The sequence below is a fragment of the Pseudomonas sp. PSB11 genome (genome assembly GCF_014596605.1).
In the GTDB taxonomy this organism is placed as follows: Bacteria; Pseudomonadota; Gammaproteobacteria; order Pseudomonadales; family Pseudomonadaceae; genus Aquipseudomonas; species Aquipseudomonas umsongensis.
Genome location: NZ_NOIO01000014.1, coordinates 113,767 through 158,887, shown reverse-complemented (window position 1 = coordinate 158,887; position 45,121 = coordinate 113,767). Strand labels below are relative to the sequence as shown.

Below are 45,121 nucleotides of genomic sequence, written 5' to 3'. Positions count from 1 at the left end.
AACTGGCGCGGGATCGCACTGAGCAGGTGGGCTAAACGGGTGCTGGTAAACATGAGCCAAAATCGAGTCTGAAAAATCCGATTATGACTGACGGCCGCCAACAGCAAGGGGGAGCAAGCTCCCCCTTTGGTTTTTACCGGACACTAGTGACGCTCTGCGTGGGAATGCCTCAAGGGACGCTCCGCGTTCCAGCTGTAAAAAGGGACGCGGAGCGTCCCGGGCTGCATTCCCACGCAGAGCGTGGGAACGATCACCCAAACAAAAAGCCCCGCATCTGCGGGGCTTTTTGTTTGATTACGCGGCGGTTTTCTTCGCGTTGATCTTCTTCAACTCTTCATCACGCAGTTCACGACGCAGGATCTTGCCTACGTTGGTGGTCGGCAGCGCATCGCGGAACTCCACCGCTTTTGGAACCTTGTAGCCGGTGACGTTGGCGCGCATGTGCTCCATCACCTGCTCCTTGGTCAGGGTCACGCCCGGCTTGGCGACGATGAATATCTTGATCGCCTCGCCCGACTTCTCGTCCGGTACACCGATGGCCGCGCATTGCAGCACGCCCGGCAGTGTCGCGAGCACGTCTTCAAGCTCGTTCGGGTACACGTTGAAGCCGGACACCAGGATCATGTCTTTCTTGCGATCGACAATGCGCATGTAGCCATCCGCCTGGATCAGCGCAATGTCGCCGGTTTTCAACCAGCCTTCGCTGTCGAGGATTTCATCGGTGGCTTCCTGGCGCTGCCAGTAGCCCTTCATGACTTGCGGGCCTTTCACGCACAACTCACCGATCTCGCCCAATGGCTGTTCGACACCGGCATCATTGACGATTTTGCACAGGGTCGACGGCACCGGAATGCCAATGGTGCCGATCTGGATGTTCTGGATCGGGTTGACCGTGGCCACCGGGCTGGTTTCGGTCATGCCGTAACCTTCGCAGATGGCGCAACCGGTGACTGCTTTCCAGCGCTCGGCCGCCGCCAGTTGCAGGGCCATGCCCCCGGACAGGGTGACTTTCAGCGCCGAAAAATCCAGCTTGCGGAAGCCTTCGTTGTTGCACAGGGCCACGAACAAGGTGTTGAGGCCGACGAAACCGCTGAACTTCCACTTCGACAGTTCCTTGACCATCGCCGGCAGGTCGCGCGGGTTGCTGATCAGGATGTTGTGGTTGCCGATCAGCATCATCGCCATGCAATGAAAGGTGAAGGCATAGATGTGGTACAGCGGCAGCGGCGTGATCAGGATCTCGCAGCCTTCATTAAGGTTGGAGCCCATCAGCGCCTTGCACTGCAGCATGTTGGCCACCAGGTTGCGGTGGGTCAGCATCGCGCCCTTGGCGACGCCAGTGGTGCCGCCGGTGTATTGCAGCACCGCGACATCGCTGCTGGCCGGGCTGGCTTCGGTCACGGGCTGGCCATGGCCCTTGCTCAGCACATCGTTGAACTTGACGGCTTTGGGCAAGTGATAGGCCGGCACCATCTTCTTCACGTACTTGATCACGCTGTTGATCAGCAGGCGCTTGAGCGGTGGCAGCAGGTCTGCCACTTCGGTGACGATCACGTGCTTGACCCCGGTTTTCGGCACGACGGTTTCAGCCAGGTGCGCCATGTTGGCCAGGCAAACCAGGGCTTTGGCACCGGAGTCGTTGAACTGGTGCTCCATCTCCCGCGCGGTGTACAGCGGGTTGGTGTTGACCACGATCAAGCCGGCACGGATGGCGCCGAAGACGGCAACCGGGTACTGCAACACGTTAGGCAGTTGCACGGCGATTCGATCGCCCGGCTGTAAATCGGTATGCTGTTGCAGGTAAGCGGCAAAGGCACCGGACAATTCGTACAGCTCACCGTAGGTGATTGTCCTGCCCAGGTTGCTGAATGCCGGTTTGTTGGCGAAGCGTTGGCAGGACTGCTTCAACACTGCCTGAATATTCGGGTACTCGTCTGGATTGATGTCGGCAGCAATTCCAGCTGGGTACTTATCCTTCCAAAAGTCTTCGATCATGGAAGCCCACTCCTCAGCAACGCGAATTCAACACCGCATTTGATGCGATTATTATTGGTGTTTGTCTATAGGTGAGTCTGGCTTTTACTAGGCCGAGAAGTCACAAAGCGCGCCGAGAGTAGCAGCTTTGAAAAGGGTCGACTAGAGCCAAAAGCGGCCTCTACGGTCACAATTGTGACTCAAGATTGCTAATCGGTCATTTTAGAGCAAAAGACCTATATGTCGCTGAAAGCCCCGAAATTCGGGCTATCAAAGCAAAGGATCGCAGCCTTCGACAGCTCCTACAGGGATCTCGTTCCATTGTAGGAGCTGCCGAAGGCTGCGATCTTTTGGGACCGCCTCGATCTACGACCTGCTACGCGATATCGCGCAACTCCCGCCGCAGAATCTTGCCCACCGGCGTCATCGGCAACGATTCACGCAAGACGATGTGCTTGGGCACTTTGTATGCCGTGAAGTTTTCCTTGCAGTAGGCCTTCAGCTCTTCAAGGCTGACCCCTGCCTCACGAGCCACCACGAACAATTTCACCGCCTCGCCCGAACGCTCGTCCGGCACACCGATCACCGCGCAGTTGGCGACTTTCGGGTGAGCCATGACCACGTCTTCGATTTCGTTCGGGTACACGTTGAAACCCGAGACAATGATCATGTCCTTCTTGCGATCGACGATGCGCACGAAGCCGTCCGGATCGATCACGGCGATGTCACCCGATTTGAACCAGCCCTCGGCATCCAGCACTTCGTTGGTCGCTTCGGGTTTCTGCCAGTAGCCCTTCATGATCTGCGGGCCCTTGATGCACAACTCGCCCCGCTCGCCCAATGGCTGCTCGACACCTTCGTCGTTGATCACTTTCAAGGTAGTGCCCGGCACCGGCAGGCCGACCGTGCCGATGCGCGACTGGTCGCCGTACGGGTTGGTGCAGGCCACCGGCGAGGTTTCGGTCAGGCCGTAACCTTCGGTGATGCGGCAACCGGTCAACTGTTCCCAGCGCTCGGCCGTGGCCTTGACCAGTGCGGTGCCGCCGGAGTTGGTGAGTTTCAGGCTGGAGAAGTCGAGGGTCTTGAAGTCCGGGTGGTCCATCAGCGCAACGAACAGCGTGTTGAGCCCCAGCAATGCCGAGAACCGCCAGTTTTTCAGCTCCTTGATGAAGCCGCCAATGTCCCGAGGATTGGTGATCAGCACGTTGTGGTTGCCGGTCACCATCATGCACATGCAATTGGCCGTGAAGGCATAGATATGGTACAGCGGCAGCGGTGCAATCATCACCTCCTGGCCTTCGCGCAGCAGCGCCTGGCCGTCGGCCGCGAACTGGCTGAGGCAGGCCCGCGCCTGCTGCATGTTCGCCACCAGGTTACCGTGGGTCAGCATCGCCCCCTTGGCCAGGCCGGTGGTACCGCCGGTGTATTGCAGCACGGCGATGTCATTGAGCCCGGCCTTGGGCGCCTTGATACCCTTGCCGCGCCCCTGGAGTAGCGCACTCTTGAACGAAATGGCCTGGGGCAAGGCGTACGCCGGGACCATTTTCTTGACCTTGCTCACCAGCGTATTGACCAGCCAGCCCTTGGCGGTGGGCATCAGGTCGCCCATCTTCGCTTCGATCAGGTACTGGATGTCGGTGTCCGGGAGCACTTCCTGGACCTTGGCCCCGAACATGTTCAGGTACACCAGTGCCCGGGCACCGGAGTCCTTGAACTGATGACGCATCTCCCGCGCGGTGTACAGCGGGTTGGTGTTGACCACGATCAGCCCGGCGCGCAAGGCGCCGAATACGGCGATCGGGTATTGCAGGACGTTGGGCATCTGCACCGCGATGCGATCCCCCGGCACCAGGTCGGTGTGGGCTTGCAGGTAACCGGCGAACGCTGCGCTGTAGCGTTCCAGTTCGGCGTAGGTCAGGGTGACCCCCATGTTGCTGAATGCCGGGCGGTCCGCGAACTTCTTGCAGGAACGTTCGAACACCTCGATGACCGACTTGTATTCAGCGACATCAATGTCCAGGGGTACGCCGGCCGGGCGTTTGTCATTCCAGAAATCAGGTTGCATTGTTCTTGTCCTCTTTACCTGAACCTATCCGGGGCCGCTGCTCTGTCTTTTCGCACAACAGAACGCGGAGCTTCACGGACACTAGCAGCTATGGTGAATCAGGCAAATATGGGCCAAGGCGTCATTGATCGTGTGAATCTTCCCGCCGTGGCGTGGGCTGATGCCAGCGGCTTTATGCGCTATACAATGCAACCACCTCGCGCACCCTGCATGGAAAGGAATCGCCATGATCCACGACACGTTCTGGCTGACCACCAGTGACCGCAACCGCCTCTTCGCCAACCAGTGGCTACCTGCTGGCGAGCTCAAGGCCGTAATTTTGCTGGCTCACGGCATGGCAGAACACAGCGGCCGCTACGCGCGCCTGGCGGAAAAATTCTGCGAGCAGGGCTACGGTGTCTACGCGCCGGACCTGCGTGGACATGGCAAAACTGCCGAAAACGGGACGCTCGGTCATTTCGCCGACAGTGACGGCTGGGCCAAAGTGGTGGGCGACCTGGCGTGCCTCAACCAGCACATCGGCCAGCAACATCCCGGGGTGCCTATCGTGCTGCTTGGGCACAGCATGGGCAGCTACATCGCCCAGGCCTATCTGCTGCATCACAGTGCCAGCCTGCACGGGGCCATTCTCAGCGGTTCGAACTTCCAGCCGGTGGCGCTTTATCGTGCAGCCCGTCAAATCGCCCGTGTCGAACGCCTGCGCCAGGGCCCCAAGGGCCGTAGCGCCCTGATCGAATGGCTGTCGTTTGGCTCGTTCAACAAAAAATTCAAACCGGCGCGCACCCGCTTCGACTGGCTCAGCCGTGACCCGGTGGAAGTCGACCTGTACGCCAACGATCCGCTGTGCGGCTTTCGTTGTACCAACCAGCTTTGGATCGACTTGCTCGGCGGGTTGCAGCAAATCAGCAAAGCGTCCAATCTCGCCCAGATCGATCCGGGCCTGCCGTTGCTGGTGATCGGCGGCGAATGTGATCCGGTGAGTGAGGGCAAGCGTCTGAAGGATCTGGCCAACGCGCTGCGCGAGGCTGGCAGCCAGAACTTGCAACTGACCGTTTATCCGCAGGCACGGCACGAACTGTTCAATGACATCAACCGTGATGAAGTGACGAGCGACGTGTTGGCCTGGATCAACCAGGCGTTGAGCAGTCCACGACCACACCGAACCGAATAGTTTTTTGTGAATTTTTTAATTCGTCACAGGAATCGAGAGACATGACCCAGGTTACCAACACCCCTTACGAAGACCTCGAAGTCGGCCAGACCGCCAGCTTCAGCAAAACCGTTGAAGAGCGTGATATCCAGCTGTTCGCCGCGATGTCCGGCGACCACAACCCGGTGCACCTGGACGCCGAATACGCCGCCAGTACCATGTTCAAGGAACGAATCGCCCACGGCATGTTCAGCGGCGCGCTGATCAGTGCCGCGGTGGCCTGCGAGCTGCCTGGGCCCGGCACCATCTACATCGGCCAGCAGATGAGCTTTCAGAAGCCGGTGAAGATTGGCGACACCCTGACGGTGCGCCTGGAAATCCTCGAGAAACTGCCGAAGTTTCGCGTGCGCATTGCCACTCGCGTGTTCAACCAGCGCGATGAGCTGGTGGTGGATGGCGAGGCGCAGATCCTCGCGCCGCGCAAGCAACAGTCGGTGACCTTGACCGAGTTGCCGCCGATCAGCATTGGCTGATCTGAGACCCTTAGACAGGTTTCTCCGTGGCGAGGGGATTTATCCCCTCGCCACGACGATCAGCGCTCCCCCTCCTGCACCTGCACGCTCGCCGTCATCCCCGCACTCAAGTTGAGCCCCTCGGGCACGTTCTCCAACTTGATCCGCACCGGTATCCGTTGCGCCAGCCGAACCCAGTTGAATGTCGGCTCCACCTCTGCCAACAACTGGCCATCCGGCGTGGTATTGCGGTCGGCAATCCCCCGGCTGATGCTTTCCACCCGCCCCTGCAAGGCATCCCCGGCACTCATCAACCAGACTTTCACCGGGTCGCCGACATGGATGCGCGGCAGTTTGGTTTCTTCGAAATACGCCTGCACATAAAAGGTCGAGTCATCGATAAGGGCCATTACCGATTGCCCGGCATTCACATAGTTGCCTTGGGCCAGGCGCAGGTTGGTGATGTGCCCGTTGCGCGGGGCGTGAACCTGGCTGCGGTCCAGATTGATTTGCGCAGCCTTGGCTTCGGCCTGGGCTTCGCGCAGTTCGCCACGGGCGATGCCGGCGTTGATCTGCGCGTTTTCCCGCAGCTCCGCACTGATCGCCTGCGGCCCAAGACTGGCGCGCCGGCTGGCTTCGCGCTCGCGTAGATTGAGTTGTTGCTGGCGGGTCTGCACCACGGCTTCTGCCTTTTCCAACGCAGCTTCGAAACGGTCGCGGTCAATGCTCAGCAACAAGTCGCCGGCCTTGACCTGCTGGTTGTCGTAGGCTTTGAGCTCGCGCACCCAACCTGACACATCCGGGGAAATCACCACCACGTCGGCACGGATGCGCGCGTCGCGGGTCCAGGGTGTCAGCATGTAGTACTGCCACAAATGAAAACCGGCAAAAATTGCCACCGCCACCAGGCACAGGGTGACCGCGACACGTACAGAAGTACGCATATTCAACTCCTTACAAAGGTCCGAGGACGACGGTGATCACGGTCAATACGCAGACGTACAAGGCGCAATCAAATAACGCTTCATGCCATATCCAGCGACTCACCGGCGTCAGGCGCAACAGCAGGCGCAAGGCGCCGGTCACCAGCAGCGCCAGCACCACATAAATCAGGAACGGGCTGAGCAGCACGCCACCCACTGACCACTCACGCAAGCCCATCAATGTCCTCCTGCTGGCGGCACCAGGCGCGCCAGCTGTTTTGCAATTGCAGCACCGCACCCTGGGCCAGTTTCACCGCATCGCCGGGTGGCAAGGCGTACAAGGTTTGCAGCAACGCTGCACTCGGTTCGGCCAATGCCTCGGCGCGACTGCCAGCGGGGCCTTGGCGCAGCACATTTTCCAGGTCATCGAGATATCGCCGCTGCGGCTCTGTGACCGGCACCTGCGCCACCGCCAGGCTCAAGCGCAGGTGCAACAATTCATCGCCGATGTCCAGGCCCAGCAAGCCATCGTCCCAACGACTGCGCGCTGGCTCCGGCAGTTCCGGATAGTGCCGCGCCAATTGCAGCAAACGGTCGGCCATGCGTCCACCGAACCAGCTTTCAGCGCCGGCCAGGTTACGCCGTGTCAGGCGTACCAGATCATCCAGGGTTGCCGCCAGCAGGCGTCGGCCATGCCAGGTCGGGTTGCGCAGGATCAGCAACTGGAACGCCAGCACCGCCGCACCGACACCAATCACCATGGCCTGCGCGCTGTTGAAGAAGGTTGCGACGTCGAACTGCATCTGGTTCAACGGGGCGACCAATACGATGAAATGCAGGCAAAACGAGGTGGCGGTAGCGCCGATCTGCGCCTTGGCCATGCCCAGGGCACCCAAAAACAGCGGTACACCCATGCCCAGGCAGAGCATCGCGAAACTGCTCCATTGCGGCAGTAGAATTTGCCCGACGATAAACGCCGCCGGAATAGCCAGAAAAATGCCGCGCATGAAACTCATGCCGATCTGCGCACCGTTCTCGCGACTGGCAAACAGGCTGCAGACCACACAGGTCAATACCAGTGCACCGGCTGCGGCGGGCCAGGCGGTTGCCAGCCAAAAGCACGACACCACCAGGAAGGCCAGTGCGCTGCGGGCACCGAAGACCAGGGCCAGAGACAGATCGCGGTGTGGTGTCAGGGTTCTCGGCGGGTCGAGTGATTGGCCGCCCTGCTCCACCACTTTCAACGCCGCGTTTGCCGCCATGGCGGTATCTATCAACAAGGTGAAACGGACCAGGCAGTAACTCTGCGCAGAACTGATGCCCGAATCATGGGAAGCATCGAGCAAGCGCGGGCGCAATGCTTGCAGGGTCGCGGTATCGGCGTTGTTCAGCGCCTCCTGAACCTCGTTAATCCAGGGCAACAACTGCTCGGACTCTGGTAACGCCAACTGCTTCCACTGCCTGCGCACCGAACGGGCAATACGCAGCAGCATCAACAGTTTCTGGCTCAAGCCACTGATGGCCCGCGCACGTTGTCGACCACGGCTGCCTTCAAACCAGGCATGTTCGCGCTGGGCGTCCACCGCAACGATTCGTCCGAGGATTTCCAGCAGACCCTTGCGCGCCTGGGCGTCACCGGCCAGCGTCGCCTGCGCCGCATTAAAACCGCTTTGCCAGGCAGCCCGGGCCTGATCGGCCAATTGCCGTTCGACCCGCAGCGGCCAGAGCAAGGCACTGCTGGCCGTGGCGCAGATAATACCCAGGCAGATTTCCGTGCAGCGCGCCACCGCCTGATCGAACACCGTCAGCGGATGATTGATAGCGGGCAAGGCAATGATCGCCACCGTGTAGCCGGCCAACACAAATGAATAGGACCAAGCGCTGCGCAACAGCGTTGAACTGGCGGTACACAGCCCTAGCCACAACGCCAGGGCCAGCAGGAACAACCAGGGCGTCTGGGCGAAGACCCCCATGAACACGACCGACATGATTGTCCCGACCAAGGTCCCCAGCAGCCGCGCCAGGCCCTTTTGCAGCACCATACCCGACAACGGCTGGGCCACGATGAAGGCCGTCATCAACGCCCAGGCCGGTTGCTCAAGACCCCAGCGCAACGCCAGCCACAGCGCCACGCCCCCGCCGATAAGGGTCTTGATCGCAAATTGCACGGCGCGGCGGTCGGGCAGGAACAGGGCCTGCAAAGTGATAGGCACGGAGTGGACTCTTGGGAGCACGATTTAACGATAGTCGCTTCTCCCACGGCCCCTCGAAAAATACGGACGCTGTAGGAGCTGCCGAAGGCTGCGATCTTTTGATCTTCAGCGACTTCACGGACGCCAAAAGATCGCAGCCTTCGGCAGCGCCTACAAGGGTTATTGCGGTGTTAATGACGGGATACAAAAAAACGCCAGACTGGCTGGCGTTTTTGACAGCTAACGGACGCTTACGAGCGTGCGCGAGCCTGGTTGCGCAGGGCTTTCACCTGATCGTGATTGCGTTGTACGCCGTGGTACTGACGCTCTACGAGGTCGCGAATGCCCACCAGGTTGTGTTTGTTGATTTTTTCCATGGCGTCCCTGTAGGCCTTCAGTGCATGGTCTTCACCACGCTCGGCTTCATTGAGCACGGCCTCTTCGTCCTTGCCGGTGAACATCGACTTCACGTCGACCCAGCGACGGTGCAGATCACCGCTGACACTGGTGGAAGTTTCCGGATCGCCACCCAGGGAGCGCACGGCGCTTTGCAGTTCTGCAGCCGCCGCGGCACAGTCGGCCGAACGTTGCACGAACAGGGTTTTGAGCTCAGGGTGCTTGATGTCTTCAGCGCAAGTCTTGAACCCTTCCTGACCGTCCTTGCTGGTTTCAATCAGGTCGTTGAGTACAGAAATCGCTTCTTTATTCATGTCGGTCATTTTTCAATTCCTTGCGGGTTGATGAAAGATGCAATAGGTATTGCACTGGTCATGCCAGCCTGGAACCGATCGTTAATTTGTTATTTTTCAATAAGTTAGGATAAAACAGAAAATCTGTACCCGTTTTATTTGCATGATCTGTCATTTGGCCTGCATGCAGAATGCCTGTATTTTCCAGACTGATTGATTCAAGGCGACCGATTGATGAATCCTGAAAAGCTCGAATTGCTGATTACTCGCCAAATGCCCTTTGGCAAATACAAGGGCCGAATCATCGCCGACCTGCCCGGCCCCTACCTCAACTGGTTCGCCCGGGAAGGTTTCCCCCATGGCGAACTGGGGGGCTTGCTGGCCCTGATGCAGGAAATCGATCACAACGGCTTGTCCGAGTTGCTCGAACCCTTGCGCGCCAAACATGGCAAACCCGCACCCCGTCATTGAAATCGCCCACTCATCGAGTAATCCATGCCCGACAATACCCGCCGCGCCCGTGATGAAGCTTTCTGGCGAACCTTTGCCGACCGCTACGAAGTCCAACCTGGCCCGATCAATCTGGAAAACGGTTACTTCGGGCGAATGTCGCGCACGGTGGTCGAGGAATACCAACGCAACATCGAGCTGATCAACCGCAGCAACTCGGTTTATGTGCGCCAGCGTTTCGAACAAGGCCAGAGCCAGAAGATCAGTTCGCAGGTGGCCGGCTTGATTGGCGTTGCCGCAGAGAGCGTCGCCCTCACCCGCAACGCGACGGACGGACTGCAAGCGTTGATCCGCAACTACAACCGCTTGCAGCCGGGCGACCAGGTGTTGTTCAGCGACCTAGAGTACGACACGGTCAAGGGCGCCATGCGTTGGCTGGCGCGCAATCGCGGCGTCGAAGTGATCGAGATCGAGCACCCGCATCCCGCCAGTTTCGACAGCCTGCTGAACACCTACCGCGAAGCCTTCACGCGTTACCCGCGACTCAAGCTGATGGCCCTGACCCACGTCACCCACCGCACGGGCCTGGTGATGCCGGTCCAGGCGATTGCAGCCGCCGCCAGGGAACATGGCATCGACGTGATTCTCGACGGCGCCCACGCGTTGGGCCAGTTCGAATTCGATCTCAATGAGCTGGGTATCGACTTCGCCGCCTACAACCTGCACAAGTGGATCGGAGCGCCGCTGACCCTGGGTTTCATCTTCATCGCCCCAGAGCGCCTGGCCGACATCGACCCTGACATGGGCGAGATTCATTTCCCGGTGACCGACATCCGCGCCCGCACGCCCTATAGCACACCGAACATTCCTGCCTTGCTGACCCTGCCGCTGGTCATCGAGGAACATCATGCGATGGGCGGTTCGGCAGCCAAGGGGACGCGGCTGAACTATTTGCGCAACCTTTGGGTAAAGCCAGCACGCGAGCTGTCGGGCATTGAAGTCATGACGCCGGATGACCCAAGGCTGTATTGCGGCATCACGTCGATGCGCTTTGTCGCGCATGCCGACCAACAGCCAATGGTCGAACGCTTGCTGCGCGAATACAACCTGTTCACCGTGGTCCGCAGCGGTGCGGCCTGTGGTCCGTGTATCCGCATCACGCCGGGACTGACCACCACCGCGGCTGACATGATGCTGTTGACCACGGCGTTGACCGAACTGCACTAACGCCTGCTTCCTGTGTTGTAGGAGCGAGCATGCTCGCGATGGACTCGAGAACGCCATGGGTGTCAGGCTCCCCGCGTTATCGTTGACGACCATCGCGAGCATGCTCGCTCCTACACACAGGCAAAAAAAAACGGTGCACCGACCAAGCGCACCGTAAAGCCGTAAAACACACAACTACGTGTCAGGTAAAGCTGATCAGTCCAGCAGCGCCAAGGCCTCGGCGGTGCATTCCTGAATGCGGGCCCAGTCGCCGTTCTTGATCCACTCCGGATCCAGCATCCAGCTACCGCCCACGCACATGACGTTTTTCAATGCCATGTAGCTCTTGATATTGGCAGGCCCCACGCCGCCGGTCGGGCAGAATTTAACTTCGCCGAACGGACCGCCCAGTGCCTTGATGGCGGCGACGCCACCACTGACTTCTGCCGGGAACAGTTTGAAGCGGCGATAGCCCAGGCCGTAGCCCTCCATGATGCCCGAGGCGTTGCTGATGCCCGGCAACAGCGGAATCGGGCTGGCAACGCTGGCTTCCAGCAAATCGCGGGTAATGCCTGGCGTGACAATGAATTGCGAACCCGCCGCTTCGGCCGCAGCCAGCATGTGCCGATCGAGTACGGTGCCAGCACCGGTTACCAGCTCCGGACGCTGCTCTCGCAGGACCTGGATGGCCTTGAGGCCGAACTGCGAACGCAAGGTCACTTCCAGGGCGGTCAGGCCACCGGCGGCGAGGGCGTCGGCCAACGGCAGGATGTCCTGCTCGCGGGCAATGGTAATCACCGGCAGGATCCGCGCCTTGGCGCAGAGGCTGTCGATCAGGGCAACTTTATCCGCCATGGAAACGGTCGGGGATGGGTTTGTCATAGCGGCTGTTCCTTGGCTCATGGGCACCAGTAAATCTCTAACGTGGGTTGCAGAAAGGCGCGCACCGGCATTTCGGCGACATCGTCACCGGCCAGCGCGAAACTCAGGGTGGTCAGCTTGGACTGACCCGAAATCGACAGAATCTTGTGTCTGGCCGAGGCCAACAGCGCACGGCTCATGGTCAGGCGTTGATGCGGCACGGTCGGTGCGAGCATCGGCCAGCATCGACGAATGCCATCCGCCTTCAAGGCTTCGTCCAGGTTCGGGCTGTTGGGGAACAGCGAGGCAGTGTGACCGTCATCGCCCATGCCCAGCACCAGCACGTCGATCACCGGCAGTTCGGACAGCAAACGATCGGCCTGCTCGGCGGCCTGCTCCAGGTTGGCGCTGGCGCTGTACAGGCTCAGAAACTGCGCCTTGGCCGCAGGTCCCTGCAACAGGTATTTTTTCAGCAGGCCGGCATTGCTGTCGGCATGCTCGACCGGCACCCAACGCTCGTCGGCAAGGCTGACCACCACGCTCGACCAGTCCAGCGCCTGCTTGGCCAGGTGCTGGAAGAACGCCACCGGGCTGCGGCCACCGGAGACCACCAGGGTCGCCGTGCCTTGGGCCTCAATGGCATCGCTCAGTTGCTTGGCCACGTTCAGCGCAAGACTTTCAGCCAATAGCACCGGGCTTTTGAACGCATGTGCGTGAACACCCTGGGGCAGTTTCAAATCAGATATCGCCATACCACGACCTCCCGTCCCGCGTGATCAGAGCAATGGAACTCATCGGTCCCCAGGACCCAGCCGCATACGGCTTGGGCGCATCACCGGATTTTTTCCACCCGGCGATCAACTGGTCACACCACTTCCACGCGGCTTCGATTTCATCTTTACGGACAAACAGGTTCTGATTGCCGCGCATCACTTCCAGCAACAACCGCTCGTAGGCATCGGGGATCCGTGCGCTGCGCCAGGTGTCGGAAAAATTCAGCTGCAACGGACCGCTGCGCAGCTGCATGCCCTTGTCCAGGCCTTGTTCCTTGGTCATCACACGCAAGGAAATGCCTTCGTCCGGTTGCAGGCGGATAATCAGCTTGTTGCTGATCTGCAGGCGCTGCTCGGGAGCAAAAATGTAGTGCGACGGTTCCTTGAAGTGGATAACGATCTGCGACAGCTTCTGCGGCATGCGCTTGCCAGTGCGCAGGTAAAACGGCACGCCGGCCCAGCGCCAGTTGCGAATATCGGCACGCAGGGCGACGAAGGTCTCGGTGTCGCTCTGGGTGTTGGAATTGGGTTCTTCCAGGTAACCGGGCACCGGTTTGCCTTCGCTGTACCCGGCGATGTACTGGCCACGCACCACCTGGGTGGTCAGGCCTTCCGGGCTGATCGGCGCCAGCGCCTTGAGCACTTTGACTTTCTCGTCGCGGATGCTGTCGGCGGACAGGTCGGCCGGCGGGTCCATGGCGATCAGGCAGAGCAGTTGCAGCAGGTGGTTCTGGATCATGTCCCGCAGCTGGCCGGCCTTGTCGAAGTAGCCCCAGCGGCCTTCGATGCCGACCTTCTCGGCCACGGTGATTTCCACGTGGGAGATGTAGTTCTGGTTCCACTGGGTCTCGAACAGGCTGTTGGCAAAGCGCAAGGCGATCAGGTTCTGTACGGTTTCCTTGCCCAGGTAGTGGTCGATGCGATAAGTGCGGTTCTCCGGGAAGAACTGCGCCACGGCGTCATTGACCTTGCGCGAGGATTCCAGGTCCGAACCGATGGGCTTTTCCAGTACCACGCGGGTGTTTTCAGCCAGGCCGACCTTGGCCAGGTTCTCGCAGATCGCGCCGTAGACTGCTGCTGGCGTGGCGAAATAGGCGATGACCCGTTGCGCACTGCCGGCCACTTCAGCCAGGGCGATGTAATCTTCAGGCTTGAGGAAGTCGACGTGCAGGTAGCTCAGGCGCGCGAGGAAACGCTCGACCACGGCTTCGTCCAGCTCCTTGGCACCGACGTAGCGGCGCAGCTCGGAGGTAATGAACGCCAGGTGCTCCTGCGCGCTACCCGGCTCGCGGGCCAGCGCGATGATGCGCGTGTCCTCGTGCAGGAGGCCTGCGCCATCGAGTTGATACAGGGCAGGAAACAGCTTGCGCAAGGCCAGATCGCCCAAAGCGCCGAACAAGGCAAAGGTGCACGGTTCAACCGTAATCGAAGGCATGATGTTTGTTCTTTTATCAAGTTAAGCTACAAATACCTTTTTTCAAGGCATCACTCAAGGGAAAATGTAGTAATAACCACAACATTTTCGCAAAATACAGATTCCGAGTGGTGGTCGGTCGGAGCCATCAGTAGGATAGGCCACCGTTACGGGCCTCACCAAAGGCCCTTTTTGCATTAGCCGCGCGCTTATTGGCGCAGGTGAATCAAGGAAACTCATATGGACCGCGTGCGAAATTTACTGGAGCAGATCCAGAATCGCCTTGAAGAGCTGAACAAGGCCGAACGCAAAGTGGCCGAGGTGATCCTGCTCAATCCACAGCAGGCCACCCGATTCAGCATCGCCGCCCTCGCCCAGGCCGCCTCGGTCAGTGAGCCGACGGTAAACCGTTTCTGCCGTTCGTTCGGCGTCAGCGGTTACCCCGAGCTGAAGTTGCAGTTGGCCCAGAGCCTGGCGAGTGGCGCGGCCTACGTCAGCCGTGCGGTGGAGGCCGACGACAACCCCGAAGCCTATACGCAAAAAATCTTCGGTAGCGCCATCGCGTCACTGGACAGCGCTTGCCAGGCGCTGGACCCGAATCTGATCAGCCGCGCCGTTGACCTGTTGATCCAGGCCCGACAGATTCACTTCTTCGGCCTGGGCGCTTCAGCCCCTGTGGCACTGGATGCACAGCACAAGTTCTTCCGTTTCAACCTGGCCGTGACCGCCCATGCCGACGTGCTGATGCAGCGCATGATTGCTTCGGTGGCGCACACCGGCGAGTTGTTCGTGATCATTTCCTACACCGGCCGCACCCGCGAACTGGTGGAAGTGGCACGCATCGCCCGGGAGAACGGCGCTTCGGTGCTTGGCCTGACCGCCGAGAACTCGCCCCTGGCCAAGGCCAGTACCTTGAGCCTGAATATTCCATTGCCGGAAGACACCGACATCTATATGCCGATGACTTCGCGGATCATCCAGCTCACCGTGCTGGACGTGCTCGCCACCGGCATGACCTTGCGCCGAGGGGTGGATTTCCAGCCGCATTTGCGCAAGATCAAGGAGAGCTTGAATGCCAGCCGGTATCCGGTTGGAGATGAATTCAACTAAGCCAGCATTTTCATTGCCTGTCAGGGCCCCTTCGCGAGCAAGCCCGCTCCCACAGTTGACCCGGTTCCTTCAGTTGGAATGCGGTCGAATGTGGGAGCGAGCCTGCTCGCGAAGGGGCCAGCCGCAACACCGCAAAATCACGCCCCTACCCTGGCCTGCAAACTCAAGTGCGCCCGCTCCCCAGGCTTCAGGCACAGGCTGTCAGTGCCGCCACTCGCCGCCTCTACGCAAACGAATTCAGATATCTCATTCCAACTCACCCCCAACAACGGCCGCGAGCCCGGGTGCCAGACCACGGTGTCGGCGCTGGCGCCCGTATCGATGCACAACGCCCGCTCCCAGGCATGGTCGTTGAGCTGCAGCTCACCGTCATGCTGGAACACCCGCTGACAACCTCCATCGACGCGCAACTCGCCTTCCTGCTGGCAAACCTGGCGGTTCAACTGGTCATAGCCCTGCGCACCCTCCAGCCCAGACAGCGCTATCTCACTGACATCGCCAATACGCCAGTAAGCGTGCAAAGCCTGGCTCAATTGGCACGGCATGTCGTCCTGATGCTCAGTGCTCAGACGTAAGTCCATGCGCTCACCGAGGTGCGCGTGCAGGTCCACCTGCCAGTCGCACAGCTCAAGCTGCCAATGCAGGCGCACGCCATCGTCATCGCTACTGCTGTCGATCAGTTTCCAGTCAAGCAACCGCGCCCAACCATGGGATGGCCAGGCGTTTTCACTTGGATGTCGGCCATACCATGGCCAGCACACCGGCACGCCACCACGAATGGCCCCGACCTGCGGCCACTTCGCCGCGCACCACAGCCAGGGCTTCTGGCCCTTGGGCTGAAAGTGCAGCAACTGCGCACCCTGACGACTGAACACCGCCTGACACAGCGGATGATCGATCACCAACACGTCGCGCTTCTGATAGCGCTCCCATGCAAACACCGGCCGTTCACGCAGGGATTTGAAGAAACGTTGTAGCGGATGCTCAAGCATGTGCCACGGTCCTGAAAATCATCTGTTACCGGGGTGCGCGACCCGCAAAAAAAAGCGGACAGCCATAGCCGTCCGCAAAATGCGCACATGGAGAAGAGCTTATCGCAGTCGCGTTAGAACACCGACTGAATTTTCAGGCCGGCGACCAAAGCGTTATCAACTTCATCGACGCCACCTGGGTGAGTGATGTATTGCAGGTTCGGACGCACGGTCAGCCAGTTGGTCACGTGGAAGCCGTAGTTGAGTTCGTAGTTGTATTCGGTGTCGCGCAGCGGCGAGAACAGTGGATCGTTGTAGTCGCTGACGCCATTGGAGGCGTTGACCAATTCGGCGTTTTTCTTCACGTCATCGTTGACATGGATACGGGCGAAACCGATGCCCAGGTCATCTTTGGGGCGCGCATCGAACGGCCCCTTGTACACCAACATCAGCGACTGGTAGTTGTCGACGATGTTGGTGTCCTTGTCGTGGAAAGTGGCGTTGGCGGCAATGTTCAGACCGCGGGTCGCGTCACCGTTATGGCTGGTGAGTTGCTGTTGTGCAACGAACCAGTAGCCATGCTTGCTGCTGTGGCTGCGATAGGCGTTGCCGCTGGTCGCCGCGTTATTGCCGTTGTCGTCTTCAAGAACGTCATCGGCGCTGGCCGTGCTCTTGTAGTAACCGACACGGTATTCGCCCGGCAGGTTGCCAGGGTTAGGCAACCACACCAGTTCGACCGGCAGGACGGTGCCCTCGGTCCCACTGCCGCTTAGCTTGAAGCCATTGCCGTGCTCCAGTTGCGACGGGTTCTGGTTGTAGGCGCCGATCTGCGCATAGAACTCAGGCGAGATGTTCCACTTCAGGCGGATAGCGGCTTGGCTGACCGGCCAGTTGTACCAGATGTTGGTGGCCCAGTTGCCCACCTGGGAGCCGCAGAACGCCAGGTTCTGGAATTCGCACGGGAAGGTGTTGAAGTCTTCACCCTCACCGAAGTAACCGGCCTTGATGTCGAGTTTATTGTCGAGGAACTGGTGCTTGATCCACAGTTGGGTCAGCCGAACCATATGACCACGACCGTAGACTTCCTGCGAGGAACTCAAGGTGCCGGCACGCGGGTCGCCGACACGGTCATTGGAGATGTTTTCACCGTTACGGTTGGTGAGCTGGATCTTGGCCTGGGTGTTGTCCCAGCCGAACAGTTTCTCCAGGTCCAACGCCGCGCCCAGGCCAAACTGGTCGCTGTAGCGGGCGGTCTTGTCATCGTTGAACCCGCCGTGGAGGTTGCCGCCCACCTCACCGACGTAGTCCATCTTGATGTCGATGCCCTGCTCGATCAGCCTGGTCCGCTCGCCCCCCCAATCGCCGGTCATCCATTCGGAATCGGCGCTGAACGCTTCAGCCGCGTGAACGCTGCCGGCCAGCATCATGGCTGCAACGGCCGATAACTGGCAGATAAGCTGAGCGCTGTTGTTCTTCTTCATCCCTACTTCCTCGTCTTATTGTTATTAACTTTTGTTTTTCTAACGCGGTTCCATCGGTTGTGGCAGGCGACAGGCCGCCCATCACGGAGCCCCCATGTGGGAGCGAGCCTGCTCGCGAAGGCGGTGTGTCATTCAACGCAAATGTCGACTGATAGACCGCTTTCGCGAGCAGGCTCGCTCCCACAGTTGTTGATCTCTACCTACCCTTGAACTGGGTCACGTTGGCAGGCCGGTGTTCGGCGTGTGCTTGACCGGCAGCCCCCAGGCGCTCGCCAGTCTTGGCATCGAATAGCAGCACTTTGGCCGGATCGAATTGCAGGGTCAGGGTCTCGCCCACGGCCGGTGCGACGTCGGGCGCCAGACGACAGCAGACCTTGGTGTCGTTGAGATTGACGAACACCAGGGTGTCGGGGCCGGTCGGTTCGGTGACCTGGACCTCGGCGCGAATGGTCGGCAAACCGTTGGCTTCGCCATTAGCCAGGATGATTTGCTCCGGGCGCATGCCGAGGATGACTTCGCGGTCTTCGAGACCGGCGTCCTGCATGCCCAGCGGCAACTCGCATCGGGCCTGGCCGCTGTCGAGCAACGCCAGCAGACGCCCGTCCTTGCGTTGCAGGCGCAGGGGAATGAAGTTCATTGGCGGCGAGCCGATGAAGCTCGCCACGAACAGGTTGGCCGGGTTGTTGTAGATGTCCTTCGGCGTGCCGAACTGCTGGATGATCCCGTCCTTCATCACCGCCACCTTGTCACCCAGGGTCATGGCTTCGATCTGGTCGTGGGTCACGTACACCGTGGTGGTTTTCAGGCGCTGGTGCATCAGTTTCATTTCGGTGCGCATCTCGACCCGCAGCTTGGCGTCGAGGTTGGACAGTGGCTCGTCGAACAGATAGATCTTCGGCCGCCGCGCCAGGGCGCGCCCCATCGCCACCCGCTGTTGCTGGCCGCCGGAGAGCTGGCCAGGCTTGCGGCTGAGCAAGTGTTCGATCTGCAACAGCTTGGAAACCCGGGCGACTTCTTCGTCGATGTCGGCGGTCGGCATTTTGCGAATCTTCAGGCCGAAGGCGATGTTGTCGCGCACGCTCATGGTCGGGTACAGCGCGTAAGACTGGAACACCATGGCGATGTCGCGATCTTTCGGGCTCATGCCACTGATGTCGGCGTCGTCCACCAGGATCGCACCGCCGCTGATGGTTTCCAGGCCGGCGATGCAGTTCATCAAGGTGGATTTTCCGCAGCCGGACGGGCCGACCAGGATCAGGAATTCCCCGTCATCGATTTTCAGTTCGATGTTCTTCAGGGTGTCCGGCAAACCGGCGCCGTAGGTCTTGTTGACGTTGCGTAATTCGAGAGTTGCCATGTTCTACCCCTTGACCGCGCCGGACGTCAGCCCACGCAGGAAATACTTGCCAGCGAATATGTAGACCAGCAGTGTCGGCAGCCCGGCGATCATCGCGGCGGCCATATCAACGTTGTATTCCTTGGCCCCGGTGCTGGTGTTGACCAGGTTGTTCAGGGCCACGGTAATTGGCTGGGCATCGCCACTGGCGAAGACCACGCCGAACAGGAAGTCATTCCAGATCTGGGTGAACTGCCAGATCAGGCAGACCATCACGATCGGGATCGACATCGGCAGCAGGATCTTCCAGAAGATCGTGAAGAAGCCCGCGCCATCGAGCCGCGCGGCCTTGACCAGCGCATCCGGAATGCTCACGTAGTAGTTGCGGAAGAACAGCGTGGTGAACGCCAGGCCGTAGACCACGTGCACCAGCACCAGCCCCGTCGTGGTGTTCGCCAGGCCGAACTTGCCGAGGGTGAACGACGCCGGCAGCAGCACGGTCTGGAACGGCAGGAAGCAGCCGAACAGCAACAGGCCGAAGAACAATTGCGAACCACGGAAGCGCCACATCGACAGTACGTAGCCGTTCATGGCGCCGATAAAGGTCGAGATCAGTACCGCCGGCACGGTGATTTTCACCGAGTTCCAGAAGTAGCCGCCGACCACGTCCCAGGCCTTGATCCAGCCGATACCGTCGATCACGGTCGGCCAGCTCAACAGGTTGCCGGTGCGGATGTCTTCCGGGGTCTTGAAGCTGGTCAGCAGCATCACCACCAGCGGGATCAGGTAGACCGCCGCCGCCAGCAGCAGCGTGGCGTAGATCGCGATGCGGCTGAAGCTCAGCGAGGGCTTTGCGAGTGAATTAGTCATGGCGTTTGCCTCGCAGCTCGGAGTACAGGTACGGCACGAGGATGGTCAGCACGGCGCCGAGCATCAGCATGGCGCTGGCCGAACCGATGCCCATCTGGCCACGGCTGAAGGTAAAGGAATACATGAACATCGCTGGCAAGTCGGAGGAGTAGCCGGGGCCACCCGCCGTCATCGCCGCCACCAGGTCGAAGCTCTTGATCGCGATGTGCGCAAGGATCATGAAGGCGCTGAAGAACACCGGGCGCAGGCTCGGCAGCACGATCTTCAGGTAGATGGTCGGCAGGCTCGCACCGTCGACTTGCGCGGCACGGATGATCGACTGATCGACACCGCGCAGGCCGGCCAGAAACATCGCCATCACGAAGCCAGAGGCTTGCCACACGGCGGCGATCACCAGGCAGTAGACCACGCGATCCTGATCCACCAGCCAGTCCAGGCGAAAGCCTTCCCAGCCCCAGTCACGCAGCATCTTGTCCAGGCCGAGCCCTGGGTTGAGCAGCCATTTCCACGCGGTACCGGTGACGATCATCGACAGCGCCATCGGGTACAGGTACACGGTGCGGATGAAGCCTTCCTTGCGGATGCGCTGGTCCAGCAGCACGGCAAGGAACACGCCCAGCACCAGGCTGATGCCGATGAACATGCCGCCGAACAGCGCCAGGTTCTTGCTCGCGACCCACCAGCGGTCGTTGTCCATCAGGCGCATGTATTGCTGCAGGCCGACCCACTTGTAGGTCGGCATGAAGCTGGAGTTGGTAAAGGACAGTATGAATGTCCAGATGATGTAACCGTAGAAGCCAACCAACACGATCAGCATGCTCGGCGCGAGTACCAACTTGGGTAACCAGCGTTGCAGCGCATCGAACGGTGAGGCTTTGCTGAAAACCGCCACAGAGCTCATCGGGATAATCCAGGTTAGAGAAATGAATCGACACGCCGATCCCCTGTGGGAGCGGGCTTGCTCGCGAAAGCGGTGTGTCAGTCGACATCAATGGTGAATGTCAGTCCGCATTCGCGAGCAAGCCCGCTCCCACATTGGGGTCAGGCTGTGTCAGGGATTACTGGGCGGCTTTGACGGCCGACGCCAGTTGGGCGCTGGCCTTGGCCGGGTCGGCGTCCTTGTCGTTCATGAAGTTGGTGACCACGTCGAAGATCGCGCCTTGAACGGCCAGGGAGGTGGCCATGTTGTGCGCCATGCTCGGTTGCAGGCCGCCGTTTTTCTCGTCCGCCAGGAAGTCCTTGGCCGCCGCTTGGGCGCAGGAATCGAAGCCCTGGCCAGCCATGTCGTTCAACATGTCGGTGCGCACCGGGATCGAGCCCTTGTTGGTGCTGAAGACTTTCTGGAAATCTTTACCCAGGGCGACCTTGGCCAGGTCTTGCTGCGCGGCGATATCACCCTTGCGATCAGCTTTCAACTTGAACACCGCCATCGAGTCGATGTTGTAGGTGAAGGCTTTTTCAGTGCCCGGGAAGGCCACGCACTGGTAGTCCTCGCCCGCGACTTTCTTCGCCGCGGTCCATTCGCTCTTGGCCCAGTCGCCCATCATCTGCATGCCGGCCTTGCCATTGATCACGTCGGCGGCGGCGATGTTCCAGTCACGACCGGCGCGGTTCGGGTCCATGTAGGTGGTGATTTTTTTCAGCTCGGTGAAGGCCTTGGTCATCTCGGCGCCCGAGAGGGTTTTCTGATCCAGGTCTACCAGGGCTTTCTTGTAACCGTCGGCGCCCATGACCGAGAGCACCACGTCTTCAAACACGGTGCTGTCCTGCCAAGGCTGGCCACCGTGGGCAAGCGCGATGAAGCCGGCGGCCTTGAGCTTGTCGCCAGCGGCATAGAATTCTTCGAGGGTGGTTGGCGCTTTGTCGATCCCGGCTTTCTTGAACACTTGCGGGTTGATCCACAGCCAGTTGACGCGGTGGATGTTCACCGGCACGGCGACGTAATCGCCTTCGTATTTCACGGTGTCGGAGACTTTCACAGGCAGCAGGCTGTCCCAGTTTTCCGACTTGGCGACGTCTTTCAACGTTTCGGTACTGAGCAGGCCAGTGCTGCCCCACTCCTGGATGTCCGGCCCCTTGATCTGGGCAACGCCCGGCGGGTTACCCGCTACAGCGCGGCTCTTGAGCACGGTCATGGCCGTGGAACCGCCACCACCGGCGACTGCGCCATCCTTCCAGGTGAAGCCATCTTTTTCGACTTGAGCCTTGAGGACATCGACCGCTGCTTTTTCACCACCCGACGTCCACCAGTGAACGACTTCCACGGAACCCTTGGATTCGGCGGCAAGCACACTGAGAGGGAGCGCAGACAGGGAGACGAGAGAAATGACAGTAGCGAGGCGAGAAATCGCATTCATCGATAAGTACCTTTCTTGTTGTTATGCATGCAAGTCTGGTGCTTGCGCTGCAGAGGATTTTAAACAGGGGATGTCCCTTCGCAGGTAACGAAGGGACGCGCGAATGTCACCGCATGGTTACATGGAATCGCTCTGGGGCAACGCCGCCAGCGCACTGGCCATGCTCGGCGCGAGCGGCAGGCGCGGGATCAGCACCGCTTGCCAGGCATGATAGAGATCGGGTTTGCCCGCCCAGATATCGCCGCTGGGGCGGTTCAATGGGTCGAGTTCGTGGTGCCAGCTGCCGCATTCATGGTCGATGAAATGACATTCACAAAATTCCCAGAACAGTCGGTACCAGCGTTCGTACTGCTCATCGCCCGTGCGCTTGAGCAAGGCACTGGCAGCGGCGCTGGCTTCGCAATGGGTCCAGTGCAGGCGATGGCGAACCACCGCCTTGTTGTCCCAGTCGAGGGTGTAGACCATGCCCGGTGCGCCATCGATCTCCCAGCCGTGTAGACAGTTCTGTTCAAAGAGTTTTTGCGCGTCGGTGAGCAACCAGCCCGGCGTGAGCATGCCGGCGCGCACCCGCGCGGCTTCCAGATGCAAGAGCAATCGGGCCCATTCGAAACCGTGGCCTGGCGTGGTGCCGTAGGGGCGGAAACCGTCGGCCGGGTTGTCGCGGTTGTACTCGCGCAGGGGCAGCCAGTCGCGGTCGAAATGTTCGATCACCAGAAAGCCGTTGGCGGCGGCGCGGCCATGAATCACCCGCTCGACGATGCGCTGGGCGCGGCACAACCAGCGCTTGTCGTCGCTGACATCGGCCAGGGCGAGGAAGGCTTCGGTGGCGTGCATGTTGCTGTTGGCGCCGCGATAGGCTTCCTCGCAGCTGAAGTCGCGATTGAAGGATTCGCGCATGGCGCCCTCCTCCTCACTCCAGAAGTACGTGTCGATGATGTCGACCGCGTCATCGAGCAAGGCTTGGGCGTCGGGCCGTTGTGCAACCACAGCGGAACTGGCGGCCAGGGCCACGAAAGCATGCAGATAGGCATTTTTGCCGGTGTTGCCGTCGCGGTGTTCGGCCACTGCGAACCAGCCGCCGTGCACGGCATCGCGCAACGGCCCGCGCAGGGCCCGGATGCCGTGATCCACCAGCTCGGCAAAACCCGGCAGGCCCTGGATGTGCGCCATGGCGAAGCTGTGGGTCATGCGCGCGGTGTTCATGGTTTGTGCTTGCGCGTCGGCCGGCAAGCGGCCCTTTTCATCCAGGTTGCCGAAGCCCTCGGGGAGCTTCGAAGCCTTGGCAAATGCCAGCAGCCGCAAGCCTTCGGCGGCGAGCCATTGCTGGTGGGCGGGGGCGTTCAGCCAACTGCTGAAGGCGGGTTGAGAGGAGTCCATGGGGTGCCTTTTTTGTTGTTATGACTGCAGGGCAGTCTAAACAACGGGCGGCGGCGGACTTGTAACGAAGGGGGCGAGTTATGTCACCAAGCTGTGACATTCATCAGCAATGGCGCAACCTGGCTTTGTAGGAGCCGGCTTGCTGGCGATGGCGTTTTCAAGGACGCCATCGCCAGCAAGCCGGCTCCTACAGGTCTCGTGTTTCAATCGACGGAACGCGGCAATTGCAGCGTCACCCGCAACCCGCCTTCACGCAGGTTTTGCAAACTCACTTCACCGCCATGACTATGGGCAATGTTGCGCGCAATCCCCAAGCCCAACCCATACCCCTGCTGCTGACCAGCCAAGCGAAAGTGCGGCTCGAACACCTGCTCCAGCCGTTGCTCCGGAACCCCCGGTCCTTCATCGTCTACATGCAGGACGAAGGCGCTGTCGTCATCGTCGATGTACAGGTGGGCGTTCTGGCCGTACTTCAGGGCGTTGTCGATCAGGTTGCCGATGCAACGCTTGAGCGCCAGCGGTTTGCCCGGATAGGCCGCCAGGGCACGGCCTTGCTGGGTCACGCGACCGTTACCGGTGGGCGACAGGTACGGCTCCACCAGGCACTCGAGCACATGATTAAGGTCCACCGGCTCGATGTTCTCGTGGATGTCGGTGTCTTTCACACACTGCAGTGCGCCCTTGACCAGCAGCTCCAGCTCATCCAGATCGCGACCGAACTTGGCTTGCAGCTTTTCGTCTTCCAACAACTCGACGCGCAGTCGCAAACGGGTGATGGGCGTGCGCAGGTCGTGGGAAATCGCACTGAACAACTGGCTGCGTTCGGTCAGGTAACGGCTGATCCGTTCGCGCATGGTGTTGAAGGCGCGGCCGACCTCGACCACTTCACTGCCGCCACCTTCGGCCACCGGCTCGACGTCGGCGCCCAGCGACAGGTCGCGCGCCGCCCGCGCCAGGCGCTTGAGCGGCCTGCTCTGCCAGTGCACCAGCAGGCCGATGAACAACAGCAGGAAACCGCTGGTGAGGACGATGAACCACACTTGCTGCGCCGGCAGACCCTGCTCTTCGAGGCTGGTGTAGGGTTCGGGCAGCAGCGAGGCGATGTACAGCCATTCCCCCGGCGCCATCTGGATCTGCGTGACCAGCACCGGCGGGTTCACCGGTTCCAGGGTCAATGCGTAGTGCGCCCAGGAACGCGGCAGTTCGTCGAGCTTGAGACCGCCATTGAAGATCCGCAGGTCTTCGGGGCTGACAAAGGTCACCGAGATGTCGGTGTCCTGCCCCAGGGACTGGCGCAGCACTTCGTCCACCGCGTTGATCACCGCCTCCTTGCGCGGGGTGATCGGCAGCACTTCCATGCCCAGGGGTTTGTCATTGAGCGTCACCACGAAACGCGTGCCGCCCATGCTGCGCAGCTGGTCGAGCACCAACGGGCGGTACGCCACCGGCAACGAGCGCAGGTAACTGACGCTGGCGTTCATCGAGTGAGCGAGGCTGCGCGCACTGGTGACCAGGCCTTCAAGCTGGGTCGCACGCAGTTGGGAAACCCAGATCACGCTCGACAACGCCTGGGCGAACAACACCGCGAGCAGCGTAAGCAACAACATGCGCCCGAGCAGCGAGCGTGGCACCGGCACGCGGCCGGCCAGCTTGCGCAAGAAATCAGTGACCATTGGAGGCAACCACACTGGCAGCCAACTGATAGCCGCTGCCCCGTACGGTGCGAATCAGTCGCGGTGGTTTCTCCGTATCGCGCAGGCGTTGGCGCAAGCGACTGACCGCCATGTCGACGATGCGATCCAGAGGCATCAAGTCGCGGCCACGGGTGGCGTTGCCAATCGTGTCGCGGTCGAGGATTTCCTGCGGGTGGTCGAGAAACAGCTTCAACAGGGCGAAATCGGCACCGGACAGAATCACCTCTTCGCCATCGATGTGAAACAGGCGATGGCTGACCATGTCCAGGCGCCAGTCATCGAAGGCCAGCACTTCGCTGCCGGAGCGCTCCTGACCGAACTGCGCCCGGCGCAGCAACGCCTTGATGCGCGCTTGCAATTCGCGAGGGCTGAAGGGTTTGCCAAGGTAGTCGTCGGCGCCCAGTTCCAGGCCGATGACCCGGTCGGCCTCATCGGAGCTGGCGGTGAGCATGATGATCGGCACCTGCGACTGGCGCGGGTGCTGGCGAATCCAGCGACACAGGCTGAAACCGTCTTCGTCCGGCAGCATCACGTCGAGGATCACCAGGTCGCTGGGGGCCTCGTTGAGGGCCTGGCGAAAGCCCGCTCCATCGGGCGTGGTACGCACCTGGAACCCGGCGCGGGTCAGGTAGGTGTCCAGCAACTCGCGTATCTCTTGATCGTCATCGACCAACAAAATCGACTTGTTGACTGAGCTCACGGGGCGGCGTCCTTGTTGTTTGAATTGGGCGGATTATGCCTTAAGCACCGATTTTACAAACACCACAGAAACAACTGTGGGAGCGGGCTTGCTCGCGAATGCGATGTGTCAGTCAACGAATGAGTTGAATATGAAAACGCATTCGCGAGCAAGCCCGCTCCCACACTGGATCGCATTTCAGGTCGGGATTGATTGCTCCAGCGCCACACCCGCGCCAACCAGCCCAGAATACGGCGCGGTCACCAGCCACACCGGTATCCCTTTGAAGTAATCGCTCATGCATCCCTTGTCGGCAAAGCACCGGGCGAAACCACTTTCGAGGAAGAAATCGGCGAAGCGTGGAATCACCCCGCCAACGATGTACACACCACCGCGCGCACCGGTGGTCAGCACGTTGTTGCCCGCCACGCGACCGAGCCAGCAGCAGAATTGCTCGAGTACTTCCATTGCAATCGGGTCACCCGCCAGACCGGCAGCCGTAATCGCTTCTGGCGTGTCGAGCACCGGCTCGTGGCCGTCCACCGCACAGATCGCCCGATAGACTCGGGGCAAGCCGCCGCCGCTCAATGCCGTTTCGGCGCTGACATGTCCGATCTCGTTGAAAATCTGCTGCCACAGTTGAGTCTCGCGCGGACTGCTCAGCGGCAGATCGACGTGACCGCCCTCCCCCGGCAGCGGGGCAAAACGCCCTTCCCCGAGATCTAGCAGGGTGCCGACACCCAGGCCCGTGCCCGGGCCAATCACCACCGCCGGGCGCAACGGCTCCGGCGTGCCTTCGCAGACCACGCGGAATTCGCCCGGCTGCAAACGCGTCATGCCCAGGGCCATGGCCGAAAAATCGTTGACCAACAGCAGTTGATCCACCTGCAAGGCCTGGCAAAAACCCTTGCGGCTCAGGCGCCAGTGATTGTTGGTGAACTTGAATTCGTCGCCGCTCACGGGGCCTGCCACCGACAGGCACACCGAACCGATCGCACCCGGCGCCAGGCCAAGCCCGTCCAGATAGAGGCTGATCGCCTCTTCCGGGCTGGCATGGTCGGCCGTCGCCAGCACCTGGACCGATTCCAGCTGCTGGTTTTTCCACAACGCGAACCGTGCGTTGGTGCCACCGATGTCACCGACCAAAGCCAGTTTCAATTAAGCGTCTCCAGGGCAGAAGTGAAGGCGCTGGCCCCCTGCTCTGCCGAGCTGAAGGCCATGCGCATGAAACCAAACAGTTCGCGACCGGTGCCGATGTTGTTGCCCAACAAACCCTTGGCCGGCGTGCGCGCTGCGAATTCTTCGGCGTCCACCTTAAGCTCCAGGGTGCCTTTGACGCCATCGACGCGGATGATATCGCCCTCCTGCACCCGCGCCAAAGGCCCTCCCACGTAAGCCTCGGGGCTGACGTGGATGGCCGCCGGGATTTTCCCCGACGCGCCGGACATGCGCCCGTCGGTGACCAGGGCAACCTTGAAGCCGCGATCCTGCAGCACACCGAGGAACGGCGTCATTTTGTGCAGTTCCGGCATACCGTTGGAACGCGGCCCCTGGAAACGCATCACCGCGACGAAATCCTTCTCCAGCAAACCGGCCTTGAACGCATCGGCCAGGTCCTGCTGATCCTGGAACACCATGGCCGGCGCTTCGACGATCTGGTTTTCCAATGCCACGGCCGACACCTTCATCACGCCGCGACCGAGGTTGCCTTCCATCACACGCAGGCCGCCTTCCGGCGAGAACGCCCGGGCAACCGGACGCAGGATGCTTTCGTCGAGGCTTTCGGTGATGCCTTCGCGCCAGACCAGTTCGCCGTTATCGAGGAACGGTTCCATGGTGTAGCGGCGCAACCCGTGGCCCAGCACGGTGTTGACGTTTTCGTGGAGCAACCCGGCGTCCAGCAATTCGCGTATCAGGAACGACATGCCGCCCGCGGCCTGGAAGTGGTTGATGTCGGCCTTGCCGTTCGGGTAGACGTGGCTCAGGGTTGGCACGACTTCGGAGAGGTCGGCCATGTCTTGCCAGGTCAGCTGGATACCCGCCGCCATGGCAATCGCCGGCATGTGCAGGGTGTGGTTGGTCGAGCCGCCGGTGGCGTGCAGGGCAACGATGGAGTTGACCAGCGAACGCTCGTCGACGATTTCGCCGATCGGCAGGTAGTCGCCGTTCTGTTTGGTAATGCGCGTCACCTGGTGCGCCGCTTCGCGGGTCAGGGCGTCGCGCAATGGCGTGTTCGGGTTGACGAAGGAAGCACCCGGCAAATGCAGGCCCATGACTTCCATCAGCAACTGGTTGGTGTTGGCGGTGCCGTAGAAGGTGCAGGTGCCAGGGCTGTGGTAGGAGTTCATTTCCGACTCCAGCAGCTCTTCACGGCTGGCCTTGCCTTCGGCGTAGCGCTGGCGCACGTCGGCTTTCTGCTTGTTGGAAATACCCGACACCATCGGTCCGCCCGGCACGAAGATCATCGGCAGATGGCCGAAGCGCAGCGCGCCCATCATCAGGCCCGGGACGATCTTGTCGCAGATGCCGAGCATCAGCGCGCCATCGAACATGTTGTGGGACAACGCCACGGCGGTGGACAGCGCGATCACTTCCCGGCTCGGCAGGCTCAGTTCCATGCCCGGCTCGCCCTGGGTGACGCCATCGCACATGGCCGGGGTGCCACCGGCGAACTGGCCGACGGAGCCGATTTCGCGCAGGGCTTTCTTGATCAGCTCCGGGAAGACTTCGTATGGCTGGTGCGCCGAGAGCATGTCGTTATATGACGAAACAATCGCGATGTTGGCGGAGTTCATCATCCGCAGGCTGTTCTTGTCGTCGCTGCCGCAACCGGCCACGCCGTGGGCGAAGTTGGCGCATTGCAGCTTACCGCGCATCGGACCGTCGCTGGCGGCATCACGGATCAGTGCAAGGTAAGCCTCACGCGTGGCGCGGCTGCGGGCGATAAGCCGTTCGGTGACCTCAAGTACGCGGGGATGCATGTGTAGAACTCCAGGCTAACGGATGTGGCGACCTGATTGTCTATGCTGATCAAACACCGGTGTCGATGGGATGACAGACGGCTTTTCTGACCATTCGGACCAGTTGATTCAGGTCACTCGTTGTAGATTGAACAAAATATTGCCATTAAAAAGGCTTGTTTTCTATTTTTTTGCGAATAATCTTGTAATTCCAACAACAAAACGACGGCGGCGCTGACAAATGACTCTACGAATCGCAATCAATGGTTTTGGCCGTATTGGTCGCAACGTCCTCCGAGCACTCTATACCCAAGGCTATCGCCAGGATTTGCAGATCGTCGCCATCAACGACCTGGGTGACAGCGCAATCAATGCGCATTTGCTCAAGTACGACACGGTTCACGGCACGTTCGACGCCGATGTCCAGCATGATCAGGAAAGCCTGACCGTCAACGGCGACCGTATCGCGGTCAGCGCCATTCGCAATCCGGCCGACTTGCCCTGGGCCGCGGAAAAGATTGATGTTGTGTTCGAATGTACCGGTCTGTTCACCGACCGCGCCAAAGCCGCCGCGCATATTACGGCCGGTGCACGCAAAGTGATTATCTCGGCCCCGGCCACGGGTGCGGACGCCACTGTGGTCTACGGCGTCAACCACGACATTCTGCGCCAGTCGCACCAGATAATTTCAAACGCCTCGTGCACCACCAACTGCCTGGCCCCGGTGGCCCAGGTGCTGCACCGCGAACTGGGCATCGAAAGTGGCCTGATGACCACCATCCATGCCTATACCAACGATCAGAACCTGACCGACGTCTACCACACCGACCCGTACCGCGCCCGTTCGGCCACCCAGAACATGATCCCGAGCAAGACCGGTGCGGCTGAAGCGGTCGGCCTGGTGCTGCCGGAGCTGGCGGGCAAACTGACCGGCATGGCGGTGCGCGTGCCGGTGATCAACGTATCCCTGGTCGACCTGACCGTGCAGCTGAAAAAAGAAGCCAGCGCACAAGAGGTCAATGCGCTGCTCAAGCAGGCCAGCCAGCACTCGAAAATTCTCGGCTACAACACCTTGCCGCTGGTCTCCAGCGACTTCAACCATAACCCGCTGTCGTCGATCTTCGACGCCAACCACACCAAGTCCAGCGGCAAGCTGCTCAAGGTGCTGGCCTGGTACGACAACGAATGGGGCTTCTCCAACCGCATGCTCGATAACTGCCTGGCGCTGTGCAACGCCGAATAAGCGATGAATTACGACGACTCGTTCCGCATTGACGCAATCCTGTAGGAGCTGCCGCAGGCTGCGATCTTTTGATGTTGCTTTTTAGAAACAAGATCAAAAGATCGCAGCCTGCGGCAGCTCCTACACAGGACGCATAAAGCTTTGGAGTTGTACCCATGATCGGCATCAGCTTTACCCAAAAAACCATGGCAGCGCGCAAGCGTATCGCCCTGGTCGCCCATGACCACTGCAAAGTGTTTTTGCTGGACTGGGCGGAACGGCAGAAAGACCGGCTCGCGCAACATGAACTGGTCGCCACCGGCACCACCGGTTTGTTATTGCAACAACGCCTCGACCTGCCGGTGGAGAGCATGATCAGCGGCCCGCTGGGCGGTGACCAACAGCTCGGCGCGCGAATCGCCGAGCAACGGGTCGACATGCTGGTGTTCTTCTGGGACCCGTTCGAACCTCAGCCACACGACCCGGACATCAAGGCATTGCTACGGGTCGCGGCGGTCTGGAACATTCCCGTGGCGTGCAATGAATGCAGCGCCGACTACCTGCTCAGCAGCCCGCTGATGGATCAGGCACACGGGCATCGGATTCCGGATTACCCCATGTATCTGCAGGGTCGGGCGTAGTCCTTCACAAATCAAGGCTTGACCATTCGAGCGGATGATAAGCATTATCATTCACTCGAAATGGATCAGGTCCTCCCGTGAGTCAATCGCGTTTCAACGACGTCTTCATCTCCCAGCGAATCTCTCTGCTGCGCACGCTGGAGCGGATGGTCAACAATCACAGCACCGCCGAAGACCTCTTGCAGGAGACTTACCTGCGGGTGAGCCGTGCACTCGGCGAGCGAGCCATCGATCACCTGGAACCCTTCGTTTTCCAGACTGCCCGCAACCTGGCACTGGACCATTTGCGCGCGCGGCGCATCCACTCGCGCACCATGGTCGATGACGTGCCACCGGACGTGGTGGAAAGTATTGCCGCCCCCGCCAGCAGTGCCGAGGACGCCGCCCATGCCGAACAATTGCTCGAACGTTTGAACGTGCGCCTCAGTCAACTCAGCTCCCGCCAGCAGCAAATTTTCATCCTCAGCCGCCTGCACGGCCATAGCTATCTGGAGATCGCCGAGAAACTCGGCGTCTCACTCAGTACCGTGCAGAAGGAGCTGAAGTTGATCATGACCATCTGCATCGGCGTCGCCGACCGGTCGAATGGCCACTGAGCCACCCGTGGCTCGACGACCTTGTTCATCAGGGCTACCCTTGGCCCTCTTTTGCGCTCCACTAAAAAAACAGCTGCACAGACACGCCGAGGAAACCCCGTGACGGACACCCACCGCGCCCCTTCGCCCTCACCGGCGCAGGCCACAGCCGAGGCGATGGACCAGGCCCTGGACTGGCTGATCGTGTTGGACAGCCCGAGCGAAGAACAGTCCCGCCAGTTCCACCAATGGCTCGCGGCCGATCCTGCGCACGCCGAGGCATTCGCCAGGGCGCAGGCGATATGGAACGGTGCGCAAGTCACGCAATGCGCGCAAAAACTGGCCTCGCGCCCAGTCAAAGTCACTGTGCTGTCGCGTCTGCGCCCGCACTGGAAACCCTTGGCCACCGCCGCCGTGCTGATCCTCGGTTTGTTCAGCTTCAGCAATCTGCCGATGCGCCTGCAGGCCGACCACCTGACCGTGGTCGGTGAACGCCAGCGCCTGCAACTGGAGGACGGTTCGAAAGTCCTGCTCAATACCAACTCGGCGTTTTCCAGCACCATCAACGACCAGAAGCGCGTGGCCCGTCTGTATCAGGGCGAGGCGTTTTTCGACGTGCAGCCGCATCGCGGTCTGCCGTTGGAAATTGACGCGGGCCTGGTTACCGCGAGTGTTCGCGATACGGCATTCGCCGTGCGTTACCTCGACGGCGTAACCCAGGTTCGAGTGCAGCGCGGGGATGTCGACTTGCGCGCCACCGGCGACGACGCCAGGGTGCGCCTGACAGCCGGGGAAAGCATCCGCATCGGCCCCAATGGTTTCGACCAGCCGGCCAAACTGGATGCGGCCACCGACCTGGCCTGGGTCCAGGGTCGCCTGGTGTTTGAAAACTGCCCGCTGAGCCAGGTGCTGGCAGAGCTGCGTCGCTACTATCCGGGCTGGATCATCAACAACAATGAGCAGTTGGCGAATGTTGCCGTGACCGGAAATTATCGTCTCGACCAGCCGCTGGACGTGGTCCGCTCGCTGGCTCACATCACCTCGGCACAGCTCAAGGAATACCCGGCGCTGGTCATCTTGAACTAAATGAGAATTATTTTTACTCGATAGCTGAACCTCGTACGTCTCGTTATAGCCAATGCAATTGATTCGCATCTCTACATGCCAATCAGCACCTATAAAGATTCGTGCGACACGGAGCGCTATCGATGTCCTCTCGCCTTACCCGCCCAGTTAGTTCACCTTCTTGCGTACTGTCGCTGCTGACCGCCGCCATTCTGATGGCCGGTGCTGTGCCGGTCATGGCCGCCACGGCCCCTGAACAGTCGGCGCGCAAAATGGGCGATTACGCATTCGCCATTGCGCCACAGTCGCTGGTGTCGGCACTCAATTCGTTCACCGCCGTGACAGGCTGGCAGCTCGGCTTTTCAGCCGAACTGGCGCAAGGGATGGACTCACCGGGCGTGCGCGGATCGCTGCCAGCGGAAAAAGCCCTGGATCGCCTGTTGGTGGGGACCAACCTGAGCTATCGCAAACTCGGCAACAACAACATCGTGCTGGAGCGCCGAAGCAGCGCCGGGACCCTGAACCTGGAACAGGTGACCATCAGCGCCACGCGCCAGGAACAGGACGTGAGCAGCGTGCCCAGCACCGTCACCGTCCACACCCGCGAGGAACTCGACCGCAACAACGTCAACAGCATCAAGGATCTGGTGCGCTACGAACCGGGTGTATCGGTAGGCGGCACCGGTACCCGCGCGGGCCTTTCCGGCTACAACATCCGCGGTATCGACGGTGACCGTGTGCTGACCCAGGTCGACGGGGTCCAGGTGCCCGATGGTTTCTTCAATGGTCCGTACGCCCAGACCAACCGCAACTATGTCGACCCGGAAATCGTCAAGCGCGTGGAAATCCTGCGCGGCCCGGCTTCGGTGCTGTACGGCAGCAGCGCCATTGGTGGCGCGGTCAGCTACTACACACTGGACCCGGACGACATCATCAAGCCAGGCCAGGACGTCGGTGCTCGCCTGAAGACCGGCTACAGCTCGGCCGATGAAAGTTGGCTCACCTCCGGCACCGTGGCCGGTCGCACCGCAGAGTTCGACGGCTTGCTGCACCTGAGCCAGCGCAACGGCCATGAAACGCAGTCCCATGGCGAAACGGGCGGAACCGGCCTGGACCGCACCGAAGCCAACCCCGAGGACGTGCGCACCACCAACGTGCTGGTCAAGCTCGGCTGGGACTACGCCGACGATGCGCGCTTCGGCTTGACTTACGAGCACTACAAGGACGATCGCGACACCAATCAGCTAAGCGCCGTGGGTGGCCCGTTCAACGCAGGACGCGGCTTCGGCTTCTATAAATCGCGCACCGGCAACGACACCATCACCCGCGAGCGCTTCGGCCTGGATCACCGTTTTGCCGTGGACAGCCTCCTGGCTGACAACATCAAGTGGACGTTGAATTACCAGATTGCCAAGACCGACCAGCGCACCGAAGAAATCTACGCACCGTCACGTACGGTGCTGCGTAACCGCGATACCACCTACAAGGATCGCCAATGGGTATTCGACGCCCAGGCTGACAAGGCGTTTGGCATTGCCGACACCGACCATGTGATCACTTATGGCACCACCATCAAGCAGGACAAAGTCACCGGCCTGCGCACCGGTAGCGGCACCTGCCTGACCGTGGCCGGTGCTTGTCGCGTCATGGGTGCTGCAAGCGCTGCCGACACGTTGACCCCGGCCAGTGATTTTCCGGATCCGACCATCAACACCTACAGCCTGTTCGCCCAGGACCAGATCGCCTGGAACAACTGGACCTTCGTGCCCGGCCTGCGCTACGACTACACCCAGCTCAAGCCGCACCTGACCAAAGAGTTCCTGGCCACTGCCGACCAGAGCGGCAACGGTGAGGTGAACGACGACGAAAAAACCTGGCATCGCCTGTCACCGAAATTCGGCACGACTTACCGCTTCGATGACAACTACACCTGGTACGGCCAATACGCTGAAGGCTTCCGCACGCCGACCGCCAAGGCTCTCTATGGTCGCTTCGAAAACCTGGCTGGCGGCTATCAGGTCGCGCCCAATCCCGACCTCGAACCAGAAAAGAGCAAGAGTTATGAAACCGGCCTGCGCGGGCAGTTCGAGGCCGGTACTTTCGATGTCGCGGTGTTCTACAACAAATATCGCGACTTCATTGACGAGAACGCCATTACTCCCGGCTACACCGAGACCACGTTCCAGAGCAACAACATCAAGCACGCCACCATCAAGGGCATGGAGCTCAAGGGGCGCTTGAACCTGGATGCCTTCGGCGCGCCAAGCGGCCTCTACACACAGGGCTCGGTGGCCTACCTGTATGGTCGCAACGATGACAGCGGCGAACCGCTTAACAGCATCAACCCGCTGACCGGCGTATTCGGTCTGGGCTATGACCAGGACAAGTACGGCACATTGCTGAGCTGGACCCTGGTCAAACGCAAGACGCGGGTCGACAGCACCAGCTTCAACACCCCGGACGGCACCAGCACGCAGTTCAAGACACCGGGTTACGGCGTGCTCGACCTGGCGGGTTTCTACAAGGTGACCGACGACCTGACCGTGAATGCCGGCCTGTACAACCTGACCGACAAAAAGTACTGGCAGTGGGATGACGTACGCGGCTACGACAGCGTCGGCGAAGCCTCGGTGACACAGCCCGCCAACCTCGATCGCCTGACCCAGCCTGGACGCAATTTCGCGATCAATCTGGTGTGGGATATCTGACCCCGACTGCCTCGCCATGCGACTTGATAAAGCCGCCTGGCGAGGATTTTTACTGTCATGCCCCTGCTCATTCGTCTCGTTACCAGGCACTTCTCTTTCTCAAGGATTTCCCATGACTCAGGACTCGACTCAACGCCCGGCCTTGCGCTCGCAACGCCTGAACCAGATCACCCATGAACCCCACGGCAAACTCGACGCCCTGGTCAAAACCCACGCACCGTTCGAAACCCAGGCTAATTTCGCCCGCTTCGTAGTGGCGCAGTACCTGTTTCAGTCGGAGCTGGTGGCGCTGTACAACGATGCCGAACTGACCGCCATCGTCCCCGACCTGCCTGAACGCTGCCGTGCCGAGGCCGCCAAGGCGGACCTGGCAGACCTGGAAACCGAAGTACCGGCGCCAGTCGCAGGTGCCGTGCACAACCCGAGCACAGCGCAGGCGCTGGGCTGGCTCTTTGTCTCTGAAGGCTCGAAGCTGGGCGCCGCGTTCCTGATCAAGCGCGCTGTGGGCCTTGGCCTGAGCGAGACCTTCGGTGCCCGTCACCTCGGCGAACCGGCCGGTGGTCGTGCGCAAGGCTGGAAAAACTTCGTCAAGACCCTGGACGGACTCGAACTCAGCGCCCAGGAAGAATCCGAGCTGGACAAAGGCGCCATCGATGCCTTCAACCGCTTCACGGTGTTGCTGGAACAGGCTTACATTCCAGAACTTGCCTGAAGAAACACCCTCCCCTGTGGGAGCGAGCCTGCTCGCGAAGAGGTCAGCACATGCGACGTTTATGTCGAATGACACACCGCATTCGCGAGCAGGCTCGCTCCCACAATGGACCGAGCAAGTCTGTAAGATCCCGACCCGCCTCATGCCACCAGAGCCCATGCCTGCCTCCTCCAAACTCGCCCGCCTCCTCTTCGGCCTGCTGGCCTATGTCAGCCTCGCCATCGGCCTGGTCGCCATCGTCATACCCGGCCTGCCGACCACCGAATTCATCCTGTTGGCCGCCTGGGCTGCCACCCGCAGCTCGCCGCGCTTGAGCGCCTGGCTGGAAAATCATCGGCTGTTCGGCCCTATTCTCGGTAACTGGCGCAACGGCAAGATCATCGCGCGCCGGGCCAAGGTCAGCGCCACCGTCAGCATGCTGCTGTGCGCCACGTTGATGCTGGTCATGCTCGATCACGGCTGGCCGATCTACCTGGCGATTGCCGGGATGGGCCTGGGCAATTTGTGGATCTGGTCGCGACCGGAGTCACTGGCGCGAGAACCTTAGAGGTCGCCGCGACTTTCTCCGTTTTTTTATCCACTTTGCGGCACATTTTTCCGCGCAAACGTTTAATCATGACCGTTCGTCGGCAGCCCGCTCATGCAATCTGTGCCCCAGGCCGATGTGCATTGAATGGCGCTAAATGGATTTGGCGTGTCGAGCCGCAATGGCTCACAGCCGCCCCCTCATCCATTCGCGAGCTCGCCCTATGTTCGACTCACTGTCCATCCGCCTGAAAATCGTCCTGCTGTCCGGTCTGTGCCTGCTTGGCGTGGTCGCCTCGATAGTGGGCATGAACCTCTACCAGACCAATCAGAACGATGAACTGGTCAGCGCTTCCAGTAGCAGGATGCTCACCGAGAGCGTGCAGAACCTGCTGCAGGCCAAGGCCGCCGAGCAAGGGGTGCGGGTGCAGAAGACGTTTGCTGAAACCCAGACCGTGGTGACCGCCCTGGCGGACCAGATCAAGGACATGCGCAACATGGCCGCCAAGCGGTCGCTTGAACCCGGCGCCCTGCGTGAGGAGTTGAACCAGAGCCTGAAAACCGCCTTCGAGCGCAACGGCAAAGTGCTGGGCATCTGGCTGGCATTCGAACCCAATGGCCTGGACGGCAAGGACAGTGAGTTCGTCAATGACGCGGCCCGCCAATCCAACGAAGCCGGACGCTTCGCCACTTACTGGAGCCGTGCCGGGGGAGAAGCGCTGAACACGATCATGGTCGAGGAGGACATGACCAAGACCACCCTGAACCTCAGCGGCACGCCCTACAACGTCTGGTACACCTGCCCTCGGGACAGCAAGCGCACCTGCCTGCTCGACCCTTATGCCGATACCGTTGGCGGCAAGGAAGTGTTGATGACCACCATTTCCGTGCCGCTGCTGGTGGATGGCAAGTCCATCGGCGTAGTCGGTATCGACATCGCCCTCGATGCGCTGCAAGCAGCGGCGGTCGACTCCCAGCGTGAGTTGTTCAACAACGCCGGCCACATGCTGATCGTTTCCGGCACCGGTGTGGTGGCGGCGTACAGCGTCGATCCGACGAAGGTAGGCAAGAGCATCGGTGACACCCTCGGTGCGGACGGCAAGGACATCTTGCAATTGCTTGCCAGCGGTGCGCCGAAGATTCTCCAACAAGGCGACCTGATTCGGGCGGTGTACCCGGTCAGTCCGATTGCCGACGCCAAGGCGTGGGCCGTGGTGATCGACCTGCCCAGGCAAGTGCTGCTGGCCGATTCGGTAAAACTGCAAGCGGTACTCGATGACGCCCAGCAGAGCGGCACGATCAAAGCCGTGGGCGTGGCGATCATTGCCGGCCTGATTGGCCTGCTGCTGATGTGGCTGACCGCCTCGGGCGTGACCCGACCGATCAACAGCGTGGCGCAAATGCTCAAGGCGATAGCCAGTGGCGACGGCGACCTGACCCAGCGGCTGAACTACGGCAAGCGGGATGAGCTGGGCGAACTGGTCAACTGGTTCAATCGTTTCCTCGACAAGCTGCAGCCGACCATCGCGCAGATCAAGCAGAGCATCACCGATGCCCGCGGCACCGCCGACCAGTCTTCGGAAATCGCCCGCCAGACCAGCGAAGGCATGCAGGTGCAATTTCGCGAAATCGACCAGGTCGCCACCGCGTCCAATGAAATGAGCGCCACCGCCCACGACGTCGCCAACAGCGCATCGAACGCCGCCAACGCGGCCAAGGGTGCCGATCAGTCGGCCCGCGATGGCATGCAGATCATCGAGCGCAGCACCCGTGACATCAATCAACTGGCCGACGAGGTCAGCAAGGCCGTGACTGAAGTCGAGGCATTGGCGGTCAACAGCGAGCAGATCGGTTCGGTATTGGAAGTCATCCGCAGCATCGCCGAACAGACCAACCTGCTGGCGCTCAACGCAGCGATCGAAGCCGCCCGTGCCGGCGAGAGCGGGCGCGGTTTTGCAGTGGTCGCCGACGAAGTGCGCAACCTGGCCAAGCGCACCCAGGACTCGGTGGAAGAAATTCGCCTGGTGATCGAACGCATCCAGAGCGGCACCCGCGGCGTGGTCGCCACCATGCACTCAAGCCAGACCCAGGCCCACAGCAACGCCGGGCAGATCCAGCAAGCGGTCCAGGCCCTGGGTAAAATCAGCGACGCGGTCACGGTGATCAGCGACATGAACCTGCAGATCGCCAGCGCCGCCGAACAGCAAAGCGCCGTGGCTGAAGAGGTCAACCGCAACGTTTCGGCGATTCGTACCGTCACCGAAACGCTGACCGGACAAGCCACCGAATCGGCGCAGATCAGCAGCCAGCTCAATGCCCTGACCACCCAGCAGATGAAACTGATGGATCAGTTCAGGGTGTAAAGGTTTTTTGATTTATGCTCGGGCTCTCGTTCCGGAGGGCCCGTCGATGACTGATCTGCTCACGTCCATTCAAGCCGAACTCGGCATGCCGCACACCCCTGTTGCGTTCACTTCCAGCGGCGCCCTGCCCTCGGTGTTTGCCGTCACCGACCTGGCTTGCGCCAGCATCGCGGCCGCCGGCCAGGCTGTCAGCGAATTGTTGCACCAGCAAACCGGTCGCTTGCCCGGCCTGGAAGTCGACCGGCGCCTGGCGTCATTCTGGTTCTCCAGTTCGATCCGCCCGCTAGGCTGGAACGTACCACCGCTGTGGGACCCGATCGCCGGTGACTACGCCACCAAAGATGGCTGGATCCGCCTGCACACCAATGCGCCCCATCACCGCGCCGCCGCCGAATCGGTGTTGGGCGCCTGCGTCGACCGCAAGGCGATGGCCAGCAAAGTGGCGCAATGGGCCAAGAGTGATCTGGAACAGGCCGTGGTCGAAGCCGGTGGCTGTGCCGCCGAAATGCGCAGTTGGGACCAGTGGCAGGTCCATGCGCAAGGGCTCGCGGTCAACGCTGAACCGCTGATTCAATTCATCGCCGGCCACAACCGACCCGGCACACCCTGGCAAGGTTCGGTAGCGCGACCACTGGCCGCCATCAAGGTGCTGGACTTGACCCGCGTGCTTGCTGGCCCCGTCGCCAGCCGTTTTCTCGCGGGCCTGGGCGCTGATGTGCTGCGCATCGACCCACCCTCCTGGAACGAGCCGGGCGTAGTGCCGGAAATGACACTGGGCAAGCGTTGCGCACGCCTGGATCTGCACGATAAATCCGATCGATTGGTATTCGAAGGCCTGCTCAAGGACGCCGACGTCCTGCTCCACGGTTACCGCGCCGATGCCCTGGAGCGTCTGGGCTTCGGTGCCGCCGAACGCCAGCAACGGTTCCCTGGCCTGATCGACGTTTGCCTCAACGCCTACGGCTGGAGTGGCCCGTGGCAGAACCGCCGCGGCTTCGACAGCCTGGTGCAGATGAGCTGCGGCATCGCTGACGCGGGTATGCGCCTCACGCAGGCGGAAAAACCGACACCCTTGCCGCTGCAGGCGCTCGATCATGCCACCGGTTATTTGATGGCGGCCAGTGCGATCAGGTTATTGGCAGCACGCTTGAACAGCGGACAGGGTGGTTCGGCGCGATTGTCATTGGCGCGTACGGCAAAACTGTTGATCGATAACGGTCCCGGCAACAACACGCCACTACGGGCCGAGGATGAGCACGATCAGGGCATGCTGGTCGAGCAAACGCCATGGGGCCCGGCGCATCGCTTGCACGTGCCGCTGAAAATCACCGGGACGCCGGTGCAGTGGACGCTCGCGGCATCTGAACTGGGAGCACATCGCGCGCAGTGGTGAGCCCGCAAACTTCCGTCTGGCCATGGGCAGGAAATAGTTAAAATCGAAAAATGCGTTTGATCCGGATCGAAAACAACTGTACAAAAACACAGTACATTTGAAATCAATACTCTCGAGCCCGGAGAACCCCATGGCCTCTCAAGCGATGAAAATCACCCTGGAACGTATCGCCCTCTTCCAGTTCACCCCGGCCCACTGCGCCCAGGCCCGAGCCATGTTGGGCTGGAGCGTGGGAACGTTATCCCGCGAAGCCGGGGTTTCGGTGCAAGCCATTGAGCGCTTCGAGGCGCGGCAGGAGGTGCTGGATGTCACTCGCCTGGCATTGGCGTATCGGCTTGAATCGGAGGGGCTGGTGTTCTTCCCGGGGTTTGCGCCGGGTAGAGGGATGAATGTGCAAGGGTCTACGCCGAATCCGGTGGGGCGGGAAGATTTTGCAATGGTTGAGTAAGGTCGCAGCTTCAATACTGGTGCTACGACCCGATCCATCCAGGAACGCTCGCCTCTTTTTTGTAGCTGCATCACCCGAGGCTTTGTTGATTCTGGTAGAGCTGCTCTTCGACTTCATACCACCACGCAATGCCGCGCTTGGCAGCCAGCACATTGAATGCCTCGCCCATCCGCGGCGTGGTGATCGAGACATTGCGCTCCCACGCCAGGGCCAGGATGCGGTCGAAGGGTTCGTACCAGGCATGCATCGACAAATCGAAGGTGCCGTTGTGAATCGGTAGCAGCCAGCGACCCTTGAGGTCGAGATGGGCTTGCAGGGTTTGCTCAGGCTGCATGTGCACATGGGGCCAGTCGACGTTGTAGGCGCCGGTTTCCATGAGGGTCAGGTCGAAAGGGCCGTATTGTTCGCCGATACGTTTGAAGCCGTCGAAGTAGCCACTGTCGCCACTGAAGAAGATCCGCGTATCGCCATCGATCATCACCCAAGAGGCCCAGAGGGTGCTGTTGCCGTCGAACAGGCCGCGACCGGAAAAGTGCTGCGAGGGGGTGGCAACGAAATGGATGCCCTCGACCTCAGTGCCCTGCCACCAGTCCAGTTGGCGAATTTTGCTGGCGTCGATACCCCACTTGGCCAGGGTGTCGCCCACGCCCAACGGGGTGAGGAAATACTTGGCCTTGTCGGCCAGCTTACGCACAGCGTGATAGTCCAGATGATCGTAGTGATCGTGAGACAGGATCACCGCTTCAATCGGCGGCAACTGGTCGAGGCTGATCGGCGGCTGGTGAAAACGCTTGGGGCCGGCCCATTGCACGGGGGAAGCACGCTCGGCGAACACCGGGTCGGTAATCCAGAATCTGTCCCGCAGCTTGAGCAGTACAGTGGAATGGCCCAGGCGATAGACGCTGTGGTTGGGCGCCGCCATCAATGCCGCTTGCGTCAACGGTTGCACTGGAACAGGCGCCGTCGGGCGGGTGTTGCGTGGTTTGTGAAACATCGCATTCCAGAGGATGCGCAGGGTTTTGCCAAGGCTCAAATGCTGTATCGGCCTATGGTTTTGAAACTGCCCTTGAGCCTGTCGGGAAGCTTCAGGCATGGAGGTGCCGTTCGCCGGGGGAGTTGATTTGGCCATGAGGAAATGACTCCAGAAAAACCGCTGGTTTCACGATTTTTCGTTTTGGGACGATAAATGGCCAAGGCACGCACGCATCAGCCGAACACGCTATTTTTACCGGGCAGGATTAACAAAACATTACACTGCACAGTGTAGTTTTAAGGTTGCAGCAAAGCCGTCGACAAGTAAACTGCTGAGTGTAATTTTCCTTTTTTCCTGCCGAAGCGTATTTATGACAGCTCCACAGCGCCTCACCGACCGTAAACGCGAAGCCATCATTCAGGCGGCAATTGTCGAATTCCGTGCCAATGGTTTCGACATCACCAGCATGGACAAGATTGCCGCCACCGCCGGGGTGTCCAAGCGCACGGTGTACAATCACTTCCCCAGCAAGGAGGAGTTATTCGCCGAAATCCTCAATCAACTATGGGTACGAATAACCGAGGAACAGGAAGCGCTCTACCGCCCCGACCTGCCCTTGCGAGAACAGATGCGCCAGGTACTGACGGCGAAGCTGCAGATGTTGAGTGATGAAAATCTGCTCGACCTGGCGCGGGTGGCCATAGCCGCCACTATTCATTCTCCCGAGCGCGCGCAAAGCATGGTGACCCGAATGGGTGAGCGCGAAGAAAACCTGACCCTGTGGATTCGCGCCGCCCAGGCCGATGGGCGCTTGAAAGCGGTCGACCCGGCGTTTGCCGCGCAACAAGTCTATGGAATGCTCAAGTCCTTTGCCTTTTGGCCGCAGATCTCAATGGGGTTGCCGGGCTTGTCGGCCGAGATGCGGAGCACTGTGGTGGAATCGGCGCTGGACATGTTCCTGGCCTGCTACGAGTTGCAATAAATGACAATTCGACGGGTCTCCGAACGATTGATCGCGCCGTTTTTTACGGGGGAATGTGTTTCAGAATGAAACTCGCGCTGAGGCTATAGTGAATCTCAGTCCTAGCGCCCTGCAGAGAGCATCATGACCTCCTCGAGCAACGAAGCCCCCACCCCCGTCGATCACCTGCGGTTCCATCGCGCACATGCCCATCTGGCGCCAACCTTTGGCAATGACAAGTTTGCCCTGCGTGCCGAAGCCTTTGCGCGGTTCTTCGGCACACCGACTTTTCTGGGTGCGCAAACCCTGATCGTGGTGATCTGGATGTGTCTGAATCTATTTGGTTTCACCCACTTCGACGCCTACCCGTTCATCCTGCTCAACCTGGCTTTCAGCCTGCAAGCGGCCTATGCCGCCCCTTTGATTCTGTTGGCCCAGACCCGCCAGGCCGCACGGGACAAAGCCCAATCCGATGCCGATGCGCAGCACCGCGAAGCACTGGCGATCGCCAACAGTGAACGACAGGCGGAAGCGGCGAAAAACACCGCACAACTGTTGGAGCTGCTTGAGCAAAACACTCGCCTTACGCAAATGACCAAAGCCCTCAGCGAGCGCATCGAGAACCTGACCACAGAATTGCATCAGCATCTCGTGCGCAAGGACGAGACAAAAACGTGATCGGCCTACGGCAACTTCAGCTGGCGCTCCGATAACCTGTGACAGCCTCAGGGCGTGAGGGGGCAAGAAACGCAAAAGCAGCGACAGTGCACAAAAGCGCGGTAAACATCTGCTTTGAACAGGTTTATGTCGGTCTGACGATAGCGCTTGTCCGGTTCACTTGTTAAAAGAGACCTCTTTGAAACCTATCGCGAAAGGATCTCGACCATGCCGGCCACCTTCACCCAAAGCGCCCTGCTCCTGAGTTTGCTGCTAGTCCTGGGCCAAGCCCAAGCCGCCAGCGAACCCGGCCCCGCCGCATTGGCGACCCGCGCGGGCATTCCACACCCGGCGGTGATCGCCCACCGTGGCGCGTCTTTCGATGCACCGGAATCCACCGCGGCCGCCTATAAATTGGCCCGCGACCTGGGCGTCGATTATCTGGAACTGGACCTGCAGCGCAGCAAGGATGGCGTGCTGTTCGCCCTGCATGACAATAATCTGCAACGCACCACCGACGTCGCCAGCAAGTTCCCCGAACGCAAGGACAGCCCGGCCAACGCCTTCACCATGGCCGAGCTGAAAACCCTGGACGCCGGCAGTTGGTTCAACACGGCCTATCCAGATCGCGCGCAGCCTGCGTTTGCCGGCCTGAAAATCCTCACCCTCGATGAAATCATCGACATCGCCCAAGGCAATCCACTGCACAAGCCTGGCCTGTATATCGAAACCAAGGAGCCAAAGCAGTTTCCCGGCATCGAACACGATCTCAAGGAAAAACTCCAGGATCGCGGCTGGCTGAGCCCCGCGGGGTCGAAGCTGGCCAAAAGCGCACTGGGCGTTGGCCAGGGCAAAGGCAAGGTGGTGCTGCAAACCTTCGAGAAGAGCAGCCTCGAACTGTTGCAAAAGGAAATGCCGCAGGTGCCGAAGATCCTGTTGCTGTGGGTCGGCGAAGGCAGCATCGAGCCAAAATCGACAGTGAGCTTTGCCGAGTCCGGCGAGAAGGATAAGGCCGCTTACTACGCTAGACAGCAACCGAAAGACCAAGCCGAATTCCAGCGTTGGGTCGACTACGCCAAGTCCCAGGGTGCGATCGGCACAGGCCCGTCCGCTGCACTGACCCACGGTGGCGATCAGAGCTACGCCGACCTGGTGCAGCCGTGGATGAACCAGTACACCCACGATCAGGGCCTGCTGGTGCATGTCTACACCATTGATGAGGCGGCGGACTTCCAGAAAGTCATGGATGCCGGGGTCGACGGTATTTTCACCAACCGCGCCAGCGAATTGCTCAAGTTCTACAAGCGCCCGGCGACGGCAAGTGTGGCGCAGGTGCTACGCAATAATGGATATTGATCATTCGGTTCAAGGGAATTTAAGCGTGAATTAAGTTGCCACAATTAATCTGATCCCACTTAAACGGCTCACCCAAGGAATGAACCTCATGAGAACCCTGACCGCACTGTTCACCGCTGCCGCCCTGACCTTCACCGCCGGCCTGGCCCAGGCCAAAGACGTGCCCGTCGACCAGATCCCTCAGTTGGTCAAGGATAGCAAGATCAAGCCGCTGGAAGAGCTGAACCAGATCGTAATGAAGCTGCACCCGGGTGCCACGATTACTGACAGCGAGCTGGACAACCACTTCAACGGCTATGAGTACGAAGTCGAGTTGCTCGATGCCAACAAAGTTGAATGGGACGTGGACCTGAATGCCGCCACCGGCGAAGTCCTGAAGAACAAAAAAGACGACTGATGCACACCACAAAAAGCCGCACGATTTCCCCTCGTGCGGCTTTTTTGCGTTTGAGTGGCCGATCTGGCCGAGGTCACAAAT

At 60.4% G+C, this 45,121-nt stretch carries 40 protein-coding genes and 1 pseudogene; 20 read left to right on the top strand and 21 right to left on the bottom strand.

Annotation, left to right across the window (positions count from 1 at the left end):
- Positions 1 to 294: 294 nt before the first annotated feature.
- Positions 295 to 1,995 (bottom strand): long-chain-fatty-acid--CoA ligase FadD1, encoded by a 1,701-nt coding sequence (gene fadD1 / locus CGA21_RS17570; RefSeq protein WP_110748867.1) that lies wholly within the window; start codon positions 1,993 to 1,995, stop codon positions 295 to 297.
- A gap of 355 nt (positions 1,996 to 2,350) precedes the next feature.
- Entirely contained in the window at positions 2,351 to 4,039 is a 1,689-nt protein-coding gene (fadD2, locus tag CGA21_RS17565) for a long-chain-fatty-acid--CoA ligase FadD2 (RefSeq protein ID WP_188264696.1), read from the bottom strand.
- A gap of 226 nt (positions 4,040 to 4,265) precedes the next feature.
- Here fadD2 and CGA21_RS17560 point away from each other — a divergent pair, with 226 nt between their 5' ends.
- Both CGA21_RS17560 and CGA21_RS17555 read left to right on the top strand, forming a co-directional pair.
- Entirely contained in the window at positions 4,266 to 5,210 is a 945-nt protein-coding gene (locus tag CGA21_RS17560; protein WP_188264695.1) for an alpha/beta hydrolase, read from the top strand.
- Between the two features lie 41 nt (positions 5,211 to 5,251).
- Positions 5,252 to 5,722, top strand: a complete 471-nt coding sequence (locus CGA21_RS17555) for a MaoC family dehydratase (RefSeq protein WP_008056792.1) — start codon at positions 5,252 to 5,254, stop codon at positions 5,720 to 5,722.
- 59 nt (positions 5,723 to 5,781) lie between these two features.
- Here CGA21_RS17555 and CGA21_RS17550 read toward each other — a convergent pair whose 3' ends face one another.
- The 4 genes from CGA21_RS17550 to CGA21_RS17535 all read right to left on the bottom strand — a co-directional run bounded on the left by CGA21_RS17550 (position 5,782) and on the right by CGA21_RS17535 (position 9,535).
- Entirely contained in the window at positions 5,782 to 6,645 is an 864-nt protein-coding gene (locus CGA21_RS17550; protein WP_110748861.1) for an HlyD family secretion protein, read from the bottom strand.
- A gap of 10 nt (positions 6,646 to 6,655) precedes the next feature.
- A complete protein-coding gene (locus CGA21_RS17545; protein ID WP_020797026.1) occupies positions 6,656 to 6,862 on the bottom strand; it encodes a DUF1656 domain-containing protein in 207 nt (68 codons plus the stop codon).
- Positions 6,849 to 8,837 carry an FUSC family protein gene (locus CGA21_RS17540; protein WP_110748859.1) on the bottom strand — a complete coding sequence of 663 codons (1,989 nt, stop codon included), beginning with the start codon at positions 8,835 to 8,837 and terminating at the stop codon, positions 6,849 to 6,851. The genes CGA21_RS17545 and CGA21_RS17540 overlap by 14 nt, the downstream gene beginning before the upstream one ends.
- Before the next feature lie 230 nt (positions 8,838 to 9,067).
- Entirely contained in the window at positions 9,068 to 9,535 is a 468-nt protein-coding gene (locus tag CGA21_RS17535) for a ferritin-like domain-containing protein (protein ID WP_110748857.1), read from the bottom strand.
- 204 nt (positions 9,536 to 9,739) lie between these two features.
- On the opposite strand from CGA21_RS17535, the gene CGA21_RS17530 reads away from it, so the two are divergent.
- The gene (locus CGA21_RS17530; RefSeq protein ID WP_008056784.1) at positions 9,740 to 9,976 is read left to right on the top strand and encodes a DUF3820 family protein; all 237 of its coding nucleotides are present in this window, start codon (positions 9,740 to 9,742) and stop codon (positions 9,974 to 9,976) included.
- Positions 9,977 to 10,000: 24 nt separating this feature from the next.
- Positions 10,001 to 11,182, top strand: a complete 1,182-nt coding sequence (locus CGA21_RS17525; RefSeq protein ID WP_188264694.1) for an aminotransferase class V-fold PLP-dependent enzyme — start codon at positions 10,001 to 10,003, stop codon at positions 11,180 to 11,182.
- A 195-nt stretch (positions 11,183 to 11,377) separates the two neighbouring features.
- Here CGA21_RS17525 and CGA21_RS17520 read toward each other — a convergent pair whose 3' ends face one another.
- The 3 genes from CGA21_RS17520 to zwf are packed head-to-tail and all read right to left on the bottom strand — an operon-like array spanning position 11,378 to position 14,230.
- Positions 11,378 to 12,043 carry a bifunctional 4-hydroxy-2-oxoglutarate aldolase/2-dehydro-3-deoxy-phosphogluconate aldolase gene (locus CGA21_RS17520; RefSeq protein ID WP_020797030.1) on the bottom strand — a complete coding sequence of 222 codons (666 nt, stop codon included), beginning with the start codon at positions 12,041 to 12,043 and terminating at the stop codon, positions 11,378 to 11,380.
- A 17-nt stretch (positions 12,044 to 12,060) separates the two neighbouring features.
- Positions 12,061 to 12,774, bottom strand: a complete 714-nt coding sequence (pgl, locus tag CGA21_RS17515) for a 6-phosphogluconolactonase (RefSeq protein WP_110748853.1) — start codon at positions 12,772 to 12,774, stop codon at positions 12,061 to 12,063.
- Positions 12,761 to 14,230 carry a glucose-6-phosphate dehydrogenase gene (gene zwf / locus CGA21_RS17510; protein WP_020797032.1) on the bottom strand — a complete coding sequence of 490 codons (1,470 nt, stop codon included), beginning with the start codon at positions 14,228 to 14,230 and terminating at the stop codon, positions 12,761 to 12,763. Before zwf ends, pgl begins: the two co-directional genes overlap by 14 nt.
- A 228-nt stretch (positions 14,231 to 14,458) precedes the next feature.
- Between zwf and CGA21_RS17505 the strand changes: the two genes are divergently transcribed.
- Entirely contained in the window at positions 14,459 to 15,319 is an 861-nt protein-coding gene (locus CGA21_RS17505; RefSeq protein WP_170948639.1) for a MurR/RpiR family transcriptional regulator, read from the top strand.
- Positions 15,320 to 15,456: 137 nt separating this feature from the next.
- On the opposite strand, the gene CGA21_RS17500 is transcribed toward CGA21_RS17505, so the two are convergent.
- The 11 genes from CGA21_RS17500 to edd all read right to left on the bottom strand — a co-directional run bounded on the left by CGA21_RS17500 (position 15,457) and on the right by edd (position 29,065).
- Positions 15,457 to 16,311 (bottom strand): D-hexose-6-phosphate mutarotase, encoded by an 855-nt coding sequence (locus CGA21_RS17500; protein ID WP_110748852.1) that lies wholly within the window; start codon positions 16,309 to 16,311, stop codon positions 15,457 to 15,459.
- 113 nt (positions 16,312 to 16,424) lie between these two features.
- Entirely contained in the window at positions 16,425 to 17,771 is a 1,347-nt protein-coding gene (locus tag CGA21_RS17495; protein WP_188264693.1) for a carbohydrate porin, read from the bottom strand.
- Between the two features lie 196 nt (positions 17,772 to 17,967).
- Positions 17,968 to 19,128 (bottom strand): ABC transporter ATP-binding protein, encoded by a 1,161-nt coding sequence (locus CGA21_RS17490; RefSeq protein WP_020797036.1) that lies wholly within the window; start codon positions 19,126 to 19,128, stop codon positions 17,968 to 17,970.
- 3 nt (positions 19,129 to 19,131) lie between these two features.
- Positions 19,132 to 19,977 carry a carbohydrate ABC transporter permease gene (locus tag CGA21_RS17485; protein ID WP_110748846.1) on the bottom strand — a complete coding sequence of 282 codons (846 nt, stop codon included), beginning with the start codon at positions 19,975 to 19,977 and terminating at the stop codon, positions 19,132 to 19,134.
- Positions 19,970 to 20,878: a carbohydrate ABC transporter permease gene (locus CGA21_RS17480; RefSeq protein ID WP_033041184.1), complete on the bottom strand. Its 909-nt coding sequence runs from the start codon at positions 20,876 to 20,878 to the stop codon at positions 19,970 to 19,972. Before CGA21_RS17480 ends, CGA21_RS17485 begins: the two co-directional genes overlap by 8 nt.
- A gap of 157 nt (positions 20,879 to 21,035) precedes the next feature.
- Entirely contained in the window at positions 21,036 to 22,334 is a 1,299-nt protein-coding gene (locus CGA21_RS17475; RefSeq protein WP_188264692.1) for an ABC transporter substrate-binding protein, read from the bottom strand.
- 117 nt (positions 22,335 to 22,451) lie between these two features.
- Entirely contained in the window at positions 22,452 to 23,711 is a 1,260-nt protein-coding gene (locus CGA21_RS17470; RefSeq protein WP_188264691.1) for an AGE family epimerase/isomerase, read from the bottom strand.
- 203 nt (positions 23,712 to 23,914) lie between these two features.
- Positions 23,915 to 25,384 (bottom strand): ATP-binding protein, encoded by a 1,470-nt coding sequence (locus tag CGA21_RS17465; RefSeq protein ID WP_110748840.1) that lies wholly within the window; start codon positions 25,382 to 25,384, stop codon positions 23,915 to 23,917.
- Positions 25,374 to 26,105, bottom strand: a complete 732-nt coding sequence (locus CGA21_RS17460; RefSeq protein WP_020797042.1) for a response regulator — start codon at positions 26,103 to 26,105, stop codon at positions 25,374 to 25,376. Before CGA21_RS17460 ends, CGA21_RS17465 begins: the two co-directional genes overlap by 11 nt.
- A 177-nt stretch (positions 26,106 to 26,282) precedes the next feature.
- The gene (locus tag CGA21_RS17455) at positions 26,283 to 27,242 is read right to left on the bottom strand and encodes a glucokinase (protein ID WP_110748838.1); all 960 of its coding nucleotides are present in this window, start codon (positions 27,240 to 27,242) and stop codon (positions 26,283 to 26,285) included.
- Entirely contained in the window at positions 27,239 to 29,065 is a 1,827-nt protein-coding gene (gene edd, locus CGA21_RS17450; protein ID WP_020797044.1) for a phosphogluconate dehydratase, read from the bottom strand. The genes CGA21_RS17455 and edd overlap by 4 nt, the downstream gene beginning before the upstream one ends.
- Positions 29,066 to 29,285: 220 nt before the next feature.
- On the opposite strand from edd, the gene gap reads away from it, so the two are divergent.
- From gap to CGA21_RS17400, 11 genes and pseudogenes are all read left to right on the top strand, one after another.
- Complete coding sequence (gene gap / locus CGA21_RS17445) at positions 29,286 to 30,287, top strand: type I glyceraldehyde-3-phosphate dehydrogenase (RefSeq protein ID WP_020797045.1); 1,002 nt, start codon at positions 29,286 to 29,288, stop codon at positions 30,285 to 30,287.
- A gap of 155 nt (positions 30,288 to 30,442) precedes the next feature.
- The gene (locus tag CGA21_RS17440) at positions 30,443 to 30,907 is read left to right on the top strand and encodes a methylglyoxal synthase (RefSeq protein WP_110748836.1); all 465 of its coding nucleotides are present in this window, start codon (positions 30,443 to 30,445) and stop codon (positions 30,905 to 30,907) included.
- Positions 30,908 to 30,984: 77 nt separating this feature from the next.
- Positions 30,985 to 31,503: an RNA polymerase sigma factor gene (locus tag CGA21_RS17435; RefSeq protein ID WP_110748835.1), complete on the top strand. Its 519-nt coding sequence runs from the start codon at positions 30,985 to 30,987 to the stop codon at positions 31,501 to 31,503.
- A gap of 99 nt (positions 31,504 to 31,602) precedes the next feature.
- On the top strand, positions 31,603 to 32,568 hold the full coding sequence (locus CGA21_RS17430; protein ID WP_188264690.1) for a FecR family protein: 966 nt from the start codon (positions 31,603 to 31,605) through the stop codon (positions 32,566 to 32,568).
- Positions 32,569 to 32,690: 122 nt separating this feature from the next.
- Entirely contained in the window at positions 32,691 to 35,255 is a 2,565-nt protein-coding gene (locus tag CGA21_RS17425; RefSeq protein WP_188264689.1) for a TonB-dependent receptor, read from the top strand.
- A 112-nt stretch (positions 35,256 to 35,367) separates the two neighbouring features.
- Positions 35,368 to 35,967, top strand: coding sequence for a biliverdin-producing heme oxygenase (locus tag CGA21_RS17420; protein WP_188264688.1), 600 nt, complete (start codon positions 35,368 to 35,370; stop codon positions 35,965 to 35,967).
- Positions 35,968 to 36,124: 157 nt separating this feature from the next.
- Positions 36,125 to 36,514, top strand: coding sequence for a YbaN family protein (locus tag CGA21_RS17415; RefSeq protein WP_110748828.1), 390 nt, complete (start codon positions 36,125 to 36,127; stop codon positions 36,512 to 36,514).
- Between the two features lie 136 nt (positions 36,515 to 36,650).
- Positions 36,651 to 37,949 (top strand): annotated as a pseudogene (locus tag CGA21_RS30440) (chemotaxis protein); the annotation flags it as partial.
- 150 nt (positions 37,950 to 38,099) lie between these two features.
- The gene (locus tag CGA21_RS30435; RefSeq protein WP_371259762.1) at positions 38,100 to 38,855 is read left to right on the top strand and encodes a methyl-accepting chemotaxis protein; all 756 of its coding nucleotides are present in this window, start codon (positions 38,100 to 38,102) and stop codon (positions 38,853 to 38,855) included.
- 46 nt (positions 38,856 to 38,901) lie between these two features.
- Entirely contained in the window at positions 38,902 to 40,248 is a 1,347-nt protein-coding gene (locus tag CGA21_RS17405) for a CoA transferase (RefSeq protein WP_110748824.1), read from the top strand.
- 130 nt (positions 40,249 to 40,378) lie between these two features.
- The gene (locus CGA21_RS17400; RefSeq protein WP_188264686.1) at positions 40,379 to 40,696 is read left to right on the top strand and encodes an XRE family transcriptional regulator; all 318 of its coding nucleotides are present in this window, start codon (positions 40,379 to 40,381) and stop codon (positions 40,694 to 40,696) included.
- A 70-nt stretch (positions 40,697 to 40,766) separates the two neighbouring features.
- Here CGA21_RS17400 and CGA21_RS17395 read toward each other — a convergent pair whose 3' ends face one another.
- Positions 40,767 to 41,825: an MBL fold metallo-hydrolase gene (locus CGA21_RS17395; RefSeq protein WP_188264685.1), complete on the bottom strand. Its 1,059-nt coding sequence runs from the start codon at positions 41,823 to 41,825 to the stop codon at positions 40,767 to 40,769.
- 214 nt (positions 41,826 to 42,039) lie between these two features.
- On the opposite strand from CGA21_RS17395, the gene CGA21_RS17390 reads away from it, so the two are divergent.
- From CGA21_RS17390 to CGA21_RS17375, 4 genes are all read left to right on the top strand, one after another.
- Positions 42,040 to 42,651: a TetR/AcrR family transcriptional regulator gene (locus CGA21_RS17390; protein ID WP_188264684.1), complete on the top strand. Its 612-nt coding sequence runs from the start codon at positions 42,040 to 42,042 to the stop codon at positions 42,649 to 42,651.
- A 123-nt stretch (positions 42,652 to 42,774) separates the two neighbouring features.
- Complete coding sequence (locus tag CGA21_RS17385) at positions 42,775 to 43,308, top strand: DUF1003 domain-containing protein (RefSeq protein ID WP_188264683.1); 534 nt, start codon at positions 42,775 to 42,777, stop codon at positions 43,306 to 43,308.
- Between the two features lie 207 nt (positions 43,309 to 43,515).
- Positions 43,516 to 44,643, top strand: coding sequence for a glycerophosphodiester phosphodiesterase (locus tag CGA21_RS17380; RefSeq protein ID WP_188264682.1), 1,128 nt, complete (start codon positions 43,516 to 43,518; stop codon positions 44,641 to 44,643).
- An 88-nt stretch (positions 44,644 to 44,731) separates the two neighbouring features.
- On the top strand, positions 44,732 to 45,040 hold the full coding sequence (locus tag CGA21_RS17375; protein WP_188264681.1) for a PepSY domain-containing protein: 309 nt from the start codon (positions 44,732 to 44,734) through the stop codon (positions 45,038 to 45,040).
- The last annotated feature ends 81 nt before the right edge of the window (positions 45,041 to 45,121 follow it).

Coding starts and splice junctions, on each gene's coding strand:
- fadD1 (WP_110748867.1), bottom strand. CDS start 1,995: ATGATCGAAGACTTTTGGAAGGATAAGTACCCAGCTGGAATTGCTGCC.
- fadD2 (WP_188264696.1), bottom strand. CDS start 4,039: ATGCAACCTGATTTCTGGAATGACAAACGCCCGGCCGGCGTACCCCTG.
- CGA21_RS17560 (WP_188264695.1), top strand. CDS start 4,266: ATGATCCACGACACGTTCTGGCTGACCACCAGTGACCGCAACCGCCTC.
- CGA21_RS17555 (WP_008056792.1), top strand. CDS start 5,252: ATGACCCAGGTTACCAACACCCCTTACGAAGACCTCGAAGTCGGCCAG.
- CGA21_RS17550 (WP_110748861.1), bottom strand. CDS start 6,645: ATGCGTACTTCTGTACGTGTCGCGGTCACCCTGTGCCTGGTGGCGGTG.
- CGA21_RS17545 (WP_020797026.1), bottom strand. CDS start 6,862: ATGGGCTTGCGTGAGTGGTCAGTGGGTGGCGTGCTGCTCAGCCCGTTC.
- CGA21_RS17535 (WP_110748857.1), bottom strand. CDS start 9,535: ATGACCGACATGAATAAAGAAGCGATTTCTGTACTCAACGACCTGATT.
- CGA21_RS17530 (WP_008056784.1), top strand. CDS start 9,740: ATGAATCCTGAAAAGCTCGAATTGCTGATTACTCGCCAAATGCCCTTT.
- CGA21_RS17525 (WP_188264694.1), top strand. CDS start 10,001: ATGCCCGACAATACCCGCCGCGCCCGTGATGAAGCTTTCTGGCGAACC.
- CGA21_RS17520 (WP_020797030.1), bottom strand. CDS start 12,043: ATGACAAACCCATCCCCGACCGTTTCCATGGCGGATAAAGTTGCCCTG.
- pgl (WP_110748853.1), bottom strand. CDS start 12,774: ATGGCGATATCTGATTTGAAACTGCCCCAGGGTGTTCACGCACATGCG.
- zwf (WP_020797032.1), bottom strand. CDS start 14,230: ATGCCTTCGATTACGGTTGAACCGTGCACCTTTGCCTTGTTCGGCGCT.
- CGA21_RS17500 (WP_110748852.1), bottom strand. CDS start 16,311: ATGCTTGAGCATCCGCTACAACGTTTCTTCAAATCCCTGCGTGAACGG.
- CGA21_RS17495 (WP_188264693.1), bottom strand. CDS start 17,771: ATGAAGAAGAACAACAGCGCTCAGCTTATCTGCCAGTTATCGGCCGTT.
- CGA21_RS17490 (WP_020797036.1), bottom strand. CDS start 19,128: ATGGCAACTCTCGAATTACGCAACGTCAACAAGACCTACGGCGCCGGT.
- CGA21_RS17485 (WP_110748846.1), bottom strand. CDS start 19,977: ATGACTAATTCACTCGCAAAGCCCTCGCTGAGCTTCAGCCGCATCGCG.
- CGA21_RS17480 (WP_033041184.1), bottom strand. CDS start 20,878: ATGAGCTCTGTGGCGGTTTTCAGCAAAGCCTCACCGTTCGATGCGCTG.
- CGA21_RS17475 (WP_188264692.1), bottom strand. CDS start 22,334: ATGAATGCGATTTCTCGCCTCGCTACTGTCATTTCTCTCGTCTCCCTG.
- CGA21_RS17470 (WP_188264691.1), bottom strand. CDS start 23,711: ATGGACTCCTCTCAACCCGCCTTCAGCAGTTGGCTGAACGCCCCCGCC.
- CGA21_RS17465 (WP_110748840.1), bottom strand. CDS start 25,384: ATGGTCACTGATTTCTTGCGCAAGCTGGCCGGCCGCGTGCCGGTGCCA.
- edd (WP_020797044.1), bottom strand. CDS start 29,065: ATGCATCCCCGCGTACTTGAGGTCACCGAACGGCTTATCGCCCGCAGC.
- gap (WP_020797045.1), top strand. CDS start 29,286: ATGACTCTACGAATCGCAATCAATGGTTTTGGCCGTATTGGTCGCAAC.
- CGA21_RS17440 (WP_110748836.1), top strand. CDS start 30,443: ATGATCGGCATCAGCTTTACCCAAAAAACCATGGCAGCGCGCAAGCGT.
- CGA21_RS17425 (WP_188264689.1), top strand. CDS start 32,691: ATGTCCTCTCGCCTTACCCGCCCAGTTAGTTCACCTTCTTGCGTACTG.
- CGA21_RS17420 (WP_188264688.1), top strand. CDS start 35,368: ATGACTCAGGACTCGACTCAACGCCCGGCCTTGCGCTCGCAACGCCTG.
- CGA21_RS17415 (WP_110748828.1), top strand. CDS start 36,125: ATGCCTGCCTCCTCCAAACTCGCCCGCCTCCTCTTCGGCCTGCTGGCC.
- CGA21_RS30435 (WP_371259762.1), top strand. CDS start 38,100: ATGCAGGTGCAATTTCGCGAAATCGACCAGGTCGCCACCGCGTCCAAT.
- CGA21_RS17405 (WP_110748824.1), top strand. CDS start 38,902: ATGACTGATCTGCTCACGTCCATTCAAGCCGAACTCGGCATGCCGCAC.
- CGA21_RS17400 (WP_188264686.1), top strand. CDS start 40,379: ATGGCCTCTCAAGCGATGAAAATCACCCTGGAACGTATCGCCCTCTTC.
- CGA21_RS17395 (WP_188264685.1), bottom strand. CDS start 41,825: ATGGCCAAATCAACTCCCCCGGCGAACGGCACCTCCATGCCTGAAGCT.
- CGA21_RS17390 (WP_188264684.1), top strand. CDS start 42,040: ATGACAGCTCCACAGCGCCTCACCGACCGTAAACGCGAAGCCATCATT.
- CGA21_RS17385 (WP_188264683.1), top strand. CDS start 42,775: ATGACCTCCTCGAGCAACGAAGCCCCCACCCCCGTCGATCACCTGCGG.
- CGA21_RS17380 (WP_188264682.1), top strand. CDS start 43,516: ATGCCGGCCACCTTCACCCAAAGCGCCCTGCTCCTGAGTTTGCTGCTA.
- CGA21_RS17375 (WP_188264681.1), top strand. CDS start 44,732: ATGAGAACCCTGACCGCACTGTTCACCGCTGCCGCCCTGACCTTCACC.